The sequence below is a fragment of the Nocardia sp. CA-290969 genome (genome assembly GCF_050936135.1).
Taxonomy (GTDB): domain Bacteria; phylum Actinomycetota; class Actinomycetes; order Mycobacteriales; family Mycobacteriaceae; genus Nocardia.
Genome location: NZ_JBNJNJ010000001.1, coordinates 1,774,764 through 1,831,186 on the forward strand (window position 1 = coordinate 1,774,764; position 56,423 = coordinate 1,831,186).

Below are 56,423 nucleotides of genomic sequence, written 5' to 3' on the forward strand. Positions count from 1 at the left end.
GGAGCGGCGGTCGTCATCGCCGACGTCGCCGACGAAAAGGCCCGGGAGCTCGCCGCCGAACTGGGCAACAAGGCCGTCTACGTACGCACCGATGTGCTGGACGAGGCGGCGGTGAACGCGGCGCTGGACGCCGCGGCGGAACTCGGCGAACTGCGGTACTCGGTGATCGCCCACGGCGGTTTCGGGGTACTCGAGAAGGTGGTGAACCGCGACGGCAGCCCGCATACGTTGAAGGGGTTCACCGACACCATCGCGCTGTATCTCACCGGAACGTACAACGTGCTCCGGTTGGCCGCAGCGCGGATGGCGAAACTGGAGCCGAAGCCGAACGGTGAACGCGGCGCGATCGTGATGACGAGTTCGATTGCCGGATACGAGGGACAGATCGGGCAGTCGGCCTACTCGGCCGCCAAAGGGGGAGTCATCTCCTTGACCCTCACCGGCGCTCGCGATCTCAGCTCGGTCGGGGTCCGGCTCAACAGCATCGCCCCCGGCACCATGCTGACTCCGATCATGGAACTGATCGGCGAGGAAGGCCTGGCGAAATTCGCTTCGACGGTGCCGTTCCCGAAGCGGCTGGGCACACCGGACGAATACGCGAACCTGGCCCAGCACCTGCTGGAGAACCCGTATATGAACGGGGAAGTCGTACGGATCGACGGCGCGCAGCGATTCCAGCCACGCTGAGCCGCCGGTGGCACTCACACGATCAGGGCCACGGTGGCGCGCACCGTGGCCCTGTGTCCGGGCGGCGAAGCGGCCGGTGCTACTTGGCGGCCGCGCGGGTACGAGGCTTGGTGCTCTTCGTGGCCGCCGCCCGCGTCGAACGCCGCGCCGGCGCGGGCTTCGACTCCTTGGCATCGGCTCCCGCGAGCAGCCGGGAGGCCTGCTCGAGAATGGAATCGAGCCCGTGCTCGAAGTTCCGGTCGTCCGGTGCGCCGGAGTGGTATCCCTTGGCGGCGGCCTTGGCCAGCAGCGGAGTGGTCTCCGGGTCGATGATCACATTCTCGTAGTACGCGGTGGAATCGGTACTGAGTTCGCGGTTCTTGTCCGAGAGCCGCTGCAGGACAACGAAACCGTGCACATGTAGCTGGACCCGGGAATACGTTTCCACCGCGTCTTCGAGGGAGAAGCCCGCCTCCACGAGGGTGGCGATCACCCGCTCCGTCTGTTTGCCGCCGAGCCGGGCCGCCTGCTTGCTCAACGCCGACCTGATCAGGATCAGATCGCACAGGATGGGGTTGCCGAGGAAGGTCTCCCGCATGGTCCGCGCGTGTTTACGCAGCGTCTCGCGCCAATCCCCGGCTTCGATGAAGGGCGTTTCGAAGGCGTACTGCCGGAGCGCCCGGTCCGTCATCGCGTTGAGCAACTCTTCCTTTTTCCGGAAGTACCAATAGATGCTCGTCACGCCGACTCCGAGATGTTTCCCCAGCAGCGGCATGCTCAGGTTGTCGATCGAGATCTCTTCGGCGAGCTCGAACGCGCCGGCGACGATATCGTCGGGGTTGAGAGAGCCGCGTTCGCGTCTGGGGCGCTTGGTTGCGGTTCCCTGCTTCGCCATCCCGAACCCACTTCCTCGCTGGTGATATCGGCAAGGCGTCTTACGGGTTCCGTCCGGTAGACCTGGAATCGAGCCTCCGCGACGCACTTCTTTGCCGAAACTGACACTGTTGACGTTACCACAGAGTATTCTGTCGCTCCTTTCGTGGCCGCACCGCGCGGGTGGCGGCCCGGGCGGCGTTTGACCGGAGCGCCCCCGGGTATCCGGCCGCCGGACAGAAGGTGAGTTCGGATGCCACCGACAGCGGGTGTCCACCGGCACCGGAGAGAGGGATCGAGGAGGCCAGACCATGACTTCGGCAACGCAGCCACGAACAGCACAGCCCGAGGACGAACGGTCGGTCGGCGAACTCGTCGATGTGGCCACTATCCAGATGAGCCGGCTGGTACGCGACGAAATGCGTCTGGCCCGGCTGGAAATGCAGGAGAAAGCAGGCTCCGCTGCCAAGGGGGCCGGCTTGGCGGGTATGGGTGGCCTGCTGCTGTTCTACGGAGGCGCGGCGTTGCTCGTGGCCGCCGGTTCGGCGCTGGCGCTGGTGTTACCGGATTGGGCCGCGGCGCTACTCGTGGGTGCGGTGCTGCTCACGCTCGGCGCGATCCTGACGTTCGCGGGCAAGAAGATCGTCACCGCGAACACCCCGCCGCTGCCGGAAGACGCTGTCACCGGTGCGCGTACCGATATCGACACCGTCACCCGCAGGAGGTAGCGATGAGCAGCAACGACCGCGACGCGGTACGCCGGGACCGAGATCAGGTCCGCGAAGAACTTCGCGACACCATCGACGCACTGGCCGCCAAAGCCGATGTGCGTTCCCGTACCGCCGAAGCCGCGCGGACAGCGGCCGACACCGTCCGCCGCGAGACCGTCCACGCCGAACACGACCTTCGTGACCGCGCGAAGCAGATCCAGACCCGTGCTGCCGAGGTGGCCGAACGTGTGGAAGCCGGTGCCGCGGAACCGCTCCTCGCGCGTGGTATCCAGGCCGCCGAGGTAGTTCGCGCACGACCTGTACCGGTGGCGGCAGCGGCGGCGGTGGCTGCCGCCGTCGCGGCCTGGCTGATCGTACGGAGGAGGACATCGTGAAGCTGCTCTACAAGCCGTTGGGCACGTTGGCGGGCGCGCTCGGCGGCATCGCGGCGCATGCGGTGTTCCGGCAGGTGTGGCGCCGCACGAGCGGGGAAGAGCACGCCCCGGAGGCGACATCGCGGGACTACGGGTGGCGGGAGGTGCTCTTCGCCGCCGCGCTGCAGGGCGCGATCTTCGGTGTGGTGAAAGCTTCGGTCGACCGGGCAGGTGCGGTGGCCTATCAAAAGGCCACCGGCCGCTGGCCTGATTGAGGCGAACCGAGGGGCGCGCAAGATGGCCACACCCGTTCGGGCAACGTCACCGGTTAGTTTACGACTCTATGTAGTAGTGGACGCGGAGATCGAGTAGCGTCCTGGTGCATGGAAATCGTCTACAACGTTGTGGTCGTCACCCATTTGCTCGGGATGGCGGCCGTCGTCGGCGGCTACGCTGCCGGCCGGCCCGGGGTCAACGAGGTGATGGTGTGGGGCGCCCGCGCGCAGATCATCACCGGGATCGTCCTGGTCGGCCTGGCCGAATCGGTGTCCTCACTGGACAAAGACCTGAACATGGTGAAGATCGGGATCAAGCTGGTGATCTCGGTGCTGGTGGCCGCGTTCGCGGAAATGGCCCGGGCGGACGCCAAACGGGGCAAGGATCCGGCCTGGATGCCCGATGCGGCAGGTGGGCTGGCGATCGTCAATGTGCTGATCGCGGCGCTGTGGACCTGAGCCGGATCGGATGACGGCGATGCCCGCCGGCCATCGGTTGTTCGACGGCCCGCGGGCATCGGTTGTTCGCGATCGAGTTCCGCTCCGCTCAGCGGACGAACACCGCGGCATCCCCGACGAGGTCCAGCAGTGGTTGCGGCGCGACACCCAGGACCAGCGTGGCCGCGGCCGCGACGGCGAGCAAGGCGATGGTGGCCGGCGGGCCGACCACGACCGGGGGATCGGCCGGGGGATCGGTGAAGAACATCAGCACGATCACCCGGATGTAGAAGAACGCGGCCACCGCGCTGGCCAGGACGCCGATGATCACCAGGAAGCCGGCGTCACCGGACGCCGCTGCCTGGAAGACCGCGAATTTCGCGACGAACCCCGCGGTGACCGGGATACCGGCGAACGACAGCAGCAGCAGTGCGAAGACCCCCGCGAGCCAGGGGGACCGGCGGCCGAGCCCGGCCCAGCGCGGCAGGCCGGTGGCCTCGGTGCCGTCGGGTTCGCGCACCATGCTCACGATCGCGAACGCGCCGAGGGTGCCCAGCCCGTAGACGAACAAGTAGAACAGCGTCGACGAGATACCCCGGTCGTTCGCGGCGACCAGCGCGGTGAGCAGGAAACCGGTATGCGCGATCGAGGAGTACGCGAGCATGCGCTTCATATCGGTCTGGGTGATCGCCAGCACCGCACCCACCAGCATCGTGGCCACCGCGACTGCGGCCAGCACCGGACGCCAGTCGGCGGCGATCTCGGCGACACCGACCTGCAGGACACGCAGCAGGGCACCGATCGCCGCGATCTTGGTGGCGGCGGCCATGAACGCGGTGACCGGGGTCGGCGCGCCCTGGTACACATCGGGCACCCACGCCTGGAACGGGACCGCCCCGATCTTGAACAACAGGCCCACCGACAGCATGGCGACACCCAGCAGTGCCAGTGTGGGCGAGCCGGTTTCGGCGGCGAGCGAATCGGCGATGCCGGCGAGCCGGACGGTACCGGCCTGGCCGTAGAGCAGCGCCACCCCGTACAGGAAGAACGCCGAGGAGAACGCCCCGAGCAGGAAGTATTTCAGTGCCGCTTCCTGTGAGAGCAGCCGGCGCCGGCGGGCCAGCCCGCACAGGAGGTACAGCGGCAGCGAGAGCACTTCGAGCGCGATGAACATCGTGAGCAGATCGTTGGCCGCGGGGAACAGCAGCAGTCCGCCCAGTGCCAGCAGCATCAGCGGGAACACTTCGGTGGGAGTGATACCGGCGGTCGCCGCGGACCGTTCCGCGGCGCTGCCGGGAACAGCGGACGCCTGTGGGGTGAAAGCGTCCATCCCGTAGTCGGGTACCGCCGCGGCGCGGGTCCAGGTGCCCGGGCCCGACCGCGGCCGGGGCAATGGTCCGCGCTCGGCCGCGAACAGCACCGCGAGGATTCCCACCACCAGCAGGGTGCCCTGCAGGAACAGGGTCACGCCGTCCACGGCGACCGCGCCGGCCACCGCCGTGGTCCTGGTTCCGGACAGCAGCAGCACCGCGACGAGAGCGGCCAGCAACCCGGCCAGGGTGAGCGCCAACTGGGTTCGGTAGCGGGCGGAGCGCGGGCAGAACGCGTCCACCAGAACCCCCAGCACCGCCGCGCCGAACACGATGAGGATCGGCGCCAGGACGTGGTATTCGATACTCGGCGCGGAGATCGAGGCGGCCAGGACCGCACCGCCGTGCAGTTCAGCGCTCATGACGTGTACCTCCGGGGTTCGCCGCTTCCGGTTCGGCCGGGACCGGCGGTGATGGATCGACACTGCCGATGGTGGAAAGGGTCTGGTTCACCGCCGGATCGATGAAGTCGAGCACGGGCTTCGGGTAGAGCCCGAAGAAGATCAGCGCCCCGATCAGCGGCACCACCACGACGAGTTCACGGGGTACCAGATCCCGCAGACCCTCGTTGCCCTTGGTCACCGGGCCGGTCATCATCCGCTGGTACAGCCACAGCACATAGATCGCGGCCAGGACGAGTGCGCCGGTGGCCAGTACCGCCGCCACTTGATAGCGGCTGAAAGTCCCGACGAGCACGAGGAATTCGCTGACGAAGGGTGCCAGTCCGGGCAGGGACAGGGTGGCCAGGCCGGCGATGAAGAACGATCCGGCCAGCACCGGCGCCACTTTCTGCACACCGCCGTAATCGGCGATGAGCCGGCTGCCGCGGCGCGACACCAGGAATCCGGCGATCAGGAACAGCGCCGCCGTCGACAGGCCGTGATTGACCATATACAGAGTGGCGCCGGTCTGGGCCTGGCTCGTCATGGCGAAGATGCCGAGCACGATGAATCCGAAATGGGAGATGGAGGTGTAGGCGATCAGCCGCATCACATCGGTTTGCCCGATCGCCAGCAGCGCACCGTAGAGGATGCCGATGACGGCGAGCGCGATCACCAGGGGTGCGTAGGTATCGGTGGCGGCGGGGAACAGCAGCAGGCAGTAGCGCAGCATGCCGAAGGTGCCGACCTTGTCCACCACTGCCATCATCAGCACCGCGCTCGCCGGGGTCGCGGCCACCGCGGCATCCGGTAGCCAGGTGTGCAGCGGCCACAGCGGCGCTTTCACCGCGAACGCGAACAGGAAGCCGAGGAACAGGGCGTTGAGCACCGCGGGCCCGGCGCCGAGCTGCCCGGAGTTGGCGGCTTCCACCACCAGGCGCAGATCGAAGGTGCCCGCGCCCTCGGCGCCGAGATCCTCCTGGACGGTGAGCACGTACAGTCCGATCACCGCGGCCAGCATGATCAGCCCGCCGAAGAGGTTGTATAGCAGGAACTTCACCGCGGCGCGCGACCGCTGCTGCCGGACCTGCGCATTGTCGGTGCGTGGGCCGAACCCGCCGATGAGGAAGTACATCGGGATGAGCATGGCTTCGAAGAACACGTAGAACAGCAGGATATCGAGGGCGAGGAAGGACACCAGCACCATCGCCTCGACCAGCAGGGTCAGCGCGATATAGGTGTGTGCCACCCGTTTCCCGGAACCGGCCGCGCGGTCGTCGTGCCATCCCGCGACGATCAGCAGCGGAACCAGCCCGGCGGTGAGCAGTACCAGCACCAGCGCGATACCGTCCACACCCAGGGTGTAGCCGGCCCCGAACGCCGGTATCCAGGTGTGGGATTCGACGAACTGGAACTGTTCCCCGCCGGGCTGGAAGGCCATCGCGACCCCCAGCGCCACGCCGAGAGTGGCCACCGCGAACACCAGCCCGACCCACCGGGCGAGGGCCCGCTGCGCGGCGGGCAGCAGGAGGACAATCGCCGCACCCACCACGGGGAGCAGCCAGAGCACGGTCAACCAGGGCACGGCGCTCACCAGATCCTTACGGCCAGCAGGGCTGCGGCCACCAGGGCCGCGCCGGTGAACATGGACAGGGCATACGAACGGACGAACCCGGTCTGCACGCGCCGGGCGCGGGCGGACAGTCCGCCGATGAGGGCGGCGCAGCCGTTGACGAGCCCGTCGATACCGCGGGTGTCGAGGAAGACCAGCGCCCGGGTGAGATGGCGGCCGGGGCGCATGAACGCCGCCTCGTTGACCGCGTCGCCGTAGAGGTCGCGGCGGGCGGCGACGGTCAGCGCGGAGACCGGTTCCGGCGCCGTCTCGGGAACCGTGGCGCGGCCGTACTGCCGGTAGGCGAGCGCGGCACCCACCGCGACCACGCCGAGTGCCAGCGCGGTGATCACCGGGGCCGGCAGTGCGGGTTCGCCGTGGTGTTCACCGACCACCGGGGCCAGCCAGTGCTGCAGTGCGGAACCCCAGACGAACATCGCCCCCGCGCCCACCGAGCCGATGGCCAGCAGGATCATCGGGCCGGTCATCACCCCGGGTGATTCGTGCGGATGGGTATCCGGTTTCCAGCGCCGTTCACCGAAGAAGGTGAGCAGCATGACCCGGGTCATGTAGAAGGCGGTGAGGCCGGCGCCGAGCAAGGTGACGGTCCCCAGAATCGGCCCGGCGATACCCGCCTCGGCGAACGCCGCCTCGATGATGCGGTCCTTGGAGAAGAATCCCGCGAACGGTGGTACGCCGATGATCGCGAGGTAACCGAGCCCGAAGGTGACGTAGGTGATCGGCAGTAATGTCCGCAGACCGCCGTAGCGGCGCATATCGGTTTCGTCGTCCATCGCGTGCATCACCGAACCGGCACCGAGGAACAGGCCGGCCTTGAAGAAGCCGTGGGTCAGCAGATGCATGATGGCCACCGCGTAGCCCGCGGGCCCGAGGCCGACGGCCAGCACCATATAGCCGATCTGGCTCATGGTCGACGCCGCGAGCGCCTTCTTGATGTCGTCCTTGGCGCAGCCGATGATCGCCCCGAACAGCAGTGTCACCGCACCGACCAGCACCACCGCCACCTGGGCGGTGGGGGCGAGATCGTAGATCGGGTTCGAGCGGGCGATCAGGTACACACCGGCGGTGACCATGGTGGCGGCGTGGATGAGCGCCGACACCGGGGTGGGACCCTCCATCGCGTCACCGAGCCAGGACTGCAGCGGAACCTGCGCGGATTTACCGCACGCCGCGAGCAACAGGAAAAGGCCTATCGCGGTGAGCGTCCCGTCACTCGCCCCGGAAGCCGCCCCGAAAACCGCGGTGAAATCGAGGGACCCGAAGGTGGCGAACATGACCATCATGGCCAGCGCCAGACCCATATCACCGACGCGGTTCACCACGAACGCCTTCTTGGCCGCCGTCGCCGCGGTCGGCTTGTGGTACCAGAACCCGATCAGCAGATACGAGGCCAGGCCGACACCTTCCCAGCCCAGATACAGCACCAGATAGTTGTTCGCCAGAACCAGCAGCAGCATGGCGGCCAGGAACAGGTTCAGATAGGCGAAGAAGCGGCGGCGGCCGGGATCCTCGCTCATGTAACCGATCGAATAGATGTGGATGAGCGATCCGACACCGGTGATGAGCAGTGCGAAACAGATCGACAGCTGGTCGAGCGCCAATCCGAAATCGACCTGCAGGCCCGCCACCGGCACCCAGCTGAACAGGTCGGCGGCGATCGCACGGTCGGCGCCGGCGCGGCCCAGCATTCCGAAGAACGCGACCACGGCGACCACGAACGAGGCCAGCGCGGCGAGGGTCGCGAGCAGATGACCCCAGGCGTCGGCCCGGCGCCCGGTGAGCAGCAGTACGGCGGCGCCGGCCAGGGGCAGGGCGGGCAGCAGCCACAGCGTTGCGGTCCCCATATCGGCGTCCTCAGAACTTCAGCAGGTTGGCGTCGTCGACCGAGGTCGAGCGGCGGGCACGGAAAATGGTGATGATGATGGCCAGGCCGACCACGACCTCGGCGGCGGCGACCACCATCGTGAAGAACGCGAAGACCTGGCCGTCGAGATTCGCGTGCATCCGGGCGAAGGTCACGAACGCGAGGTTGACCGCGTTGAGCATCAACTCGATGCACATGAACACGATGATCGCGTTGCGCCGCAGCAGCACGCCCGCGGCGCCGATCGTGAACAGCAGCGCGGACAGGAACAGATAGTTCTCGGGGTTCACCGGGGACCTTCCTCATCGGCCGGGCGTGCGGTGGTGGCGCGGGGCGCCGCGATCCGGCTGCCGCCGGGTGTCGGGATGTCGTTCGCGGCGGATGGCGTGGAGGTACCGACCGAGAGAACGGCGGCATCGGTGAGCGCCTGCGTACGACGGTGCCGCAGGATGGTGGAGACCGATAGTTCCTCGAAGGAGCCGTCCGGGAGCCGGGCCGGAATATCGACGGCGTTGTGCCGGGCGTAGACGCCCGGAGTCGGCAGCGGAGTGGGGCGGTGGCCCGCGTCGCGGAACCGGCGCCGGGAGAGCTCGCGTTGCCCCAGTTTCGGCCCGAAATGCTCGCGGTGGGCCAAGAGCATGGCGCCGATGGTGGCGGCGATGAGCAGGGCGCCGGTGAGTTCGAACGCCCACACGTAGCGGACGAAGATCAATTCCGCCAGCGCGCCGATCACGTCCTGGCCGGGAAAACCGGTGGCGGGGAAGGTGATATCGGAGCGCCGGATTCCGTGTGCGATCCCGGTGCACAGCAGGATGCCGAAACCGACCCCCACCACGGCGGCGGCAATCCGCTGTCCGCGCAGGGTTTCCCGCAGCGATTCCGCGGAATCGACGCCCACCAGCATGAGCACGAACAGGAACAGCATCATGACCGCGCCGGTGTACACCACGATCTGGACCACGCCGAGGAACAGCGCGTCCTGGGCGATATAGAAAACCGCCAGCGTGATCATGGTGGCCGCCAGGCAGATCGCCGAATGGACGGCTTTGGCCGCGAACACCATCCCGAGTGCGCCGAGTACGGCCGGCGGGGCGAGGATCCAGAACTGGACGGCTTCGCCGGTACCGGTCTCGGTGAGGGGCGCGGCGGCCAGCACAGCGGTTGCGGGACTCATCGGGTACCTCCCGGTGCCGAGCCGGCGGTGGGACGGTCGGTCGCGCCCGTTACCCGGCCGAGGTAGTAGTCGGCCTCGGTGGTGCCCGGCTGCATGGCGTGCGGCGGGGCCTGCATCTCGGGGGCGAGCGGGGCCAGCAACCGGTCCTTCTCGTAGATGAGATCGGCGCGGTTGTCGTCGGTGAGTTCGTAATCGTTGGTCATCGTCAGGGCTCGCGTCGGGCAGGCCTCGATGCACAGGCCGCAGCCGATACAGCGCAGGTAGTTGATCTGGTAGACCCGGCCGTACCGCTCACCGGGGGAGAACCGCTCGTCCTCGGTGTTGTCGGCGCCCTCGACGTAGATCGCGTCGGCCGGGCAGGCCCAGGCGCACAGTTCGCAGCCGATACATTTCTCCAGCCCGTCGGGATGCCGGTTGAGCTGGTGCCGGCCGTGATACCGGGGCTGGGTGGGAACCTTCTCCTCGGGATAGAACTCGGTATTGGGCTTTTTGAACATGGTCGCCGCGGTGACCGCGAAACCTGCCAGCGGTTCGAACAGGCCGGGGGAGGAGGTGATGGTGGAGGTCCGTTCCGGTAGCGGCGGGGTCGGGAAACCGAGGAAGACCGCGGTACCGCTCGGCTGCTGCCCGGCGGCCGGCACGGGAAGATCGTCCTCGGGCGCGAATTCGGGCGCGCGGGCGGGCGCGCGGCCCGCCCGCAGGAACAACCCGATCAGCAGGGCGGTGATCAGCAGGCCGGCGATCACCAGGATCGGGGTGGCCGCCGCATAGCCCTCGAGTTCGAGGACCCGGGCGGTGGCCACCACCATCACCCACGCGAGCGAGGCCGGGATGAGCAGCTTCCAGCCGAGATTCATGAACTGGTCGTAACGCAGCCGCGGCAGCGTCCCGCGCAACCAGATGAAGACGAACAGGAACATCCACACCTTGGCGGTGAACCACAGCACCGGCCACCAGCCGGAATTCGCGCCCTCCCAGAGGTTGATCGGGAACGGTGCCCGCCAGCCGCCGAGGAACATGGTGGTGGCCAGCGCGGACACCGTCGCCATGTTCACGTATTCGGCGAGCATGAACATCGCGAACTTCAGCGACGAGTACTCGGTGTGGAAACCGCCGACGAGTTCGCCTTCCGCCTCGGGCAGGTCGAACGGCGCACGGTTGGTCTCCCCGACCATGGAGATGCAGTAGATCAGGAACGACGGCAGCAGCAGGAAGACATACCAGGTGGGTTGCTGGGCGGCGATGATGCCCGAGGTCGACATGGTGCCGCCGAGCAGGAACACCGCCGCGAAACACAGCGCCATGGCGATCTCGTAGGAGATCACCTGGGCGGTGGAGCGCAGGCCGCCGAGCAGCGGATAGGTCGAACCGGAGGCCCAGCCGGCCAGCACGATGCCGTACACGCCGATCGAGGTGATCGCCAGGATGTACAGCACGCCCACGGGCAGGTCGGTGAGCTGCAACGCGGTGGTGTTCCCGAGGACCGAGACCGCCGGCCCGAACGGGATCACCGCGAACGCCATCACCGCGGCGATCACGGAGATGATCGGGGCCAGCACGAAAATGGGTTTGTCGACGATCGCCGGAACGATGTCTTCCTTGAACGCCATCTTCACGCCGTCGGCCGCGCTCTGCAGCAGACCCTTGGGCCCGACCCGGTTGGGACCGACCCGCATCTGCATCCAGGCGACCACCTTGCGTTCGATCAGCACACCGAACAAGACGGTCAGGAGCAGGAAGACGAAGATGACGACGGCTTTGGCCGCGACCAGCCACAGCGGGTCGTAACCGAACAGGGACAGATCAGTCATGGTCGGAAGCCTCCGTCGGCTCGGCGCGCCGTACGGTGACGACGCTGCCCGGTCCGGCGCCCAGATCCTGGTGGACCGAGCAACCGGGTGAGTTCATCGGCAGCCAGACCACCCGGTCGGGCATCCGGGTGACGACCAGCGGCAGGGTGACGGTGCCGTGGCCGGTGCCGACCGTGACCGGATCGCCCTCGGCGGCGCCGGCTTCCGCGGCCGTGGCCGCCGACATGCGCACCACCGGCGCACGGGCGATACCGGCCAGATTCGGTTCCCCGTCCTGCATGCGACCGCGGTCGAGCAGCATGCGCCAGCCGGCCAGGATCGCGGTGCCGGGCCCGGGTTCGGTGACCGTCGGCGCCGCATACATCGGCGGTGCGGTGGTGTTCCCGGCCCAGCTCGCCAGCCGGTCCAGTTCGGCGCGGGCGGCGGCGGTATCGGGCAAGCCCAGCGACACCCCCAGTTCCGCGGCGAGACTGTGCAGGACGCGCTGATCGGTCATCGGTGCGGCGGTGCGGCGCACCGTGCTCTCGGTGAGCGCCGCCGCGAACGGGCGCGGGCGGCCCTCCCAGGTGCGATAGGTACCGGATTTCTCCATCGCCGTGGCCACCGGGAACACCACATCGGCGTGTGCCGTCACCGCGCTGTGCCGTTGTTCGAGCGAGATCACGAAATCCGCGGCGGCGAGCGTCGCGTGCGCGGCGGCGGGATCGGGGAGATCGGCGAGTTCGACGCCGCCGATCACCAGCGTGCCGACTCGTCCGCTGCCGTCGAGGATCGTGCCCGTATCGCGTCCCGGCTCTCCCGGCAGTTCATCGAGCCCCCACACCTCGCATACCTGCCGCCGCGCCTCCGGGTCGGTGACGGGCCGGCCACCCGGAAGCAGCCCGGGCAGGGCACCGGCTTCCACCGCGCCGCGTTCGCCCGCCCGGCGCGGGACCCAGGCGAGGGCGGCCCCGGTCTCGGCGGCCAGCCGGATCGTCGCGGACAACGCCCCCGGGGCCGCGGCCAGCCGTTCGCCGGCAAGGATCACGGCACCGGGCTCGCGCAGGAGTTGCGCCAGCTGCGTGGAAACAACCTCCGACACCGTCGGATTCGCCTCGGCGCCCGAGTCCGTGAGCGCCGCCAGCACGGTGGCCTCGGTGCCCGGGACCGCGGGAATCAGGGTGCCCGACATCCGTTCGAGCCCGCGCGAGGCGTACGCGGCCACCGAATAGACCGGCATCCCGCGGGTCCGTGCCGCCTTGCGCAGCCGCAGATAGACGATGGGCGATTCCTCCTCGGGTTCGAAACCCGCGAGCAGCACCACCGGCGCGGCGGCCAGGCTGTCATAGGTGACCGAATCGGTATGCCCGGCCACCCAGGCGCCGAGGAACTCCGCCTCCTCCGCGGAATGGGCACGGGCGCGGAAATCGATATCGTTGGTGCCCAGCACCATCCGCGCGAATTTGGCGTAGGCGTACGCCTCCTCCTCGGTGACCCGCCCGCCCGGCAGTACTGCCGCGTTCCCGACCCCGGCACGTAGCCCGCGGGCGGCGGCGGCCAGCGCCTCCGACCACGAGCACGGTGCCAGTTCGCCGCCGGGCCCGCGCAGCAGCGGGGTGGTGATGCGGTCGCGTTCGGTGGCGTAGGTGAACGCCCAGCGCCCTTTGTCGCAGTTCCATTCCTCGTTGACCGCGGGGTCGTCACCGGCCAGCCGGCGCATCACCTTCCCACGGCGGTGGTCGGTGCGCTGCGCGCAGCCCGAGGCGCAGTGCTCGCAGACACTGGGACTGGATACCAGGTCGAAGGGGCGGGCCCGGAACCGGTAGCTGGTACCGGTGAGCGCACCCACCGGGCAGATCTGCACGGTGTTGCCGGAGAAATACGAATCCAGCGGTTCGTGTTCGGCGGTACCGACCTGCTGCAAGGCCCCGCGGTCGAGCAGTTCGATGAACGGGTCGCCGGCGATCTGCTGGGAGAAGCGGGTGCAGCGGGCGCACAGTACACAGCGTTCCCGGTCCAGCAGGACCGCGCTCGACAGTGGAATCGGTTTGGGGAAGGTGCGTTTGACACCCTCGAACCGGGTTTCGGTGCGCCCGGTGGACATGGCCTGGTTCTGCAGCGGGCATTCGCCGCCCTTGTCGCAGACGGGGCAGTCCAGCGGATGGTTGATCAGCAGCAGTTCCATCACACCCTGCTGCGCCTTCTCCGCCGCCGGTGAACTCAGCTGGGTGTGCGCGACCATTCCCTCGGCGACCGCCATGGTGCAGGAGGCCACCGGTTTGCGCTGGCCTTCCACTTCCACCAGGCACTGCCGGCAGGCACCCACGGGCGCGAGCAGCGGATGGTCGCAGAACCGCGGGATCTGGACCCCGATCAGTTCGGCGGCGCGGATGAGCAGGGTGCCGGCCGGGACGCTGACGGTGGTGCCGTCGATGGTGACGGTGACCAGGTCGGCGGGTTGCAGGTCGGCGGAATCGGAACGGACGGTGGCTGTCATGGGGTTACCTCTCCGGCCGCGGTCGGGGCCCAGGCGGTGGCGCGTGCGGGATCGAAGGGGCAACCACCGTGTTCCTGATGGGCGATGTACTCGTCGCGGAAGTACTTCATCGACGACACGATCGGGCTGGCCGCGCCGTCGCCGAGGGCGCAGAACGACTTACCGTTGATGTTGTCGGCGATATCCAGGAGTTTGTCCAGATCGGCGGGGGTACCGAGGCCGGCTTCCAGCCGGGTGAGCAGCTGCACCAGCCAGTACGTGCCCTCCCGGCACGGCGTGCATTTCCCGCACGATTCGTGTGCGTAGAACTCGGTCCAGCGCAGGACGGCTCTTACCACACAGGTGGTGTCGTCGAAGATCTGCAACGCTTTGGTGCCCAGCATCGACCCGTGTGCCATCACATTCTCGTAATCCAATGGCACGTCGAGGTGTTCGGCGGTGAACAAGGGAGTCGACGACCCGCCCGGCGTCCAGAACTTCAGCTGATGACCGGCGCGGACCCCACCCGCGTAGCCGAGCAGTTCGCGCAGTGTCACCCCGAGCGGCGCCTCGTACTGGCCCGGCCGGGTGACGTGCCCGGACAGCGAATACAGCGTGAAACCGGGTGATTTCTCGGTACCCATGGACCGGAACCAGCCGGGACCGTTCCGCAGAATCGGCGGGACGCTGGCGATCGATTCCACATTGTTGACCACGGTCGGGCTGGCATAGAGCCCGGCGACCGCGGGGAACGGTGGCCGTAGCCGCGGCTGTCCGCGCCGGCCCTCCAGCGAATCCAGCAGCGCCGTCTCCTCACCGCAGATATAGGCGCCGGCGCCGGCGTGCACGGTGAGTTCGAGGTCGTACCCCGAGCCGAGGATGTCGTGCCCCAGCAATCCGGCCGCGTACGCCTCGGCCACCGCGGCCTGCAGGCGGCGCAGGACCGGCACCACCTCACCCCGCAGGTAGATGAACGCGTGCGCGGCGCGGATGGCGTAGGCGGCGATGATCACGCCCTCGATCAACGAATGCGGCGAGGCGAGCATGAGCGGGATGTCCTTACAGGTGCCCGGCTCGGACTCGTCGGCATTGACCACCAGATAGTGCGGTTTCATGCTGCCGTCGGGCTCGGGGCCCTGCGGGATGAAACCCCATTTCATCCCGGTCGGGAACCCGGCGCCACCGCGACCTCGCAACCCGGCGTCCTTCACGGTGGCGATGACCTCGTCCGGTGTCATCCCGAACGCGACCGGCAGCGCCTCGTACCCGTGATGGGCGCGGTAGGTGTCCAGAGTCCACGAACGTGGCAGATCCCAATGTTTGCTCAGCACCGGTGTCAACGTCATTGCGCACCGTCCTCGCCGGTTTCCGGAGCCTGCATACCTTGTTCGCGAGCGATATCGAGACCCGCGAGAGTCGGCCCGCCCGGTTCGCCGTCCAGGACGCCGGGCCGGGTGTCCGGGAAACCCGCCAGCACGCGCGCGGTCTCCCGGAAGGTGCACAGCGGCGCACCTCGGGTGGGTGTGACGGGCTGTCCGGCACGCAGTTCGTCGACCAGCGCCTTCGCCGATTCCGGTGTCTGATTGTCGAAGAACTCCCAGTTCACCATGATCACCGGCGCGTAATCACAGGCCGCGTTGCATTCGATGTGTTCGAGGGTCACCGTGCCGTCGGGCGTGGTTTCCCCGTGGGCGATTCCCAGGTGTTCGCGCAGGGTGGCGAGAATGGCGTCGCCGCCGAGTACCGCGCACAAGGTGTTGGTGCAGACACCGACGTGATAGTCGCCGGTGGGGGTTCTGCGGTACATCGAATAGAAGGTGGCGACGGCTGTCACCTCGGCCCCGGTGAGACCCAGCATCTCGGCGCAGAATTCGATCCCGGTGCTGCTCACGTAGCTTTCTTCCGCCTGCACCAGATGCAGCAGCGGTAGCAGCGCCGACCGGGGTTGCGGGTAACGCCCGATGATCTCCTTCGCCTCCGGCTCCAGCCGGGCCCGCACCTCGTCCGGATAGGGCTCCGGCCGCGCACTCAGGCGCAACAAGATCTCAGTCATGAACCCTCCTGGAAGCCGGAAGATGCGGACGGCCGCGGCGCGGGCGTGGGGATCGCCTCATCGGTCCACACCGCCCATCACCGGGTCGATACTGGCCACGGCCGCGATCACATCGGCGACCATGCCGCCCTCACACATCGCGGCCACCGCCTGCAGATTGGTGAACGACGGGTCGCGATAGTGCACGCGATACGGCCGGGTGCCCCCGTCGCTGACCATATGCACCCCGAGTTCACCGCGCGGGGATTCCACCGCTTCGTAGACCTGGCCCGGCGGCACCCGGATACCCTCGGTGACCAGTTTGAAATGGTGGATCAGGCCCTCCATGGAGGTCCCCATGATCTTGCCGATATGCCGCGGCGAGTTGCCCAGGCCGTCCTCGCCGAGCGTCAGATCCGCGGGCCAGGCGATCTTCTTGTCCGACACCATCACCGGGCCCGGGCGCAGCCGGTCCAGGCACTGCTCCACGATCTTCAGCGACTCCTTCATCTCCTCGATCCGGATGAGGTAGCGGCCGTAGCAGTCGCAGGTATCGGTGGTCGGCACCTCGAATTCGTAGTTCTCGTAACCGCAATAAGGCATGGCCTTGCGCAGATCGTGCGGCAGCCCGGTGGACCGCAGCACCGGACCCGTGACCCCGAGGGCGATACATCCGGTGAGGTCCAGGTAGCCGATGTTCTGGGTACGCGCCTTGAAAATCGGATTGTGGGTGAGCAGATGCTCCATATCGCGCAGCCGCTTCGGCATGAGTTCGAGCAGTTCCCGGACCTTGGTGACCCCGTTGTCCGGTAGGTCCTGCGCCAGACCACCGGGCCGGATATAGGCGTGATTCATCCGCAGGCCGGTGATGGCCTCGAAAACATCCAGGATCAGTTCCCGCTCCCGGAAGCCGAACAGCATCGGCGTGAGCGCGCCGAGTTCCATACCTCCCGTGGCCAGCGCCACCAGATGCGAGGAGATCCGGTTGAGCTCCATCAGGAGCACCCGGATCACGGTCGCGCGCTCGGGAATATCCTCGGTGATCCCGAGCAGCCGTTCCACACCGAGACAGAAGGCCGTCTCGTTGAAGAACGGCGACAGATAGTCCATCCGGGTCACGAAGGTGACACCCTGCGCCCAGGCCCGGAACTCGAGGTTCTTCTCGATCCCGGTGTGCAGGTAGCCGATTCCGCAGCGGGCCTCCACCACCGTTTCGCCCTCGATCTCCAGGATGAGGCGCAGCACGCCGTGCGTGGAGGGATGCTGCGGGCCCATATTGACGACGATGCGTTCCTCGCCGGCGCCGCGTAGCGCTTCGGCGACATCGTCCCAATCCTGGCCGGCGACGGTGACCACCTGCCCGGAATCCTGCTCCGCCGCGGGCCGAGCGATACCGGCTCCGGAGTCGTCGTGGTCGGGCTCGCCGGAAAGCCCGGGCCGCGTATCGATTTCACTCATCAGCTGTAGGCCCTCCGCTCATCGGGCGGCGGTATGCGCGCGCCCTTGTATTCGACCGGGATCCCGCCGAGCGGGTAGTCCTTGCGCTGGGGGTGACCGCGCCAGTCGTCGGGCATGGTGATCCGGGTCAGCGAGGGATGCCCGTCGAACCGGATACCGAAGAAGTCGTAGGTTTCCCGTTCGTGCCAATCGCAGGTCGGGTACACGCGGTACAGCGACGGGATATGCGGATCGGCATCCGGCGCGGCCACCTCGAGCCGGACGCGGCGCCCGTGCGTGATCGAGTTCAAGTGGTAGACGGCGTGCAGTTCACGGCCGGTCTCGTCCGGGTAGTGCACACCGCTCACGCCGAGGCACAGTTCGAACCGCAAGGCGGGATCGTCGCGCAGGGCGTGCGCGACCGCCACCAGATGTTCCCGGCGCACATGCAGCGTGAGTTCGCCGCGGTCCACCACCACTTTCTCGATCGCCGCGTCGAACCCGGGGCCGGCGGCGAGCGCGGTGTGCAGCAGTTCGACCACCGTATCGAAGTAGCCGCCATAGGGCGGGGGCGTACCGCCCGGCAGAGCGATCTCGTGGACCAGCCGCCCGTACCCGGAGGTGTCGCCGCTGCCGGCGATACCGAACATCCCCCGGCGCCGGCCGATCACCTCGTCGTGCGGTCCGATCGGCTGTTCGGGCTCCACGGCCCGGCTGTCGGTGGATTCGGGGCGCTCGGTGCTCATCGCAGCAAACCCTCCATCCGGATCGTCGGGGTCGCGGCGAGGGCGGCCTGTTCCGCAGCCCGGATCGCCTCGTCGCGGTTCACCCCCATCGGGGTGTGCTGGATCTTGTCGTGCAACGCGAGAATCGCGTTGAGCAGCATCTCCGGTCGTGGGGGACAGCCCGGCAGGTAGATATCGACCGGGACCACGTGATCCACACCCTGCACGATCGCGTAGTTGTTGAACATCCCGCCCGACGACGCGCACACGCCCATGGCCAGAACCCATTTCGGCTCGGTCATCTGGTCGTAGACCTGCCGCAACACCGGCGCCATCTTCTGGCTCACCCGCCCGGCGACGATCATCAGATCCGCCTGCCGCGGTGAGGCGCGGAACACCTCCATCCCGAAACGCGCCGAATCGAAACGACCGCCACCGGTGGCCATCATCTCGATGGCACAGCAGGCCAGCCCGAAGGTGGCCGGCCACAGCGACCCCTTGCGCATGTATCCCGCCATGGCCTCGACCGTGCTGAGGACGAAACCGCTGGGCAGTTTCTCTTCCAAACCCATATCCGACTACTCCCTGGGGCTTCGGGCCCACGCCGGTGCGTGGGCTGCGGCTGTTCGGAGGTTCGCGGCTCAGTCCCAGCTGAGGCCGCCGCGCCGCCATTCGTAGGCGTAGGCGACCGAGACGTTGACGATGAACAACGCCATCGCGACCAGGCCGAACACCCCGAGCGCATCGATATGGACCGCCCACGGGTAGAGGAACACGATCTCGATATCGAAAATGATGAACAACATCGCGGTGAGGTAGTACTTCACCGGAAAACGTTGCCCGGTAATGCTTCCCGCGCCGCCGGCGACCGCGTGCGGTGTCGGCTCGATACCGCATTCGTAGGCCTGCAGTTTCGCGCGGTTGTAGCGTTTGGGCCCGATGAGGCCGGCAATCAGGACCGAGATGACCGCGAACGCGGCGGCTACCGCGCCGAGGACCAGAATCGGCAGTTCGGTGTTCACGACTGCGCTTCCCCTCCTTGCGAACTCCGGGCCCGGCGGTTGTGCCGCGGGGCCCGCGTACGGGGTCGGGCGGTCGATGGGTACGGCCCGCGCCGCCGGATCATCCCCGGATTTCGCGAATCGGGCTGGGGGAGGATTCGGTGTCGCGGGTTATATGTCATCGCCCGCGCTCATGTGAGCTAAAGCACAGCCTACAACCGTTGCGGCAGGACGAACGCGGATTCAGTGACCCGTTTGATCGAATTCGGGACTGAGATTTATGAGCGAATGAACGTAATCGGCTACCGCCTCCGGGCCTGACGCGCTCGGGCTGTGTTGGTTGCGCCTGAGCGCGGGCGCTGCGTGGTTACGCTTCGCTGCCGCCTCCGGGCCTGACGCGCTCAGGCGGCGGTACGCCGGCGGAGCAGCTCGACCACGATCTCGGTGAGCCGCAGCGGGTCGATCGGGTGGGATGCCACGGCCTCGGCGCGTGACCAGTTCGCCAGCCACGCATCGTCGGCACGGCCGGTGAGCACGACCAGCGGCGGGCAATCGTCGATCTCGTCCTTGAGCTGCTTGGCCACGCCCATCCCACCGACCGGGGCCGATTCGCCGTCGAGAATCGCGAGATCGGCCGCGCCGGCGTCCATGCGCTGCAGCACCACCGGGGCGGTGGCCACCTCGAGGTAGTCGAACGGCGGTAGATCCGGGTGCGGGCGGCGCCCGAGCGCCAGCATCACCTGGCTCCGGGTGTCGGCATCGTTGCTGTAGACCAGGACCCGCAGCACGGCGGGAGGATTCGCATCGGCCACGTCCGCATGGTACGTCCGCCGGCGGGCGATTGGGGGCACCTTGGCCGAGATGGTCCGTCGGCGCTGCCGCTAAGCTGCCGGCGTGACGGACGAGTTGGTCGGCGAACTGATCGATACGGTCGCCTGGGTACTGATCGAGGACGGCCGGATCCTGTGCGCCCGCCCGCGCGGCAAAGCGGTCTTCTATATTCCGGGCGGTAAGCGGGAACCGGGTGAAACCGATGAGCAGACACTGGTCCGCGAGATCACCGAGGAACTCACCGTCACGCTGGTGCCCGCCACCGTCGAGCCGGTGGGTGTGTACGAGGCCGTCGACGGAGCCGCGCGGGTCCGGATGAGCTGCTACCGCGCCGAGTACCGGGGCGAGCTGCGGGCCAGCAGTGAGATCGCCGAACTCGCCTGGTTCGGCTACCGCGAACGCCCACAGGTGCCGCCGGTGGACCAGCTGCTGTTCGACGAACTGCACGCCGCGGGCGCCCTGCGCTGAGAGCCGGCCCGCTGCCGCCGATCGGCGGTCGAGCCGCGACCGATCGTGGCGGAGCCGGTAACCGGCCCCGCCGGGCGGCTCAGCCGGGGTTGGCCGTGAGATCGGGCCGGGTCGCCCGATCGATGAGATGTTCGATCAGGCTGAGCAGCACATTCTTTGCCGAAACCCGGTCCCGCGCATCGCACAGCATCACCGGGATCGACCGGTCGAGATCGAGCGCGTCGCGGACCTCGTCGACGGTGTAGCGCGGCGCACCGTCGAAACAGTTCACCGCCACCAGGAACGGCAGACCGCGCCGCTCGAAATAGTCGATGGCGGCGAACGAATTCCCGAGCCGGCGGGTATCGGCGAGTACCACCGCGCCGAGCGCACCCCGGGCGAGTTCGTCCCACAGGAACCAGAACCGGTCCTGGCCGGGCGTACCGAACAGGTACAGCACCAGATCCTTGTCGATGGTGATGCGGCCGAAGTCCAGGGCCACCGTCGTGGTGGTCTTGGATTCGACACCCGACAGATCGTCGATCCCCGTACTGAGTTCGGTGATCATCTCCTCGGTACGCAGCGGCGGTATCTCACTGATGGAGGCCACCATGGTGGTCTTGCCGACGCCGAAGCCGCCGGCTATGAGGACCTTGACCGACGCGGCCAGGGCCGGCGCCGCGGGGTCGATCCGGGCAGGGTCAAATTTTTCGGATTCCATCCAGTACCGCTCGCAATATGTTGAAGTCGCCGGGACCGGACTCCATCTGCACCGGAGCCCGGAAGATCAGATGGCCGTCACCGATCAGATCTCCGACGAGAATCTTGGTCACCGCCAGCGGCAGTTTCAAGGCGGCTGCCACCTCCGCCACTGTCTGTGGTTCCGTGCACAACTGCACGATATCGAGATATTCGGGTTCGATACGACGCAGCGGCGGGGCACCGCGAGCTCTGACCACGACCGTGAGCATATCCAGGTCGTGTCCGGCGCCGACGGTGCGGCCCCGGGTGATCGCGTACGGCCGCACCAGCGGTCCGGCATCGTCGTCGAACCAGGAATCCCGTGTACCGGTCATAGCCGTATCGCTGTTCTCACGGTTGCTGCGGTCGGTCCCCGGTTCCGCTGCGGGAACTGGTCGAGAGATGGTTGCCGACCCGCTGCACGGTCAGGTTCATCTCGTAGGCCACCATGCCGAGATTGGCGTCGGCCGCGGCCTGTACCGCGATACAGGCGTTGTCGCCGGCCGAGGTCACGAACAGGACGGCGCGATCGAGTTCGATTACCGCCTGCCGCACGCTGCCGCCCTCGAACCGTGCGCCTGCACTGCGCGCCAGGCCGTGCAGGGTCGAGGACATGGCCGCGAAATGCTCGGCCTCGGTGCGGTCCATTTTGGAGGAGTGGCCGAGCAGCATGCCGTCGGTGGACAGTACGACCGCCAGCCGGACCCCCGCGAGTCGATCGACGAGGTCGTCGAGCAGCCAGTTCAGGTCACCTTGAGTGGAAGTGGACACTTAGCCTTCCTGTTCATCCGGGGATGCGCCGTCCGGCGCCGGGCCGGCGGCGCCGGAATCCACGGCGGGCAAAGGCTTGCGGCCCTGCCGGGTGCCGTTCTCGATCGCCGCCATCAGGTCTCGGGCCTGTTCGGCCGAGCGCGGCCGCGCCGTTGCGGCCTGCTGGGCGCCCGAAACTTCCGGTCGCGGTGCGACTTTAGCCTGCCTGGAGCGGCGTGGTAAAGCCGGACGACCGTCGGGCAGTATGTCCGGTTCCGCCGGAGCGGCATCGGCCTCCGCCGCGCGGGCCGGCGCCGGGGTATCCGCCGGGGCCGGATCCGGGCCCGCGGGGCCGGACCGTGCCGGGTCCGGCGGTGCGCTGCCGGGCGCGCGCTCCTCGACGAGGGTCGCCGCGGCGAACGAGGCGGCGGCGTTGGCGGCGCGTTCCTCCGGTGCCGGCGCGGGCAGGGCCGGACGCGACAACCCCGGCAGCGGCGCGGTTTCCTCCGCGGGGTCGGTGAGCAGCATCGACGGGATGATGACCACGGCGCGGACACCGCCGTATTCCGATTCCCACAACCGCACCGAGATCCCGTGCCGCGCGGCGAGCTGGGCGACCACGAAGATCCCCAGGCGCGAATCACTCTGCAGCGAGGCGACCTCGAAATTCGGCGGGTTCTGCAGGATGTCGTTGAGCCGCTCCCGGCTGTCGGCGGTGATTCCCATCCCTTGATCGGTGATCTCCACGGCCACCCCCTTGCCGATCACCGAGCCGGTGACCTGCACCCGCGACTGCGGCGGCGAGAACGAGGTCGCGTTGTCGACCAGTTCGGCGAGCAGGTGGATGAGATCGCCGACCGCGGTTCCGGCCACCCGCACATCGGGTAGCCGGGCCAGCCGCACGCGGGGATAGTCCTGGGTTTCGCCGACCGCGCTGCGCACCAGATCCACCAGGGGCACCGGGGCGCGCCACTGGCGGCCCGGTTTCCCGCCGCCGAGCACGATCAGGTTCTCGGCGTTGCGGCGTTCGCGGGTGGCGAGATGGTCGAGCTTGAAGAGGACGTCCAGCATGGCCGGGTCCTCTTCGCGCCGTTCGGCCTCGTCCAGGATCTCCAGCTGTTTGTGCACCACGATCTGGCTGCGGTGGGCGATGTTGAGGAAGATCGATTTGACGCCTTCCTGCGTGCGCGCCTCGGTGACGGCGGCCGTGACGGCCACCGCGTGCGCGTGTTCGAACGCTGTCGCCACCGCGCCGAGTTCGTCGTGCCCGAAATCGAGTTTCGCCGCGGCCTCGGATTCGTCGATCGCCTCCCCGGCGCGGAGCCGCTCGAGCATATCCGGTAGCCGTTCGTCGGCCAGCGCCAGCGTATGGTCGCGCAATCGCACCAGCCGGTGGATGAAGCGGTTCGCCAGCACCAGCGAGATACCGAATCCCGCCGCGGAGATCACCAGCACGGCGAGCCCGATCAGCAGCGACTGGGTAGTGGTGCGGGCGGCGGCGTCCAGCGAGGCCTGCTGCATGATCGCGTTCTGGTCGTCCCACGTTTCCAGCAGTTCGTGGCTCACGTGATCGGCTGCGGCCTGCCAGGCGGCGAGCTGCGCCGGTGGCAGGCCCGCGGCGCTCGCCTCGGTGTCGCCGGGGGCGAGGCTACGGGCCAGGAGAGTCTCTTCGGTACGACCGAGCAGCTGCCACTGCGGGCTGCTGATCAGATTGTTCAGCCGCTCGCCGAGCGTGGGCTCGAGTTCGGCGGCCAACAGGGCCGTTTCGCTGTGGTAGAAGCCGGTCCGCTGGAGGAATTCTTCCGGCAGCGCGACCGGCTTCCCGTTGCGGAGAGCGGCCCCGGCCAGCGCATGGCTGCGCGCGGCCGCCTCCAGGGTGTGCATGATCCGGGTGGCGCGGGCCAGCTCCGTGGCCGAGTCCGCGTCGGGCGCGAAGGATTGCGACATCTGGGCACCGACCGCGAGGGCATCGAGCAGCCGGGCGTAGAAGGTGTACGCGTCGCCGGCGGAGACCGCGCGGGCATCGACCGCGACGCGAATATTGTTCAGTTGCTGAACCAGGGTGGCGAACGACCCGACATCGTCGCCGATCTCGTCGGGTTGCAGCTCACGCAAGCGCTGCGAGGCGGTCAGCAGATCGCGTAGCGCCTGTTCGCTGTTGGGCCGTACCGCGGCCAGCGCATCGGCGGCTGCCGGGTCGCCGGACAGATAGGACAGGGTGAGCCGCCGCTCGTTCTGGACGATCTCGTAGACGGCCCGGGTGGGGCCGGAAGCGGCGCGCATCGCCTCGGTCACCTGGCGGTCGTGCTGGCCCTGGTCGATCAGATAGCCTGTCGCACCCACGCCGACCACCAACAGGGTGAGGCTCGGAATGAGCGCGATCGCCAGGATCCGGGCGCGGACACCGAGCCTCGCTCTGAACATCGCCACAAAATAACCTTTCGACCCGCTTCCGGCACATCGAATCCCATTGAACAGGACTCCGTTCGACACCGCGACCGGCGGACGCGGCCGGCGGACACGCACACCGCGGGCCACCGGGTGGGTAGATTCGTCTGCACTCGTGGATTACCGACTTGGCAGGAGGCGCCGATGCCCGTCCCGGATAGCGCGGTCTTCGACCGCCTGAGCGCCCTGGCCGCGATCGATGACGCCGGATCTCGGTCGCAGCGCACGATCGACGAGGTCTTCACGGGCGCCCCGCTCGGTTCCGTGCCCGTGGGGACGGCCGAGGATGTGACGGCGGCCGTCGCGCGGGCGCGGGCCGCGCAACCGCACTGGGCGGCGCTCCCGGCCGCCGAACGTGCCCGGGTGCTGCACCGTTTCCGGGATGCGGTCGTCACGCAGCGGGCCGCGCTGATGGATGTGATCCAGGCCGAGACCGGGAAGGCCCGGTGGGCGGCGCAGGAAGAAGTGATGGGGCTGATGTTCGCGGCCCGCTACTTCGCACGGGTGGCACCCGGCCTGCTGGACGAACAGCGCGTACCCGGTGCCTTCCCGATCCTGAATCGCGCCCGGGTGGGTGCCCGGCCGCGCGGGGTGGTCGCGGTGATCGCGCCGTGGAACTATCCGCTGGTGCTTTCGCTCGGCGATGCGATTCCCGCACTGCTGGCCGGTAACGCCGTCGTCCTGAAACCGGACAGCCGGACACCGTTCTCCGCGCTCGCGGGCGCCGAACTGCTGTATCGCGCCGGGCTGCCGCGTGATCTGCTCGCCGTCGTGCCGGGCCCCGGGCCGGTGGTCGGCGAAGCGATGGTCGAGGCCTGCGACTATCTGATGTTCACCGGCTCCACCCAGACCGGCCGCGCCCTCGCGCAGCGGTGCGGTGCGCGGCTGATCGGGTTCTCCGCCGAACTGGGCGGTAAGAATCCGATGATCGTCACCGCGGGTGCGAACCTCGCCCGCGCCGCGCGGGCGGCGGTGCGGGCATGTTTCTCCAACGCCGGGCAGCTGTGCATCTCCATCGAGCGGATCTATGTGGAACGTGCGGTGGCCGGCGAGTTCACCGAGAAGTTCGTCGCGGCCGTCGAGGCGGCGAAACTGGGCGCTGCCTACGACAATTCGGCCGAAATCGGTTCGCTGATCTCACCGGCGCAACTGGAAACCGTCACCGAGCATCTCGCCGACGCCACCGCGCAGGGCGCCCGGGTGCTCACCGGCGGTAACCCCCGGCCCGATATCAGTCCGCTCTTCTTCGAACCGACCGTGCTCACCGGCGTCACCGACGAGATGATCTGCGGCCGCAACGAAACGTTCGGTCCGCTGGTCGCCGTGTATCCCGTCGATTCCGTGGACGCGGCGGTCACCGCGGCCAACGATACCGAGTACGGCCTGAACGCCAGCGTATGGGCGGCGACGGCGGCAGAGGGGGAGCGGATCGCCCGCCGGCTGCGCACGGGCACCGTCTGCGTGAACGAAGGGTATGCCCCGGCCTGGGGCAGTACTGCCGCGCCCATGGGCGGTATGGGTGCCTCCGGAGTGGGCCGCCGGCACGGCCCCGAAGGACTGCTGAAATTCACCGAACCCCAGTCGGTGGTGACGACCCGGTACCTGAACCTGGACCCGCCACCGATGATTCCGCCGGAGCTGTGGCAACGCGTTCTGATGACCATCGCGCGCGGGTTGAAGTTCGTGCCCGGGCGGTGAACGCACGGGCAGGTATCAGCCCCGGCCGCGTTTACGGGCGGCCAGCGCGGCGGACTCGGCCGCGCTGAGCCGGCGGGTGCGTAACAGGAAGACCGCCGGCTCCGCCGGCTGTTCGCCGCCGTCCGGTACCGGACCGGCGTCGGCGGGGACGTCCACGGTCAGGTGGTCGCATTCGAAACGCGTGTAGGCCTGCGCGCTCATCCAGAGCTCGGTATGCCAGGCCAGGCGTCCGAACAGGGTATCGCCTTCGGCGGCCCGGAAATCGCGGATGGGCAACCACCGCGGTGCCGGTTCACCGGCGTCGTCGTGGGACAGGTAGAGCAGGATGGGGCCGTGTTGTTCGATCAGCTCGCGTAATGCGTTGCGGGCGCGGTCGGTCACCGCGACCCGATCGCTGCGATAGGCCATCAGGAACTCCGTGCCGTGCCGCGGTACCGCGGGGCGACCGTACCGATCGGATGAAACATTTCGCTCCTCGCACATAGTTTCCGGCGCCGGCCCCGGCCGGGCGCACCGATTCCGGCTTGCCGCAGCCCGGTATCCGGATCGCTTTTTCGCCAGCACTTTTGCGAACACATTCTTGCGTATCGCGCTCGCCGGGACGAGGGGGCGTCTATGGACCGGCGAAAATGATTGTGGTATAGGGCAAATCGCGAAGCCGGGACGGAACCCGTGCCCGCGACCACCGCCGGACAGTCGCGGAACCCGCTATTTCCGGATGAAGATACCGGCCAGATCGGCCCGTTCGATGGGAGTGTCCGCGTTGGCTTGGACGGCGCACAGGCCGTCGACGGCGGCCATGGACAGGTCCACATTCGTGCCGGTCGGTTGCTGCCCGTGCTGTTCCTCGAGGAATTTGGTGATGGTGATCCGTTTGGTTTCCTGATCCTGCCCGACGTACTCGCGGCACGGTGTGTCGCCGCCCTTGTTCATCGCTTCCTCGATCTCGGCGCAACCGGCCAGCACGAGCGCGGTGGCCGCGATCATCAGGCCGAACCGGGCTTTCGTGGCGTTCATCGACAATCCTCCTGGTGGCTCGGACGGGCGCCGCGCCTGTCCGGGACATACCCACCCTATGTCCGATGACGCGCCGCGGGACACGCGGTGTAACCGGCCCGGTGACGGTATGCAGGAAGGATGAGTTCACCGCGGGAATTCCGGTTCGGCGTGAATATGGGTGTTCCGCAGGCGCGCGACGAATGGGTGCGCAAATGCCGGCGGGCCGAAGCGCTCGGCTACGACGTCATCGGCGTCGCCGATCACCTCGGTCTCGCGCCCCCGTTCCCGGCGCTGGTGCTGGCCGCCGAGAACACCGAGCGAGTCCGGCTGAACACCTTCGTCCTGAACGCGCCCTTCTACAACCCCGTCCTGCTGGCCAGGGAGGTCGCCGGAACCGACCGGTTCGTCGAGGGCCGGCTGGAACTGGGCCTGGGCGCGGGCTACGTACGCGACGAATTCGATACCGCGGGCATACCGTTCGGGACCGGTGCGAGCCGGGTCGGCCGGCTCGAACAGACGATACGAACCCTGCGCGAGCTGTTCGCCGACCCCGGATACCAGCCGCGGCCGGCCCGGCCCGGCGGCCCGCCGCTGCTCATCGGCGGCTGGGGTGACCGGCTGCTGACTCTTGCCGCCCGCTACGCCTCCGTGGTGGCGCTGACGGGAGCCGCGACCACGGCTGCCGGCCCGCTACGACTGGCCGGTCTCGCCGAGATCGACGAGCGCGTCCGGTTCGTCCGGGCGGCGCTGGGGGAACGCGCCCCTGACGTCGAGCTGAACATCATGGCCCAGACCGTGGCGCCGGCCGCGCGCCGCGCCGAGATCCTGGATAAATACAGTTCGGCGCTGGAACCCGAGGTGCTCGCCGAAGTGGACGAGCTGCCCACTGTGCTCATCGGCAGCCCGCGGGAGCTCGCCGACCGCCTGCGGGCGAACCGGGAAAGGTTCGGGTTCGGCTATATCACGGTGCTGGAACCGGATCTGGAGGCCTTCGCCGAGGTCATCGCCGAACTACGGTGAGCCGCCGGCCACGCCGCGAGCTCCCGGCGGGGTCCCTGCGGCGAGGAACCCGTCCAGTCCGCCCAGCACCGAATCCACCAGGGCGGCCGGGGATGCGCCGAGGATGTCCGCGCGCTTGTCGAGATGCCCGTCGAGCCACAGGGAGGCGAGCCCGTGTCCCAGTGCCCAGACCGTGAGGACTGTCGTCTCGGCCCGGTCGGGGGAGAGCTCGCCGGCGGCCACGCAGTCGCCCACCGCCTCGGCGAGCACACCGAACGCGGCCTCACCGGCCGCCCGGGCGTCCGGGTGTTTCTCGGGTTGTGACAGTTCGGGGCGGAACATCAGGCGGAAGTACGCCGGCTTGTCGCGGGCGAACCGGATATAGCTCTGCTCCAGCGCGAGGAGTGCGGCCGTCGGTGAATCCGCGGTGGTACGCGCTTCGGTGAGCCGCTCCGCGAGCAACCGGAAGCCCTGGGTGACCAGATCCGCCAGTAACGCGGCACGGTCGGGAAAGTGGTGGTAGGGAGCCCCGGAACTGACACCGGCTTCCCGGGCGACCCGGCGCAGGCTGACGGCCGCGATTCCTTCGGTCTCGATCAGCCGCAGGCACGCGGTGAGCAGGGCGTCGCGGAGCGCGCCGTGATGGTAGGAGGTCCGGGGCACGTACTGAGGGTAGGTGAGTGCCCGCGGTGGCAGGAATTCGGTCTGGACAGGGAATCTATGCGGTGCTTAGATAATCTGAGCGGCGTTCAGACGGATGTCGAACCGATCCGGGTAGGTGGATATGAACACACGAGTACTGGTCACCGGCGCGACGGGATTCGTTGCCGGGCACGTCATCGTCGAACTGCTCGCGCACGGCTATGCCGTGCGTGCGACGGTGCGCGATCTCGCCGAGACGAAGAAGCGGGCGCATCTCGCCGATCACGCCGCGCGCACCGGGGCGGACCTGGATTTCGTCGCCGCCGATCTGACCCGCGACGACGGCTGGGCCGCCGCCGTCGCGGGCTGCGCGAAGGTGCTGCACGTCGCCTCGCCCTTTCCGGCCACGCCACCGGCGGATGAGGACGAGTTGATCCGGACCGCGGTCGACGGCACGCTGCGAGTGTTGCGGGCCTGCGCCGACGAGCCCGGCGTGGGGCGGGTCGTGGTGACCTCCTCGCTCGCCGCCATCGCGCACGGGCACCGCGACGATGCCGTCCGCACCGAAGCCGACTGGACCGTCGTCGAGCGCAGCCCGGCGTATCAGCGCAGCAAGACGCTGGCGGAACGGGCCGCGTGGGAGTTCGCCGGCGCGCTGCCGGCGGCCCGTGGGCTCGAACTCGTGGTGGTGAACCCGGGGATGGTGCTCGGTCCACTGCTGTCCCCGGAGCTGAGTACCTCGCACGAACCGGTGCGGCGGTTGCTGTCCGGAGCGGCGCCCGGAGTGCCGCGGGTGGGGTGGTCGACCGTGGATGTGCGGGACCTCGCCGTGGCACACCGGCTCGCGCTGGAGAAGCCGCAGGCGGCCGGTAAGCGATTCCTCTGCGCGGGTTCGCATCTGTGGATGGGCGAGATGGCCGAAGTGCTGGCCGCGGAGTACGGTCCGCAGGGTTTCCGGGTCCCGACCCGGCCGCTACCCGATTGGCTGGTCCGTGCCGTGGCGCTCTTCGACCGGGGTATCCGGCTTACGGTCCCGACGCTGGGGCGAATCGAACGGGTGAGCGCCGAGCGTGCCCGGCGTGAGCTGGGGTGGTCCATGCGGCCGGTCGAGGAAACCATCCGCGATACCGCCGAGAGTTTGCTGCGCCAGGGTGTGGTGGTGCGGCCGGACGGCCCGGCGGCGAAGGCGTCCGGTCGCGTCGTGCCCGCGCGCGCGTGAATTCGAGGAGGTCGCCGTGCTCGTGGCATCGGTGGTGGTAGCCCTCGGCGCCCTCGTGCGCCGGATTCGTGTGGGACGGGGCCGCGGTTCGGAACGGAAGCGGACGGCCGGCGTTCGTGCGGCGGGCCACGCGGACCGGTTGCGGCGCGGGGTGGCGGCGCTGGCGGGCCTGATCACGGTGGGGGCCGGGGCGGCTCTGTTCGCCGTGGCCTTCTGCTGATCGGGCCCGCGTTTCCGGTTCGCGGTCCTCGAATTGCGACCGGAAGCCCTTGGGCTGCGGGGGAATTCGTCCGCCGGTTCATTCGTAATAGTCACCGTGGAGAATTGAGGTATATATCACGCTGCCCAGGTCGTGCGGCCGGCCCGCCTCCGTCGGCGCGGGCGTCAGTATCGGGTACTCTAAGTTACATATAAAGGTGTCTGTCATGATCGACGACGACCCCGGCACGAAACAGACGAGGAACGCAATGACGCGGCATATCGACGTACTGATCATCGGTGCCGGGCTGTCCGGTATCGACGTGGCCTGCCATCTGGAGAAGGAGAACACCGGACGCAGCTACGCGATCCTGGAACGGCGGACGGCGATCGGCGGGACCTGGGACCTCTTCCGGTATCCGGGCATCCGGTCCGACTCCGATATGTACTCCTTCGGCTACGGCTTCCGGCCCTGGCGCGGCACGAAAATGCTGGCCGACGGTGCCGGTATCCGCCGGTACATCGAAGAGACCGCCGACGAATACGGCGTCACCCCGCATATCCGGTTCGGGCGCAAGGTCGTCTCGGCGAGCTGGTCGAGTGCCGACAACCTGTGGACCGTCCGGGTCGTCGAGGAGGCGACCGGGGCCGAGGAAATCTGGACCAGCAGTTTCCTCGTCGGCTGCACCGGCTACTACGACTACGACAACGGCTACCGGCCGTTGTTCCCGGGGGAAGAGAACTTCACCGGGCAGATCGTGCATCCGCAGCACTGGCCCGAGGATCTCGACTACCGCGGGAAGAAGGTCGTGGTGATCGGCAGCGGCGCCACCGCCATCACGCTGGTGCCGTCCATGGTCGGCGATGCCGCACATGTCACGATGCTGCAGCGGTCGCCGACGTATATCGCCTCGATTCCGGCCGAGGACCCGGTCGCGGTCGGGTTGACGAAGGTCAAATCCCCGGCCGGACTCACCTATCAGGTCGGCCGGGCCCGCAATATCGCCGTCCAGCAGGCCAGCTACCAGTTGTCGCGCAGACAACCGGCGCTGGCGCGGAAACTGTTCCTGAACTGGGTGCGGCTGGCGGTCGGCCCGGATATCGAGATGCGGCATTTCAGCCCGCAGTACGCGCCGTGGGATCAACGGCTGTGTGTGGTCCCGGACGGTGACCTGTTCAAAGCGCTGCGCCGCGGGCGGGCCTCGATCGTCACCGACACCATCGACACCTTCACCGAGAACGGAATCCGCGTCTCCTCCGGCGAGGAGATCGAGGCCGATATCGTCGTCACCGCCACCGGGCTGCGCATCCAGATCCTGGGTGGTGCCGCCCTGGAGGTGGACGGTGAGCCGGTGGTGACGCGCGACCGGGTCATGTACAAGGGCTCGCTGCTCGACGGTGTCCCGAACGCGCTGATGGTGCTGGGATACACCAACGCCTCCTGGACCCTGAAGGCCGATCTGGCCGCGGAGTATTTCTGCAAGGTGCTCAACCGGATGCGGGACCGCGGCTACACGCGGTTCGAGGTGAACGCCCGCGACGACGACCGTTCCGACGTCTCGGTGATGGGCGGGGCACTCAGTTCCGGCTATATCCAGCGTGGCGACGCGGTGATGCCGCGCCAGGGCACCGGCGGACCCTGGAAAGTGGTCAACAGCTACTTCCGGGACCGCGCCTACCTGCGCAAGAGCCCGATCGAGGACGGCATCCTGACCTTCACCGACGGTGCCGGCCGGCGGACCACGGGTTCCCATACTCCGGCCCGCGGGGCCGTGAGCCGGCTCCCGCTGATCGGATCGCGTCCGGCCTGACCGGACCCGGATTCGATTGCCGCGCACCGCCCTCGTGGGCGTCCGGTCCACTCGGCCGGCGATCCCGGGCGGTACCCGCCGCTGTCCACCGGAGCAGCCGCGTTGGGGCAGGCACCGCATCCTGTCCGCAAGGACCGTCGGATTGGGGATGCGCCCGGCGGTGCTGTTATTCCCGCCCGGTCGATATCGGCATGCTCTTGCCCGATTGGGCCGGTGCGTGGGTTCCACGCGCGGGCCGGTCAGCGTAGCGCCGGTGGGCCGGGCACTCGGGCGATGGCGGTGCTACCGCGGGGATCGGCCGCCGACTGGGTAAGTTGATCCTATGACCGAGCGGTTGGTGATCGTCGGCGGCGATGCGGCCGGTATGTCGGCGGCCGCGCAGGCCCGCCGGTACCGGGATGCCGAGGACCTCGAGATCGTGGTCTTCGAACGCGGGCATTTCACCTCGTACTCGGCCTGCGGAATCCCGTACTGGGTCGGTGGCCAGGTGCAGGACCGTGATCAGTTGATCGCGCGCACACCGGCCGAACACCGGGCACGGGCGATCGATGTGCGCTTGCGCAGCGAAGTCGTCGAACTCGATATCGCCGGCGCCCGGGTGCGCAGCCGCGATCTCGCGACCGGCGCCGAAACCTGGACCGGCTACGACGAACTCGTCCTCGCCACCGGCGCGCGCCCGATCCGGCCGCGGTTGCCCGGTATCGACGCGCCGGGCGTGCACGGGGTGCAGACCCTCGACGACGGCGAGACACTCATCGCGACGCTGGCCGCCACCACCGGCCGGCGTGCCGTGGTGGTCGGCGCGGGCTATATCGGGGTGGAGATGGCGGAGGCCCTGATCCGCCGCGGGTTCGACGTCACCGTTGTGCACCGCGGCACGGAACCGATGTCGACGCTGGACTCCGATATGGGTGCCCTGGTACGGGCGGCGCTGAGCGGCCTGGACGTCAGGGTGGCCGGCGAGAGCGAGGTCACCGCCATCCGGACCGGCCGCGACGGCCGGGTGCGCGCCGTGGTGGCCGGTGACAGCGAGTACCCGGCGGATGTGGTGGTGCTGGGGATCGGGGTCACGCCGGAAACCGATCTCGCCCGTGCCGCGGGGCTACCGATCGGCGAACACGGTGGGCTGCTGACCGATTCGGCCCTGCGAGTCGAGGGGCACCACAACATCTGGGCCGGCGGCGACTGTGTGGAGGTGCTCGACCTCGTCTCCGGTATGCGCCGCCATATCGCGCTCGGTACCCACGCCAACAAGCACGGCCAGATCATCGGCGCCAATATCGGTGGCGGTTATGCGACCTTCCCCGGGGTGGTGGGTACCGCTGTCAGCAAGGTGTGTGATCTGGAGGTGGCGCGCACGGGGTTGCGGGAGAAGGACGCCCGGGCAGCGGGCCTGCAGTACGTCACCGCGACCATCGAATCCACCAGCCGCGCCGGGTATTACCCGGACCCGGCGCCGATGACGGTCAAGATGCTGGCCGAACGGCTCACCGGGCGGTTGCTCGGCGTGCAGATCGTGGGTCGCGAAGGCGCCGGTAAACGGGTCGATATCGCGGCGGTCGCGCTGACCGCGGGAATGACGGTGGCGCAGATGACCACACTGGATCTCGGTTATGCGCCGCCGTTCTCGCCGGTCTGGGATCCGGTGCTGGTGGCGGCGCGTAAAGCCGTGCGGGCCGTGGGGGAGCGCGGATGATCATGCTCGCCGGGCCACCGCGTACTATCCTCGATCGTCAGTACGGAACGGGTCGAACGAAGGGGGGCGGTGTGCGGGCTCGCGATATCCGGGTCGGGGGGCGCCGGAAACAACTCGTGATCGCGGCGGCCGGATGAACCGGGAAGCGAATGCCGGGGGCGGCGAACAAGGCGACATTCTCGACGCGGTGACCGAACCCATGCCGGCGATCCGGGACACCCTCGACACCCGCCGCCGCGCCGCGGCTCAGGAACACACCGTGCCGCGCCGCTCCGTGGCGGCGGGTATCCACCGGGTGGCGCTGCCGGACGACGGACTCGCGGAAGTGGTCTGTGTGCACTGCGGCACCCAGGGGCGCGGCCCGCGGTGCCCGGTCTGCGATCACCCGCATCGGCTCCAGGACCGGTTCGAGGCCGACCTCGGCGTCGCCGGCCTGGTGACCGATCGCGGAGTCCTGCATGCCCGCAACGAGGACGCGGTGGCCGCCGCTGTGGTTCCCGACGACAGCGGGCAGCCGGAGACCATCGTGCTGGTGGTCTGCGACGGCGTCTCCTCCTCACCGGATCCGCAGGCCGCCTCCGGGACCGCCGTCCGGACCGGTGTCGATGCCTGTCTGGCGGCGCTGGCCGACGACCGGACCGCCGAGGAAGCGACGGCCGCGGGGATGGCTGCCGCATCCGAGGCCGTGCGTAATCTCGTCGGCCCGGACGGGGACGCGCCGTCGTGCACCTACGTCTCCGCCATCGTCCGCACCGAGGACTGCGGCCGGGTCTCGGTCACCGTGTCGAATATCGGCGACAGCCGCGCCTACTGGCTGGCCGCAGGCGAGGCCGCGGTCGAACAGCCCGCCCGCCCCGGGCACCCCGGTCCGCTGACCGGTCCGCAGAAGCTCACGGTGGACGATTCATGGGCGCAGACGCTCATCGAAGCCGGCGCGATGGACGAGCGCAGCGCTATGGCCGACCCCCGCGCGCACACCCTGATGCGCTGGCTGGGTGCGGACGCCGGGCAGCAGCCCTGGTCGGGGGACAGTATCCGCACCTATTTCGTGGAAGGCCCGGGTGCTCTGCTGCTGTGCACCGACGGCCTCTGGAACTACCTGCCGGGCCCGGTCGAGCTGGCGCAGCGCGCGCTCGGGGTGCCCACCACGGAGGGCGCACGGGCGCTCGTGGATTACGCGGTGGTCTGCGGCGGCAGCGACAACATCACGGTGGCCCTGGCGCCGATTTCCGGCGGTAGATGACCTTTTCCCGAACCCGCTAATTCCGGGCAACCGGGCCGGCCGTGAACTGGGGCCGGTGGGACGGTGCGGACACGCGGACATCTGCGTGTCCGCTGTGTTTGCAAAAGTGCGAAGCCGGGTACAAGTCCGGAAAGCCGGTGTGGCCACCAGGGCCGCACAGGGTGAGCACGTACGCACCTACCGCAAGGAGGTTCGTCATGAAGGGTGGCCTTTCCGCCGCTCCCGGAACAACCATGGTCACCACGAATCATGAGGTCATCCGCCAGTGGGCCCAGCGGCGCGGTGCAAACCCGGCGACCACGCCCGGTAGTGAGTACAACGGCGAAGTGGGCGTCCTGCGCCTCGACTTCCCGCACTACGGTGGGGCCGTCCTGCAGCCGGTCAGTTGGTCCGACTGGTTCGCAACCTTCGACGCGCGCAAACTGAGCTTCCGGTACCAGGAACTCCGTGCGGATGGCACCCCGAGCAATTTCTTCCGCCTGGAGCATGCGCGCGAAATTTGACAGTGAGTCATTTCACTCCGGGGGTTTACTTTGCGGGCGATCCGGCTATCCGTATAGCCGGAAGGTTGCTCGAGAAAACTGAGTAGCGGGCTGTCGCGTCGGTTTGGGGATGCGAAACCCGCGCCGCGGCACGCCACGTGCGTCTGCAAGGGATTGAAAATTGAGCGCGAACCTGATGATCGTGGAAGACGACGACCGGGTCCGGGGTGCTTTACGCCTGGCCATGGAGGACGAGGGCTACGACGTCGCGGAGGCCGAGGAAGCCGAGGCCGCGCTCAGCCATCTGCGGACGATCGGCGTGCCCGATGTGATGATCGTCGATCTGATGCTCGGCGGGATGGACGGGTTCACCTGTATCCGGGAGATCCGCCGCGACCACGACGTGCCCATCATCGTGGTGAGCGCTCGAGACGATACCCATGACGTGGTGGCCGCCCTGGAAGCCGGCGCCGACGATTTCGTCACCAAACCGTTCGAGATCAAGGAGATCACCGCGCGGATGCGTGCCCTGCGCCGGCGGGCACGGCTGGTGGTCGAACGGGAGGCGCCCATCGAGGTGGTCCTGGACGCAGACCCGGCCGCCCCGCTGATCCTGTCGCCGGAGGGTGGCGCGGTCCGCCGCGGCGACAAAGAAATCAACCTCACCATCACCGAATTCCGGCTGCTGTGCGAACTGGCCGATGCGCCGGGCCGGGTCCTGAGCCGCGACGTGTTGCTGGAGCGCGTGTGGGACCGCGGTTTCTTCGGTGACGAACGCATTGTGGACGTCCATATGCGCAGGTTGCGCACCAAAATCGAGCGCGACCCCTCCGATCCGCAAATCGTGGTCACCGTCCGTGGCCTCGGTTACCGGCTGGACGTACAGCGCTGAACGATGGTCACCGTAGCGAGCACGGCACGGGTCGAACCCGATCCGGGGCATTGGAGCCTGCGTAGCCGGGTGACGACCGCATTTGCGGCGTCCTCCGGGCTGATGGCGCTGGTACTCGTCCTGGCGGTCTTCGCCGTGGTCGGTGATGAGAACCGCACCTTCGGCGAACGGCTGCACAATCGGCCGGCCCTGCTGGCCGGTTGCGCGCTGGCCGCGGCCCTCGTCGGTGCCGCGGTGGGGGTGTGGGTGAGCCGGCGGATGCTCAAACCGCTGCGTGATGTCGCCGAGGCGGCTGCCCGCATCGCCTCGGGCGAACTCGAGACCCGGCTGCCGGACAGCAACGACCAGGATCTCGCCAGCACGGTCGCCTCCTTCAACCGGATGGTCGATTCCCTGCAGCGCCGGATCGAACGCGAACACCGGCTCTTCGGCGATGTGAGCCACGAATTGCGCACTCCACTCACCACCCTGACCACCGCGGTAGGGGTCCTGGAACGTTGCCGTGACGAGCTTCCGCCGCGGTCGTGCCAGGCGCTGGATCTGGTGAGTGCCGAAGTGGAACATCTGCGCCGGCTGCTCGACGATCTACTCGCCCTGGCCCGCGTGGAGGCGGGTATGCATCACGGTGATGCGGATCCCGTTTCGGTGGGAGATCTGCTGGTCCACACCTTGCGGGACAGTCACCGGCCGGCCGAGCTGCTCACAGTCGCGGACACCGTCACCGTGCTGGGCCGTAAACTGGAACTGGAACGCGCTCTGCTGAACGTGCTGAAAAATGCCGATCGGCACGGCGGAGGCGCCGTGGCCGTGACAGTGCGGCGGGACGGGGACGAGGCGGTCATCGAGGTCGATGACGCCGGTCCCGGAGTCGCGCCGGCCGACCGTGACCGAATTTTCGAACGCTTCGCGACTTCCCGCAGCGGCCGCCGCTCCGCCACCGGCGGGACCGGTATCGGTCTGGCGCTCGTCGCCGAGACCGTGGCCACGCACCGCGGCCGGGTCGAATGTACGGAACGCCCCGGTGGGGGCGCCCGTTTCGTCATCCGGCTTCCTGCCATCGATCGAGAGGGGCGTCATCAGCCTGTAACACAACCGTAAAGAACTCGACCGGGCTACCTCAAAGTTGATTCGTAAGCCTGGGAAAGTACTGCAAGCAGACATCGGAGTTGTATGTCTTTACATACTGAGTCAAAGCAGATCGCCGGCTCGACCGGCACGCAGACCGCCGGTTCGACCGGCACGCAGACCACCGGTACCGGCTCGACCGGTTCGCCCGCCGCAACCGATGCGGAGCCCGCCAGTACCGGCGTGACGCTGCGCGCACCGCGGATCACGGACGCCGCGCGATTGTGGCAGATCGCGGACGAGTCGCAGGTCTTGGACGTCAATTCGAGCTATGCCTATCTTCTGTGGTGCCGTGATTTCGCCGCCACCTCGGTGGTCGCGGAGAGCGACGGCCGCGTCGTCGGTTTCGTCACCGGCTACCTGAGACCCGATGCGCCCGGCACCCTGTTCGTCTGGCAGGTGGCCGTGGACGCCGATCAGCGTGGCCGTGGAACCGGGGTCGCCATGCTGGATTGGCTGGTCGCCACCGTTACCGCCCCCGGCCACCCGGCCGGCGGTGCCGTGAACGCGCTGGAGACCACCGTATCCCCGGACAATCCCGCCTCGATTGCCATGTTCGCCTCGCTGGCCCGCCGCCGCGGCGCCGAAATGGTGCGCAGCGCACTGTTCGAACCGGATGTTTTCCCGGACAGTCACGCCGCCGAGGACCTCTACACCATCTCCCCGATCGCCCGTAAAAACGAAAGGGATCACTGATGATTACCCCTGAAACGACGATCTTCGACGACCTGGAATCCAATGTCCGCGGCTACTGCCGTTCCTGGCCCACGGTTTTCGAGACCGCGCAGGGTTCCTGGCTGCGCGACGAGAACGGCCGGGATTTCCTCGATTTCTTCGCCGGCGCGGGCGCATTGAACTACGGCCACAACAATCCGCTGCTGAAATCGGCGCTGATCGATTATCTCGCCGGTGACGGCATCACCCACGGCCTGGATATGTCCACGGTCGCCAAGCGGCAACTGCTGGAAACCGTGCGCGATACGCTGCTGGCGCCGCGGGGCCTGGACTACAAGGTGCAGTTCCCCGGACCGACCGGCGCCAACGCCGTGGAAGCCGCGCTGAAGCTGGCCCGTAAGGTCACCGGCCGGCAGACCATCCTCAGCTTCACCAACGCGTTCCACGGGATGACGCTGGGCGCCCTGTCGGTGACCGGTAACGCGATGAAGCGGGCGGGTGCGGGTGTGCCGCTCAACCATGCGACGCCGATGCCCTACGACGGCTACTTCGACGGCACCACCGCGGATTTCCAGTGGATGGAGCGCGTGCTCGACGATTCGTCGTCCGGCCTGGATCGCCCGGCCGCCGTGATCGTGGAAACCGTGCAGGGCGAGGGCGGGGTGAACCTGGCGCGGGCCGAATGGCTGCGCCATCTGGCCGCGCTGTGCTCCGCGCGCGGCATTCTGCTCATCGTCGACGATGTGCAGATGGGCTGCGGTCGCACCGGGCCGTTCTTCTCCTTCGAAACGGCCGGGATCACCCCCGATATCGTGACGCTGTCCAAGTCGATCGGCGGTTACGGCCTGCCGATGGCGCTGGTGCTGTTCAAGCCGGAACACGATGTGTGGTCACCGGGCGAGCACAACGGCACCTTCCGTGGTAACAATCCGTCCTTCGTGACGGCGCGGGTGGCGCTCGAGCAGTATTGGTCCGATGATGTACTGGAGAAGTCCACCGGCACCAAGGGTAAGCGGGTGGCCGCGGCGTTGAACGATATCGCCGTGGCCGTTCCGGGAATCTCCACTCGGGGTCGCGGCCTGGTGCACGGCCTGGTCTTCGACGACGCCTCGCAGGCAAACAAGGTCTGCCAGGTCGCGTTCGAGCGTGGCCTGCTGGCCGAGACCTCCGGAGCGTCGGACGAAGTGGTGAAACTGCTGCCGCCGTTGACAGTCACCGAGGACGAACTGGACCACGGTCTGCGCATCCTGGGTGATGCCGTCGAAACCGTCTGCAGCTGAGAGGAAAACCAGAATGATCGTACGCACCACCGACGAGATCACCGGCACCAGCCGCGATGTGGGTGCCGAAGGTTGGCGGAGCAAGCGGATCGTGCTGGGCGGTGATGGCGTCGGCTTCTCGTTCCACGAGACCACCATCGAAGCCGGCACCACGCACGTCTTCCACTATCAGAACCATGTGGAAGCGGTCTGGCTGGTCGAGGGTGAAGGCACCCTCACCGACCTGACCAACGACCGCACCTACGACCTCGCCCCCGGCACCATGTATCTGCTGGACGGGCACGAGAAGCACGAGGTGCGCACACGGACACGGATGCGGATGCTGTGCGTGTTCAATCCTCCTGTCACGGGGCAGGAGGTGCACGACGAGAACGGCGTTTATCCGTTGATCGCCGTTCCGGCCGACTGAGAGGAAGGACGAACGACGTTGTTACACAATCGGATCGATCGCTATCCGACCAGAACCGCCGAGCCGCTGCCGCTGCAGGAGCGACACGACGCGACGGTGTGGGGCCGGATCGGCAACGCGGAGCTGGCTGCGTTCGATACCGACGGTTACGCGATTCTGGATCGATTGCTCAGCCCCGAGGAGGTGGCGGAATACGCCGCCGAGATCGAGCGGCTGGCAAACGATCCGGACTTGCGGGGTGACGACCGGCTCATCGTGGAGAAGACGTCGCAGCAGGTGCGCTCGGTATTCGAGGTGCACAAGCTGAGCCCGGCGGTGGCAGAGCTGGTGCGTGAATCCCGGGTGGTGGATCTGGCCCGCCAGGTTCTGGGTTCGGATGTGTACATCCACCAGAGCCGGGTCAACTACCTGCCCGGGTTCGGCACCGGTTTCTACTGGCATTCCGATTTCGAGACCTGGCACGCCGAAGACGGAATGCCGGCGCCGCGGGCGGTGAGTCTGTCCATCGCGTTGACGGACAACTACCCGTACAACGGCAGCCTGATGGTGATGCCCGGCTCGCATCGCACCTTCGTGCCGTGCCAAGGTGAAACACCGGCGGATCACTATCGTGAATCGCTGCGTGAGCAGGAAATCGGGGTACCGAGCAAGGCCGATATCACCGAGTTGGCCCATAAGTACGGGATCGAGCAGTTCACCGGCCCGGCCGGGTCGGCGCTGCTGTTCGATTCCAACATCATGCACGCGTCGGCGAACAACATCACGCCGTTCCCGCGGTCGAATATCTTCCTGGTGTTCAACAGTGTGGAGAACACCCTGGAGGAGCCCTTCGCCGCACCGGCGCGCCGGCCGGCTTATATCGCCAGCCGCGAATACACGGCGGTATAGGAGGAATAGTCGCCCATGGCGACGGGGACGAATCCAGCAGGGTTCGTCCCCGTTGTCGTGTCCGGTCAGCGGTGTCGCGGCGCCGGGCGGTGGAGTTCCGGCGGCCCGGTTTCGTAGAGCCGGTGGTAGAGCGTGAGCCAAGCCGCCGGGGGTACCAGCCCGACGGGTAGGTCGGTGCCGATACCGGCGGCCGCGCAGGCGGCGGTCACGGCCCGTGTGGGGTGTGTTCGGCGCAGTGAGGCGGCGAGTGATCCGCCGATTCCCGAGAAGCCCAGCTCCACCATTCGGCGGTATTCCGCGCGCGACCGAGCCGGGAGCAGCGGGACCCGGCGGCGCACAATACGCAAAATAGCCCCGTCGACCTTCGGCACCGGAAAGAATTCGCCGCGACCGATCCGTTCGCCCAGCGCCGGTACCGAGTCCGGCCAATGCGTGATGGTCAATTTGGACCAGCGGCCGTAATCGCCACTGTGTTTCCGGGCGAATTCGTATTGCGTGAGCAGCGTGGCCGAGGTGAGCCCCGGCGCGTCCAAACACCAGCGCAGAATATCCGTGCTCGCGCCGAACGGGATATTGGCGACGACGGCGAACGGCTGCGCCGGCGGCCGGACCGAGCGGAAGTCGGCGTTCACGATGTGGATCCGGTCGTCCGCGGTATATCGCGTGGAAAGCCGCCGGGCAAAGTGCGGATCCTTCTCGTAGGCCACGACGCGCCCGGCGCGACGGACCAGGTGGCGGGTGAGCATCCCGTCGCCCGGGCCGACCTCGAGGACGAGATCTGCCCGGCCGATACCCGAAGCCGCCACGATGCGACGGGCGGTAGCCGGGTCGGTCAGGAAATTTTGCGACAGCCGTTTGCGGGTCGCGGACACACGAGGGTGCGAGCGGTGCATGGGGTCCTCCGAAGGAGTGGGCCGAATCGACGTGCGTTGATTCGCCCGGACCCATGCCGGGGCAGTGAGCGGCGCGGATGCGCCGGAAGATCGCGACGAATTACCGGTCGGTGGACCGGAAAACGTTGACGGCCGACAAGTCCCCGTGGCGGGGACATCGCGGCCGGGTCAGCGGAGTGTGGGGTGCGCCGGCAGAGTCCGAGCTGCCGTGCGCAGGCGGATGAAGTACGCGCCGCCCGCGCACACTCCGCTGATGCACAAAGTTCCCATACCGGTCACCTTAGGGAGATTCCGGCATTCCCGTCCAAATGTTTTCCGGGAGCTAACGGTCAGGATCATTCCGGTGGACTCATCTAGTGGCGGCCGGTACGCGCTCTGGGAAGCCGCACGGTTCGTCCGTTGTGGTGCCGCCCGGCGTGGCGACCGGCTCGACAGCTACCAGCTCCGGCCGCTGCCCGCTGTGGTCGGTACCGCCGGTGACCGGCGCCGTGGGGTCCGGCGCCGGTTCGGCAGGAGTCGTGCGGTAGCTGCGGCTCAGGTTGCGGTAGTGCTTACTGCCGAGTGCGTATCCGGTGAACAGCAGGCCGAGCACGCCGAGTAGGACGAACACCAGCGCCATCCCGCGGGCTTCCCCGGTGCCGAACCAATCGCCGATCCACCGGGCGCCCGGCCCGCCGGTCATGAACGGGATGAAGAAGAACTGCGCCAGCGGGCTGATCAGGAACGCGGTGAGCGGGGCGGCGGCCTGCTCCACACTCTGCGCGAATCCGAAGACCCGGCCCTGCCGCTCGAAGGGGACGACTTTCTGCAAGACGGTCTGTTCGGCGGCTTCCGCGAACGGCATCAGCACCATGAACACCGCCATACCGGCCACCAGCAGCAGCACCGAATCCCGCAGCGGGAATACCAGCATGACCGCCCACAGCGCGAGATTGACCAGCAGGATGAGCCGCACCGGATTGGACGACGTACCGACCCGGGCGACCAGCAGCCCGCCGACGATCATCACCGCGCTGAGGCCACCCCAGATGATGCCCCAGGCCTGCACCGACATCATGGACAAGGCGTACGGGTCCATCAGCGCCATCAGGCCACCGAACAGCAGGTTGTTCAACGCGGTGAACCCGATGAGCGGGATCATCCCCGGGATACCGCGAATGATCCGGACCGTACCGCGCAGGTCGACGCGTTTCGGCTCACCCGCGGCGGCGGCCCGGGCGAGAGTATCGGGCAGCGTGAGGCGCTGCAGGTGCACGACCGCGACGGTGAGTACGACAACGGCCATCACCAGTACCCCCAGCATTCCGTTCCAGCCCACCAGCAGGGCGCTGGCGACCGAAGTGGCCAGTTGGGACAGTCCGGAGGTCGTCCCGACCAGGCCGTTGGCCCGGTCCCGGAGCCGCGCGTCGAACAGGGCGGTGACCACGGTCGGCAGGGCGATCGTACGCAGCCCGCCGGTGATCACACCGGCCATCAGCAGGACGATCAGCATCCACAGCCGGACACTCGCCGGGTCCCGCCATTCCGCGGCGGGCGTGATCAGGTAGAACACCAGCGCGACCGCGTAGATCCCGAGGGAGACCAGCGCGGACACCTGCATAACGGCTTTCTTGCGGTGGTGGTCGACGATACTGCCGAACCACACTCCGGTACCGGCCATGGCGACCAGGAAGATGCCGGCGATCGTGCCGGTGGCGAATACGGAGCGGGTCTGCAGATAGGCGAAGAACGTGATCCCGAACCACACGGTGAAGTTGATGAACGAGACGAGCAGCACGTTCACCAGTAGCTGGGCGAATGTCCGGACAGTGGGGTCGGCGAGGTCGAGGCGGGTCCGGGTGTCCGCGACGGGCCGGTTCGGGGCTTCCATACTCATGAACTCAACAACCTCGACAATGGTTCAGGTCAAGCGATCCTGGTGGGCACGTACCACCTTCGACGCCGGTCGCTCCCGAAACTCATCGGATCGTGCATATTCGGCCGGCGCCGCGCGGAGGTGCGGGGCCTGTTGTCTCCGCGACGAGTCCGGTGCCGCCGGCCCGGATCGTCCGGAGCTCGGCCGGGAAGCGTCCGCAGATCGAGGCACGGGAGATACGGGTCGGCGGCACGCTCGCGCGCGGTATGAACCGCCTGGCCGGATCGCCCGGCGCTCCGGGTGGTCGCGACCATCCTCGCGCGGCCGGGGCCGCGGATTCCAGTGAATTTCCGGTCGCGGCCGGATATCAGTGCTGTGTTCCGGTGAGTGTTTCGGCCGGGGAGGGGCGGGCAGCCGTCGCGATGACCTCTTCGGCGACGGCCTGGGTCCGCCACATCCGTGCCTCGGCGACGGCGCCACGGTCCTCCAGCAGGACCGCCAGATCCGCCATGGCCGAGATCAGGCGCCGGCCTGCCGCGATTCGCCACCAGTATTCGGCCGCTTCGGGATCGTCGCGTTGCAGCGAAAGCGCGCCCAGGTCATAGGTGGCGCCGAGATGACCGGCCCGGGCGGCCCGAGTCCACAGCAGGTGGGCGCGTTCGTCATCGCCTTGGGCGTGGGCGACGGCGCCGAGGGAATGCAGGCGGGCGGAGTCGATCTCCTCCACCGCGGGCGCCGGGTCGACCGGTGGTATCGGGGCGAGCGAGTTGTCGGCGAGGGTGTCGACCAGTGCGTGGTCGTCGCGCGAGGCGGGATCGGCCGGTGCCTGTCGCCCCGAGAGCAACGGGATGGGGGAGGGATATGACGGACGCTCGGGTGCCGCCGCGCGCCGGCGCGCTGGTTCCGCGCCGTAGTCGGTGCGCCCGGCGTCGCGGATCACCGGGACCAGACCCGTGAGTTCCGGGCTTTCGGCCCACCCGTTCCGGACGCTGCTCCCCGGATTCGTCTCGGGAGATTCGTCGTCCGGAATACGAGACAGTACTGCTGTTCCGGTCAGGGGGTCGTCGTAGCCGGTGAAATCGTCGGTCGCCGCGACGCGTGGCGCGGCGGATCCGGGGGCTGTGGGCACGTCCGGTCCACCGGTTTGTGCCGGGGCGGAGAGAACGATATCGGCGAAACTGCAGGGAACGCCCTGGAAATCACCGTCGTCGTCGGCAGTTGCCGGTTCGAGGGCAAGCGCCGTGTCGGTCGTATCCCGGTCGGCCGCAGCGGGAATCGCATCGTAGGGAGTCGCGGGGCGCGTGGTGAAATCGGGCACAGCGGGCGCTGTTCCGGGGTCGCCGGCGGCGGTACCTGCCCGGAATTCGACCGCGGGAGGATCAGTTGCGAAATCGTCCACCGCCGGTTCGTAATGCGCTGCCCATGGGTCGGCGTCGTCGCGGAACGGATCACCGGAATCCGGCCGGCGGTGGCGATTACCGGGGCGGTCCCCGGCCGTGGACACGGCCGGGACGCTCCGTGGCGTGAACAGCTCCGGATGCGGATCCAGTGGAGTGCTGCGCACCTCGATCACGAGATCGGTGAAATGGGGCGGCCCTTCGCCCATACTGCACCACAGTACGGTGCGGCCCGTTTCCGTATGTTCGACCACGATCCCGTAGTTGCCCGACCACGATTGGGGTTCGCCCGCGCTGTTCGACCAGACCGGGGTGAGCGCGAACAGCGCGCCGGGTGCGTCCGCGGCCAGCTCGAAGGTGATGCCGCGTTCGAGCGCGTCCCGCCAGATATCGACCCCCGTCAGGTGCCGGTGGTCCAGTTCGATATGGCCGTCGAGCACGGACAACCCGATTCCGACTCCGGTCAGTCCGGCCGGCGGTGTTGCCGAGAGCAGGGTGATGGTCAGCGCCGTCGCCGGAGCCGGTAACTGTTCGCTGTACATCGGGTACACGATGGCGCCGTCGACGTCGATCGGGTCGGCGCTGCGGTAGCGGGCGGCCAGCGGGCGCCGCTGTGGCGCCGGGGCGCTGCTGTGCCCGGTCCCGGCGCGCGGAGGAGTCGCCAGCAACGGTGTGGCATCGTGCCGGCCGCCCCGCAGGAATCTGGGTAGCTGCCCGGCGCCCGTCACCGGTGCGTGCCGATCGGCCTGCGACGGAATGAATCCGGTCGCCGACGATACCGGATCGTGCATATCCTGCCCCGCCTTTCCCACCGCTCCGACTCACCCCGCAGCAATGCGGTGGCTATACCGTACTAGCCGGATCCGTGGCGCGGGGGCCGAACGGGATCTCCGGGGTGACCACACGCAGACGATCTGGGTGCCGAAGAAATGCGCCGACGCCGCCACGCCGAGGGTGCTGCCGGGGGCCTGCACCGTGATCGGCACCGCGATGCCGGTGATCGAAGGGTAGTGCGCGTGCCGCGGCGGCGTAACGCTGTCCAGGACCGGAATCGCCGGGTGCCGCGGGTGGCAGGGTTCGGATTTATGTGTAACTGTCGGTTACACATAAATTGGATTTTCGGGAAGAGCGCGCCGAAGGCGACTTTTCATGGCAAATATACAGCAGGTGATCTCCTGGTGCACCGCCCACCGGCGGCATTCCGGCGCTACATGATGATCACGCACCCTTCGCCCGACGACAACGAGCACATGACCTGGCTCAATGTCAGCAGCAGGGCCTGTACAGGGTTGGACGGAACCACGGCCGGAGTGATCATCGGCAGCCTCCGTGTTTCTGGGATCGGCAACGGCGTATCCGGGATATCGCGCGGGTAGCGCCGTGCGTTAGAGGCCTGCAAGGCGAGGGATCGGCAACGCTCGTCCGATGGTCATCGCGGTGTCATCCGCGGGCCACCGGTGCGTCAGCCGCGTGCGGGATCCCTGGAGCATGGACACCACGCGCAGGCGTTTCCTCGGACAGGGCGCCGCGGCCGCCGCGGTACTACTGGCGGGCACGGGCGGAGCGGCCGGTGCGCGGTTCCGGTCGCCGCGCCACCTCGGCGACCCCTTCACTCTCGGTGTCGCCTCCGGCGACCCGGCCCCGGACGGTGTGGTGCTGTGGACCAGGCTGGCGCCGGATCCGCTGGCACCCGACGGTTTCGGCGGGATGGGCCGCAGCCCGGTGACCGTGGACTACGAGGTGGCCCACGACGACCGTTTCCGCCGGGTGGTCCGGCGCGGATCGGTGATCGCGGACCGCGCTCTCGGGCATTCGGTCCACCCGGAAGTTCACGGTCTCGAACCGGGGCGCCGGTACTTCTACCGTTTCCGCGCGGGCGCGGCGATCTCGCCGGTCGGGCAGACCCGTACGGCCCCCGCCGCCGGCGACCGGGTGCGCCGCCTGCGGTTCGCGTTCGCATCCTGTCAGGCATGGAACGACGGCTGGTACACCGCCTACGACCATATGTCCGCCGAAGATCTGGACCTGGTGGTTCACTTGGGCGACTACCTGTACGAATACCCGATCACCGGTGCGGTGCGGGGTATGCGGGTGGAACCGTGGCTACACCACGAGCCGCGTGATCTGAGCGGGTACCGGGTGCACTACGGCTGGTACAAATCCGATCCGGCGTTGCAGCGTGCGCACGCGGCGTTTCCGTGGCTGGTGACGATGGACGATCACGAGCTCGCCGACGATTGGGCCGGGCAGCGGGCGCAGACCAGGATCGACCGCGATCTCGCCGCGCCGATCTTCCGGGCGCGGCGGGCGGCGGCCTTCCGCGCGATGTACGAACACCAGCCGTTGCGCCTGGCACAGCTACCGGCCGGCCCGCGGATCCGGCTGCACCGCCGCTACCGGTTCGGCGCCCTCGCCGATATCACCATGCTGGACACCCGCCAGTATCGCGGCAACGGATCGATTCTCGGTGCGCGGCAACGGGAATGGCTGGTGAGCGGTTTCGCGGCCTCGCCGGCGCGCTGGCAGGTGCTCGGCAATCAGGTGGTGCTGGGCCGTACCGATCACGACGCGGGTCCCGGCGTGGACCTGTCCGGTGATGCCTGGGACGGTTTCCCCGCCGAACGCGCTGCGGTCCTGTCGGCCGCCGCGGCCCGGGCGGTACCGAATCTCGTCGTGATCACGGGCGACCGGCACGAGAACTATGCCGCCGATCTGCGGGCCGATCCGGCCGATCCCCGCACCCCCGTGGTGGCTGCCGAATTCACCGGAACCTCGATCAGCAGCGGCGGTGACGGCGTGGATACTCATGCGCGCGGTAGCGAACTGCTCGCCGCCAATCCCGACCTGAAATTCTTCAACGCACAGCGCGGATATGCGCGGGTCGAAGTAAGTGAAAAGCTATGGCGCACCGATTTCCGGGTGGTTCCCTATGTGAGCCGCCCCGGCGCCCCGGTGTACACCCGCGCGTCATATGTGGTCGTCGACGGAGTACCCGGAGTCGCCCCGGCCGGTGAGCGGCGCGCGGAAGAGCCCACGGCGGCCAGGCCGGCCGCCGTGCGGGCCGCGCCGGGTCCGGACGACGAGATACCCCAGGATGCGGGCTGATGTCTCGGCCGCTGATTCATGCGGATCGACGTCTCGGCCGCTGAACATACGGGCTGCCGTCGGCCGTTCATTCGCGCGGGTCGACGTACCAGGCCGCCGCTTCACTGGGGCGGCCGCCGCCGAACATCATCCTCGGTAAACCGCTGCCGGGTGGGGTGCGCGGGCGCCCATGGGCTGTGCCGTAGACAGTATGTGCGCCACAGCTGTGCGGCGACCAGGTCGTGCGGCGGCCGACCTGAGTTCCGGCGCCGGAACTTTGCCCAACGGTGGCGGCTGTCCTCATCGGGCCGCGGTTCAGTGGTCGCGGCGGACGACCGGCGGTGCCTGCCGGAGTTCGATCGCGACGAGCAGTTCGACGAGATCGGTCACCGTGCGGATATTGCGACCGGTGAGTTGCTGGATCCGGCGCAGCCGGTACTTGGCGGTGTTGTGGTGGATACGCAGCGCATCGGCCGCTTCGCGCAGGTTCATATCGGCGGCGACGAACGCCCGGATGGTGTCGGCGAGAACGGCGCCCTTGGCGTGGTCGTCGGCGAGGGTGCGGGCGATCCTGGGATCGACGAGCGTGCGCGCGGTGTCGTCGGAGCTCAGCACGAGATAGCGGAACGGCGTGAGTTCGGGCAGGGCCATGACACCGCCGCTGTCCGGGACCAGGTCCAGCGCCGAGCGCGCTTCCTGCCAGCCGCGCGGCACCGCCTCGACACCGGCGAGCACCGTGCTCACCCCCAGGGCCGCGGTGATGCCCTCGGCCGCGAGGCTGTCGTGGGTGCGCCGTAGCCGCGTGCACAGTTCCTCGGTGGTCGCGCGGCCCAGCGCGGCGATCGCGACGATATCGGTTTCGCGGGCGACGGCCAGGATACGGTGCCCGTTGACACCCGTACGGGCCAGCGCGGACGAAACGATATGCGGGGCTTCGCCTTCGGCGCGCGGTGCGGCGCCGCGCTCGGTCCGGTCCAGGATCGCGCCGGCGATGACGACGAGGCGTTCCCCCGCACCGGTACCGATACCGTGCGCGGCCGCGGCGGCCACGAGCGGGCCCCGTTCGGGCAGTGCCCCGCCGAGCAGCGATTCGATCAGGTCGCGGCCGTCGCGACCGGCCTCGGTGGACTGATGCTGCTGGAATTCCAGGTAGGCGTGGGTGGCCTGGGTGCTGATCAGATCGCAGTAGCGGGTGAGTGGCAGCACCATCGACAGGGTCGCCTCCCGGGCGGCGGGCGAATCCCCGGCCTGGGCGACGAGTGATTTCCAGAATGCCTGCTGGCCGATCCGGAACGCGGTGATGTAATCGGCCAGCGGGAGGCCGGATTGGGCCCGGCGCACCGCGGCCCGGCGGGTGTAGGCGAGATCGGCGGGGGAGACCCGTCGTTTTTCCAGCAGCGCGCCGAGGCCGGTGCGGCACAGCCGGGCCACCTGGTCGTGCACATCGGCCCGGAATTCGCTGTCGCGGCCGGCGTAACCGGGTACCTGGGTGAGTATCGCGCTACTGCCCCGCTCGGCGATCTCGTCGGCGCGGTCGTAGACGCTGCCGACGATCCGGGTGCGCGCGAGCTGCACCGGTTCGGGCAGCGATGCGGCGACCTTCTGTGATCCAGCTGACATAGCTGGATGGTCCACCGCCGCGACCCGAAAGTCAACATTCGGCGTCGAATGTATCAAATTAGCCGCAGGTCGTTTGTCTCCGGAGGACAAATCCGACGCCCATAATTGGGACGCACAGGCTGATGTGTTTCATTCTGGCCGCTCTTACGCTGGCCTGACCCATAGCCGGTCCGGCGGACTGTGCGCTGCCCCACAGGATTTCGACCGCGACCACGCACCCGGAGGATTCATGCTCGAGATATCCGGCCTCACCGTCCGATTCGGCGGTATCACGGCACTCGACGATGTCGGATTCGCTGTGGCGACCGGCGAAATGGTCGGTCTCATCGGCCCCAACGGCGCGGGTAAGACCACCCTGTTCAACTGCTTGACCCGCCGGAGTGCCCCGACCGCCGGCACCCTGCGCTATCTCGGAACCGATCTCACCACGGTACGCCCGGACCTGATGGCACGGCTCGGGATCGCCCGGACCTTCCAGAACCTGGGGCTGTTCACCCGTATGTCCGTCCGGGACAACGTGCTCGTCGGCGCCCACCATCGTGCCCGGTCCGGTTTCGTGGCCGCCAGCCTGTTCCTGCCTCCGGTGCGGGCCGAGGAACGCCGGTTGCGCGCGCAGGTCGACGGCCTGCTGGAACGGCTCGGCCTGACCGAGGTCGCCGATCACCCGGCCGCCGGGCTGCCCTTCGGCACGCTCAAACGCATCGAACTGGCCCGGGCGCTGGCGGCCGGCCCCCGGCTGCTGCTGCTCGACGAACCGGTCAACGGCCTCAGCCACGGCGAGGTCGGCGAGTTCGCCGATCTCCTCGCCGGCCTGCGCCGGGACTTCGATCTGACCGTGGTGGTGGTCGAACACCATATGGGCTTCGTCATGGGCATCTGCGACCGCGTCGTATGCCTCGAGTTCGGCCGGGTGATCGCCGACGGCGCGCCCGAAGACGTGCAGCGCGATCCCGCGGTCATCGAGGCCTACCTGGGCACGGCGGCGTGACCGGCCCCGCCGCGTCCCGCCCGAGAGGAAAAATATGAGTAGCGAACCGTTCCTGGAAGTCAGTGGTCTCACCGCGGGATACGGCGCCGGTGAGGTGGTGCACGGGATCGGTTTCTCCGTCGCCGCCGGTGAGGTGTGCGCGGTGCTCGGACCCAACGGTGCCGGGAAGACGACCCTGCTGCGGGCGCTCAGTGGCCTGGTCCGGGTACGCGGATCGGTGCGGCTGGCCGGTACCGAGATCGCCGGGCGGGCGCCCGAGAAGATCGCCCGGCTCGGGGTCGCGCATGTGCCGGAGGGGCGCGGCACCTTCACCCCGCTGACCGTCGAGGAGAACCTGCGCCTGGGCGCCTACTCCCGGCGTGCGCGCGGCAGTACCGAGGCCGATCTGCACCGGGTGTACGACTACTTCCCGGTCCTGCGCGAGAAGCGGCACGAAACGGCCGGACAGCTCTCCGGCGGGCAGCAGCAGATGCTGGCGCTCGGCCGCGCGCTCATGTCCCGGCCCCGGCTGCTGCTGCTCGACGAACCGTCGCTCGGGCTGGCGCCGCTGGTCACCCAGGAACTCTTCCGCATCGTGCAGGCCATCAACCAAGAGGAACGCACCACCGTGATAGTCGTCGAGCAGAACGCTCATCTCGCGCTGCGCGCCGCGCATCAGGCGCATGTCCTGGAAAGCGGGCAGATCGTGCTGTCCGGTACCGCGGCCGATATCGCCGCGAACGAACAGGTCGCCCAGTCCTACCTCGGATACCGGGTGTGAACGTGACCGGATTCGCGCAGCAGATCATCGAAGGCCTCAGCGCCGGGGCCCTGTACGCCGGTATGGCGCTGGCCCTCGTCCTCATCTACCGGTTCACCGGGATCGTCAACTTCGCCCAAGGTGAACTGGCCATGTTCTCGGCGTTCCTGGCCTGGCAGCTGGTGCAGAGCGGGACACCGTTCTGGCTGGCACTGCCGGTCACCATCGCGATCTCCTTCGCCGCCGGCATGCTGATCGAGCGGATCGTCATCCGGCCGGTCGAAGGCGCACCGGAACTCACGCTGGTGATCGTCACCGTCGGACTGTTCTTCTTCGTCAACGCGGCGGCGGGCTGGATCTGGTCCTACCAGCTGAAAAGTTTCCCCAACCCCTTCCCGGAGGGCGCGCTGCGGGTGGGCGGTGTGTCCGCCGGATACGGCAACCTCGGCATTCTCGCCGTGGTCGCGGTGGTGATGGGACTGCTGTACCTGCTGTTCCGGTACACCCGGACGGGGTTGGCGATGCGCGCTGTCGCGGCGAATCCGCAGTCGGCGCGGCTGGTGGGGATCGGCGTCGGCACGGTGCTCGCGCTCGGCTGGGGGCTGGCCGCCGCCGTCGGCGCGGTCTCCGGGGTGCTCTCGGCGCCGCTGCTGTTCCTGGAACCCAACATGATGGGCGGCGTCCTCATCTACGCCTTCGCGGCCGCCACGCTCGGCGGATTCGACAGCCCGGGCGGTGCGGTGGCCGGGGGATTGATCGTCGGGGTCGCGGAAACGCTGGCCGGCGCCTATCTCGACGTGATCGGCACCGAACTGAAAATCGGTGTGCCACTGGTGATCATCCTCGGCGTCCTGCTGATCCGGCCGCAGGGCCTGTTCGGCACCCCGGCGGTGGAAAGGGTATGAGCGATATGGGAATTACCGATACCGCGGTGGCGCCCGAACACGGCCCGCCCGTCTCCGAGCCGGCCCGCCGCCGGGCCCGCACCCGCCGCCGCTCCTGGTCGTGGCTGCCCGTGGCCGTGGTGCTGGTGGCGGCCTGCTGGGCGCCGTTCGAACTGGCGCCCTTCCACACCTTCCAGCTGGCCCTCGCCATGATCTACGCGGTCGCGCTGCTCGGGCTGAACCTGCTGGTGGGCCATACCGGGCAGATATCGCTCGGGCACGGGGCGTTCTTCGCGGTCGGTGCCTACACCACCGCGATCATGATGGATCGCTGGGACGCACCGTATCCGGTGACCCTGCCCGCCGCGGCGGCGGTGGCGTTCGTGCTCGGGATCGGCCTCGGAATTCCGGCGCTGCGGTTGCGCGGACTGTATCTGGCGCTGGTCACCCTGGCCATCGCGATATTCCTGGTGCCGCTGCTCAAACGGTTCGAATCGGTGACCGGCGGCTCCATGGGCCTGACCCTGGACAAACCGCAGCCCCCGGCGTGGAGCGGGCTGGCCGAGGACCAGTGGTTGTACTTCCTGGCGCTGGCCGTCACCGCGGTGAGTTATCTGCTGGTCGCCGGATTGCTGCGGTCGCGGGTGGGCCGGGCGCTGCATGCCGTGCGCGACAACGAGATCGCCGCCGAGGTCACCGGAGTGCGGCCGGCGTTCTACAAAACGCTGGCCTTCGCCTGGGGTGCCATGTTCGCCGGTGTCGCGGGTTGTGTCTACATCTGGGTGATCGGCTACGTCTCACCGGATTCGTTCACCCTCACCCTGTCGATCACCCTGCTGGCCGGACTGGTCGTCGGGGGACTCGGCGGCCAGTGGGGGCCCCTGCTGGGCGGGCTGTTCGTCATGTACGTGCCGAACTTCGCCCAGGACGTCAATCAAGCCGCGCCGGGAGTCATCTTCGGGCTCCTCATCATCGCGGTCATGTACCTCGCGCCGAATGGATTGGCCGGACTCGTCGGCCGGGCGGCGCACTGGCTCGGACACCGGGCCCGGAAAGGAAGAACCGATGCGCACTAGAGCGATACAGGCGGCGCTGGCCGCCGCGGCGGTCCTGGTCGCCGTCGCCGGCTGCGGGAGCCGCGACGACGCCGGCGACGCCGTCGCCTCCGGCGACTGCCAGGGCCAGCAGACGACGGGTCTCACCGATACCGGCATGAAGCTGGGCGGTATCTTCCCGCTGTCCGGCCCGGCGTCGGCCTACGCCGAACTCCCCAAGGGGATGCAGGCCTACTTCGAATACGTCAACAACGAACAAGGCGGAATCGACGGGCGCAAGGTCGAATACCTGCTGCGCGACGACGGCTATCAGCCGCCGAAAACGGTGGAGGAGACCCGCCGGCTGGTCGAACAGGATCAGGTATTCGCGATCCTGTCCACCCTCGGTACGCCGACCTCGGCGGCGGTCTGGGACTACCTGAACCAGCGCGAGGTCCCGCAGATCTTCGTTGCCGGCGGCGCCACCCAGTGGGGTGTGGGCGACGGGCATCCGTGGACCATCGGCTGGCAGCCCAGCTACCACGCCGAGGGCCAGATCTTCGCGCGCTACGTCCTGGAACAGAAGCCCGACGCCACCGTCGCCGTCGTCTACCAGAACGACGATTTCGGCAAGGACCTGCTGGCCAGCTTCAAGGAAGCCACCGCCGGCAGCGGTGTGAAGGTGATCGCCGAGCAGAGTTACGAGGTCACCGATCCCACCGTCGACCCGCAGTTGCGCAACCTGGCGAACTCGAAAGCCGATGTGCTGCTGAACTTCGCGACACCCAAGTTCGCCGCGCAGACCCTCGCGGCCGACGCGCGTAATCCCGAATGGAATCCGCTGCATATCCTCACCCAGGTCTCCAGCACCATGAGCGTGCTCGCACCGGTCGGTTTCGCGAATGTGCAGAACGTCGTCACCTCGGTCTTCGTGAAGGATCCCGCCGACCCGCAGTGGAACGACGACCCCGGGATGCGGCTCTACCGAGACAAACTCGCGCAGTACGTGCCCGGCGCCGACCCCAGCGACGGCTACACCCTCGTCGGCTGGGCCATGGCGCAGAGCTTCCACAAAACCTTCGACGCGGCCGCCTGCAAGACCCGCGAGGGGCTGCGTGACGCGATGCGCTCGCTCGACAACGTGGAAATCGACCTGCTGCTGCCCGGTATCACCCTGCAGACCGGCGAAGGCGACGGCTACCCGATGGAGGCCATGCAGATCCAGCGGTTCCAAGGCGACCGCTGGGTGCTCGAGGGCGATCTCGTCGACACCGCCGGCAACTGAGCCGATTCCCCAGAACGTCCGCGGCGCCACCCGGTGCCGACGGCCGCCTCGATATCAACCGATGAGGACACAACAATGAAATTCCGGACCAGCGTAGTCACCGCCGCGATAGCGGTGGCCGCCCTCGGCGCGACCGCAGCCCCGGCCGCTGCCCAACCCGCTCCCGTCCCACGGGAACTCACCTACGAGATCACCCGCTCCGGCGATACCGCCGTGGTGGAGACGAACGGCAAATGGCAGGTCGCGGGTGACCAGCTCATCCTGAAAGCGGTCGACGACACCCCGCTCAGCACGGTGCCGCTCACCTACCGCAAAGACAATATGGCCTTCCCGATCGCCGCGACGATCGACGGCGGCACCGCGGTTCTCACGCCGCAGCGCGAGGGCGGGGTGCCGGTTGCGCCGGTGAGTGCGCCGGTCGTCACCCCGGAGCAGGCGGGCAAGGAGATCGCCGAACAGTTCACCCCGCGCGATATGCAGGCGCTTGGGGTGTTCACCCAGCGGGCGACGATGAGCGCGGCGATCGCCGGTGCGATCGGCGCGGTGATCGGCGGCAGTCTGGGCTGTGTGCTCGGCGCCGCGACCGGTGCCCTGATCTCCAGCCCGATCGCGCTGCTGCTGGTGCCGTTCGTCGGTGCCACGATCGGCGGCTGTGTCGCCGGTGCCGCGACCCTCGGCGCCGCCGGTGGCATCATCGGCGCGTTCCTGATCGGCGGGCCGGTCGCGGTTTTCGCGGCCTTCCAGTACTTCTCGACGATCCTGTCCCCGTGCCCGCCGGAGCACCCGGCGTGCCGCCCGACGACTCCGTAGCAGCCCCGCTGCCGAATCCAGCCCGTCCCGGAAACCCGGGGCGGGCTGTTTTCGTGGCGCGGCGGGCTCCGGTCGGCCGAAGTGACGGCCGAGCCCGGTACGGGTGCGGTGCGTGGTCCCGGGCCCGCTCAGATCTCCCGGCCGGGTGGCATGCTGTGGTCCATGGTCGATATTCGCCTCGAGGTTTCCGATTCCGTAGCCACCATCACCCTGGACCGTCCGGCCCAGCTCAATGCCTTCACCACCGCCATGGGGGCGGAGTTGATCGAGGCGTTCGACAAATGCGATCGCGACGATGCCGTGCGGGCGATCATCATCACCGGTGCCGGACGGGCGTTCTGCGCCGGAGCCGACCTCTCCGCCGGTGCGCAGACGTTCGTCGCGCCCGGGGACGGAGAGCCGGAGGATTTCCGCGACGGTGGTGGGGAAGTGGTGCTGCGGATGTTCGAATCGCGCAAACCGATCATCGCCGCGATCAACGGCCCCGCGGTGGGAGTCGGGATCACCATGACGCTGGCCGCCGATTTCCGGCTGGCGGTCGAGAGCGCCCGGATCGGGTTCGTGTTCAACCGGCGGGGAATCGTCCCGGAATCCTGTTCCAGCTGGTTCCTGCCGCGGCTGGTTCCGGTGCAGAAGGCCCTGGACTGGGTGTATTCCGGCCGGCTCGTCGATGCCGCCGAAGCGTACGAGGCGGGCCTGTTCTACGGGCTGTACTCGCCGGAAACCCTGCTGGACGAGGCGCTGGCGCTGGCCCGGCGTATTACCGAGCATTCTGCTCCGGTCTCGGTGGCGCTGTCGCGGCAGATGCTGTTGCGCGGGCTGGGTGCCGAGCATCCGATGATCGCGCACCGGGTGGAGTCGCGGGGCATTCTGCGCCGTGGTGCCAGCGCCGATGCGGCCGAAGGGGTTTCGTCGTTCCTGGAGAAGCGCCCGGCACGGTTCCCCGACAGCGTGGTACGGGATACGCCCGATATCTTCGGCGCGGATCTGCCCGTACCACCGTTCCGCGGCTGACCGGATTGCCCACGGGGAGTGTACCTTCGGTACCACCTACCTGGGCAAGAAGGAGTTCGCAAAAGTGCGCGGACACCGGGTGGCTTGTCTAGGATCTGTGGCACAACGATTTTCGGAGGTGCTGCATGC

The 56,423-nt window shown here is 68.3% G+C and carries 55 protein-coding genes (2 of these 55 cut by a window edge); 29 read left to right on the top strand and 26 right to left on the bottom strand.

The window, feature by feature from the left end; genetic code table 11:
- On the top strand, positions 1-687 hold the 3' portion of the coding sequence (locus ACQEVO_RS08340) for an SDR family NAD(P)-dependent oxidoreductase (RefSeq protein WP_432910604.1). The gene continues 84 nt to the left of window position 1, outside the view; only the last 687 of its 771 coding nucleotides appear in the window; its start codon lies off the left edge, out of view; the stop codon is at positions 685-687.
- Between the two features lie 79 nt (positions 688-766).
- On the opposite strand, the gene ACQEVO_RS08345 is transcribed toward ACQEVO_RS08340, so the two are convergent.
- Positions 767-1,561: a TetR/AcrR family transcriptional regulator gene (locus ACQEVO_RS08345; RefSeq protein ID WP_432910606.1), complete on the bottom strand. Its 795-nt coding sequence runs from the start codon at positions 1,559-1,561 to the stop codon at positions 767-769.
- Positions 1,562-1,850: 289 nt separating this feature from the next.
- Between ACQEVO_RS08345 and ACQEVO_RS08350 the strand changes: the two genes are divergently transcribed.
- From ACQEVO_RS08350 to ACQEVO_RS08365, 4 genes are all read left to right on the top strand, one after another.
- The gene (locus ACQEVO_RS08350) at positions 1,851-2,267 is read left to right on the top strand and encodes a phage holin family protein (RefSeq protein ID WP_432910609.1); all 417 of its coding nucleotides are present in this window, start codon (positions 1,851-1,853) and stop codon (positions 2,265-2,267) included.
- A gap of 2 nt (positions 2,268-2,269) precedes the next feature.
- Positions 2,270-2,644 (top strand): hypothetical protein, encoded by a 375-nt coding sequence (locus ACQEVO_RS08355; protein WP_432910611.1) that lies wholly within the window; start codon positions 2,270-2,272, stop codon positions 2,642-2,644.
- Positions 2,641-2,898 (top strand): DUF4235 domain-containing protein, encoded by a 258-nt coding sequence (locus tag ACQEVO_RS08360; protein ID WP_432910613.1) that lies wholly within the window; start codon positions 2,641-2,643, stop codon positions 2,896-2,898. Before ACQEVO_RS08355 ends, ACQEVO_RS08360 begins: the two co-directional genes overlap by 4 nt.
- Before the next feature lie 108 nt (positions 2,899-3,006).
- On the top strand, positions 3,007-3,357 hold the full coding sequence (locus tag ACQEVO_RS08365; protein ID WP_432910615.1) for a hypothetical protein: 351 nt from the start codon (positions 3,007-3,009) through the stop codon (positions 3,355-3,357).
- A gap of 88 nt (positions 3,358-3,445) precedes the next feature.
- Here the strand turns inward: ACQEVO_RS08365 and nuoN are convergent, their stop codons facing one another.
- The 14 genes from nuoN to ACQEVO_RS08435 all read right to left on the bottom strand — a co-directional run bounded on the left by nuoN (position 3,446) and on the right by ACQEVO_RS08435 (position 20,030).
- Positions 3,446-5,068 carry an NADH-quinone oxidoreductase subunit NuoN gene (gene nuoN / locus ACQEVO_RS08370; RefSeq protein WP_432910618.1) on the bottom strand — a complete coding sequence of 541 codons (1,623 nt, stop codon included), beginning with the start codon at positions 5,066-5,068 and terminating at the stop codon, positions 3,446-3,448.
- Entirely contained in the window at positions 5,058-6,680 is a 1,623-nt protein-coding gene (locus tag ACQEVO_RS08375) for an NADH-quinone oxidoreductase subunit M (protein WP_432910619.1), read from the bottom strand. Before ACQEVO_RS08375 ends, nuoN begins: the two co-directional genes overlap by 11 nt.
- The gene (nuoL, locus tag ACQEVO_RS08380) at positions 6,677-8,563 is read right to left on the bottom strand and encodes an NADH-quinone oxidoreductase subunit L (protein WP_432910622.1); all 1,887 of its coding nucleotides are present in this window, start codon (positions 8,561-8,563) and stop codon (positions 6,677-6,679) included. The genes ACQEVO_RS08375 and nuoL overlap by 4 nt, the downstream gene beginning before the upstream one ends.
- 10 nt (positions 8,564-8,573) lie before the next feature.
- Entirely contained in the window at positions 8,574-8,873 is a 300-nt protein-coding gene (gene nuoK, locus ACQEVO_RS08385; RefSeq protein WP_058855693.1) for an NADH-quinone oxidoreductase subunit NuoK, read from the bottom strand.
- Positions 8,870-9,757, bottom strand: a complete 888-nt coding sequence (locus ACQEVO_RS08390; protein ID WP_432910624.1) for an NADH-quinone oxidoreductase subunit J — start codon at positions 9,755-9,757, stop codon at positions 8,870-8,872. The genes nuoK and ACQEVO_RS08390 overlap by 4 nt, the downstream gene beginning before the upstream one ends.
- Positions 9,754-11,568, bottom strand: coding sequence for an NADH-quinone oxidoreductase subunit NuoH (gene nuoH / locus ACQEVO_RS08395; RefSeq protein ID WP_432910626.1), 1,815 nt, complete (start codon positions 11,566-11,568; stop codon positions 9,754-9,756). Before nuoH ends, ACQEVO_RS08390 begins: the two co-directional genes overlap by 4 nt.
- Complete coding sequence (locus ACQEVO_RS08400; protein ID WP_432910627.1) at positions 11,561-14,044, bottom strand: NADH-quinone oxidoreductase subunit G; 2,484 nt, start codon at positions 14,042-14,044, stop codon at positions 11,561-11,563. Before ACQEVO_RS08400 ends, nuoH begins: the two co-directional genes overlap by 8 nt.
- Complete coding sequence (nuoF, locus tag ACQEVO_RS08405) at positions 14,041-15,369, bottom strand: NADH-quinone oxidoreductase subunit NuoF (protein ID WP_432910629.1); 1,329 nt, start codon at positions 15,367-15,369, stop codon at positions 14,041-14,043. The genes ACQEVO_RS08400 and nuoF overlap by 4 nt, the downstream gene beginning before the upstream one ends.
- Complete coding sequence (gene nuoE, locus ACQEVO_RS08410; RefSeq protein WP_432910631.1) at positions 15,366-16,076, bottom strand: NADH-quinone oxidoreductase subunit NuoE; 711 nt, start codon at positions 16,074-16,076, stop codon at positions 15,366-15,368. The genes nuoF and nuoE overlap by 4 nt, the downstream gene beginning before the upstream one ends.
- A gap of 57 nt (positions 16,077-16,133) precedes the next feature.
- A complete protein-coding gene (nuoD, locus tag ACQEVO_RS08415; RefSeq protein WP_432910634.1) occupies positions 16,134-17,513 on the bottom strand; it encodes an NADH dehydrogenase (quinone) subunit D in 1,380 nt (459 codons plus the stop codon).
- Positions 17,513-18,238, bottom strand: coding sequence for an NADH-quinone oxidoreductase subunit C (locus ACQEVO_RS08420; RefSeq protein ID WP_432910636.1), 726 nt, complete (start codon positions 18,236-18,238; stop codon positions 17,513-17,515). The genes nuoD and ACQEVO_RS08420 overlap by 1 nt, the downstream gene beginning before the upstream one ends.
- The gene (locus tag ACQEVO_RS08425) at positions 18,235-18,789 is read right to left on the bottom strand and encodes a NuoB/complex I 20 kDa subunit family protein (protein WP_432910639.1); all 555 of its coding nucleotides are present in this window, start codon (positions 18,787-18,789) and stop codon (positions 18,235-18,237) included. The genes ACQEVO_RS08420 and ACQEVO_RS08425 overlap by 4 nt, the downstream gene beginning before the upstream one ends.
- A 69-nt stretch (positions 18,790-18,858) precedes the next feature.
- The gene (locus ACQEVO_RS08430) at positions 18,859-19,239 is read right to left on the bottom strand and encodes an NADH-quinone oxidoreductase subunit A (protein WP_432910642.1); all 381 of its coding nucleotides are present in this window, start codon (positions 19,237-19,239) and stop codon (positions 18,859-18,861) included.
- A 380-nt stretch (positions 19,240-19,619) separates the two neighbouring features.
- On the bottom strand, positions 19,620-20,030 hold the full coding sequence (locus ACQEVO_RS08435) for an Rv3143 family two-component system response regulator (protein WP_432910645.1): 411 nt from the start codon (positions 20,028-20,030) through the stop codon (positions 19,620-19,622).
- A gap of 82 nt (positions 20,031-20,112) precedes the next feature.
- Here ACQEVO_RS08435 and ACQEVO_RS08440 point away from each other — a divergent pair, with 82 nt between their 5' ends.
- The gene (locus ACQEVO_RS08440; RefSeq protein WP_432910647.1) at positions 20,113-20,517 is read left to right on the top strand and encodes an NUDIX hydrolase; all 405 of its coding nucleotides are present in this window, start codon (positions 20,113-20,115) and stop codon (positions 20,515-20,517) included.
- A 79-nt stretch (positions 20,518-20,596) separates the two neighbouring features.
- Here the strand turns inward: ACQEVO_RS08440 and ACQEVO_RS08445 are convergent, their stop codons facing one another.
- Genes ACQEVO_RS08445 through ACQEVO_RS08460 form a run of 4 tightly spaced genes read right to left on the bottom strand, consistent with a single transcriptional unit; the run spans position 20,597 to position 24,411 of the window.
- Positions 20,597-21,217: a GTP-binding protein gene (locus ACQEVO_RS08445; protein ID WP_432910650.1), complete on the bottom strand. Its 621-nt coding sequence runs from the start codon at positions 21,215-21,217 to the stop codon at positions 20,597-20,599.
- Entirely contained in the window at positions 21,198-21,572 is a 375-nt protein-coding gene (locus ACQEVO_RS08450) for a DUF742 domain-containing protein (RefSeq protein WP_432910652.1), read from the bottom strand. The genes ACQEVO_RS08445 and ACQEVO_RS08450 overlap by 20 nt, the downstream gene beginning before the upstream one ends.
- Before the next feature lie 16 nt (positions 21,573-21,588).
- Positions 21,589-22,008 (bottom strand): roadblock/LC7 domain-containing protein, encoded by a 420-nt coding sequence (locus ACQEVO_RS08455; RefSeq protein ID WP_432910653.1) that lies wholly within the window; start codon positions 22,006-22,008, stop codon positions 21,589-21,591.
- Complete coding sequence (locus ACQEVO_RS08460; protein ID WP_432910654.1) at positions 22,009-24,411, bottom strand: sensor histidine kinase; 2,403 nt, start codon at positions 24,409-24,411, stop codon at positions 22,009-22,011.
- 168 nt (positions 24,412-24,579) lie between these two features.
- On the opposite strand from ACQEVO_RS08460, the gene ACQEVO_RS08465 reads away from it, so the two are divergent.
- Positions 24,580-26,133: a succinic semialdehyde dehydrogenase gene (locus ACQEVO_RS08465; protein ID WP_432910656.1), complete on the top strand. Its 1,554-nt coding sequence runs from the start codon at positions 24,580-24,582 to the stop codon at positions 26,131-26,133.
- A 15-nt stretch (positions 26,134-26,148) separates the two neighbouring features.
- Here ACQEVO_RS08465 and ACQEVO_RS08470 read toward each other — a convergent pair whose 3' ends face one another.
- Both ACQEVO_RS08470 and ACQEVO_RS08475 read right to left on the bottom strand, forming a co-directional pair.
- Complete coding sequence (locus ACQEVO_RS08470; RefSeq protein ID WP_432910659.1) at positions 26,149-26,541, bottom strand: DUF779 domain-containing protein; 393 nt, start codon at positions 26,539-26,541, stop codon at positions 26,149-26,151.
- 300 nt (positions 26,542-26,841) lie between these two features.
- Positions 26,842-27,150, bottom strand: a complete 309-nt coding sequence (locus ACQEVO_RS08475) for a hypothetical protein (protein ID WP_432910662.1) — start codon at positions 27,148-27,150, stop codon at positions 26,842-26,844.
- 120 nt (positions 27,151-27,270) lie between these two features.
- Here ACQEVO_RS08475 and ACQEVO_RS08480 point away from each other — a divergent pair, with 120 nt between their 5' ends.
- The gene (locus ACQEVO_RS08480; protein ID WP_432910664.1) at positions 27,271-28,152 is read left to right on the top strand and encodes a TIGR03621 family F420-dependent LLM class oxidoreductase; all 882 of its coding nucleotides are present in this window, start codon (positions 27,271-27,273) and stop codon (positions 28,150-28,152) included.
- Here ACQEVO_RS08480 and ACQEVO_RS08485 read toward each other — a convergent pair.
- Positions 28,144-28,794 carry a TetR/AcrR family transcriptional regulator gene (locus tag ACQEVO_RS08485; RefSeq protein WP_432910665.1) on the bottom strand — a complete coding sequence of 217 codons (651 nt, stop codon included), beginning with the start codon at positions 28,792-28,794 and terminating at the stop codon, positions 28,144-28,146. The genes ACQEVO_RS08480 and ACQEVO_RS08485 overlap by 9 nt on opposite strands.
- 121 nt (positions 28,795-28,915) lie before the next feature.
- Here ACQEVO_RS08485 and ACQEVO_RS08490 point away from each other — a divergent pair, with 121 nt between their 5' ends.
- From ACQEVO_RS08490 to thpD, 12 genes are all read left to right on the top strand, one after another.
- A complete protein-coding gene (locus tag ACQEVO_RS08490; protein WP_432910668.1) occupies positions 28,916-29,992 on the top strand; it encodes an SDR family oxidoreductase in 1,077 nt (358 codons plus the stop codon).
- Positions 29,993-30,008: 16 nt separating this feature from the next.
- A complete protein-coding gene (locus tag ACQEVO_RS08495; protein WP_432910670.1) occupies positions 30,009-30,212 on the top strand; it encodes a hypothetical protein in 204 nt (67 codons plus the stop codon).
- Between the two features lie 247 nt (positions 30,213-30,459).
- Positions 30,460-32,001 (top strand): flavin-containing monooxygenase, encoded by a 1,542-nt coding sequence (locus tag ACQEVO_RS08500; RefSeq protein WP_432922485.1) that lies wholly within the window; start codon positions 30,460-30,462, stop codon positions 31,999-32,001.
- A 322-nt stretch (positions 32,002-32,323) separates the two neighbouring features.
- Positions 32,324-33,697 carry an FAD-dependent oxidoreductase gene (locus ACQEVO_RS08505; protein ID WP_432910672.1) on the top strand — a complete coding sequence of 458 codons (1,374 nt, stop codon included), beginning with the start codon at positions 32,324-32,326 and terminating at the stop codon, positions 33,695-33,697.
- Between the two features lie 133 nt (positions 33,698-33,830).
- Positions 33,831-34,940: a PP2C family protein-serine/threonine phosphatase gene (locus ACQEVO_RS08510; RefSeq protein ID WP_432910675.1), complete on the top strand. Its 1,110-nt coding sequence runs from the start codon at positions 33,831-33,833 to the stop codon at positions 34,938-34,940.
- 197 nt (positions 34,941-35,137) lie between these two features.
- A complete protein-coding gene (locus ACQEVO_RS08515) occupies positions 35,138-35,443 on the top strand; it encodes a hypothetical protein (RefSeq protein ID WP_432910678.1) in 306 nt (101 codons plus the stop codon).
- Positions 35,444-35,603: 160 nt separating this feature from the next.
- Positions 35,604-36,314, top strand: coding sequence for a response regulator transcription factor (locus ACQEVO_RS08520; RefSeq protein WP_432910681.1), 711 nt, complete (start codon positions 35,604-35,606; stop codon positions 36,312-36,314).
- A 3-nt stretch (positions 36,315-36,317) separates the two neighbouring features.
- Positions 36,318-37,412 carry a sensor histidine kinase gene (locus tag ACQEVO_RS08525; RefSeq protein WP_432910684.1) on the top strand — a complete coding sequence of 365 codons (1,095 nt, stop codon included), beginning with the start codon at positions 36,318-36,320 and terminating at the stop codon, positions 37,410-37,412.
- A 72-nt stretch (positions 37,413-37,484) separates the two neighbouring features.
- The gene (gene ectA / locus ACQEVO_RS08530; RefSeq protein WP_432910687.1) at positions 37,485-38,135 is read left to right on the top strand and encodes a diaminobutyrate acetyltransferase; all 651 of its coding nucleotides are present in this window, start codon (positions 37,485-37,487) and stop codon (positions 38,133-38,135) included.
- Positions 38,135-39,394 carry a diaminobutyrate--2-oxoglutarate transaminase gene (gene ectB, locus ACQEVO_RS08535; RefSeq protein ID WP_432910689.1) on the top strand — a complete coding sequence of 420 codons (1,260 nt, stop codon included), beginning with the start codon at positions 38,135-38,137 and terminating at the stop codon, positions 39,392-39,394. Before ectA ends, ectB begins: the two co-directional genes overlap by 1 nt.
- 13 nt (positions 39,395-39,407) lie before the next feature.
- Entirely contained in the window at positions 39,408-39,803 is a 396-nt protein-coding gene (locus tag ACQEVO_RS08540) for an ectoine synthase (protein WP_280400343.1), read from the top strand.
- Between the two features lie 18 nt (positions 39,804-39,821).
- Positions 39,822-40,691 (top strand): ectoine hydroxylase, encoded by an 870-nt coding sequence (gene thpD / locus ACQEVO_RS08545; RefSeq protein ID WP_432910693.1) that lies wholly within the window; start codon positions 39,822-39,824, stop codon positions 40,689-40,691.
- A gap of 65 nt (positions 40,692-40,756) precedes the next feature.
- Here thpD and erm read toward each other — a convergent pair whose 3' ends face one another.
- The 3 genes from erm to ACQEVO_RS08560 form a co-directional block, all read right to left on the bottom strand.
- Positions 40,757-41,584: a 23S ribosomal RNA methyltransferase Erm gene (gene erm, locus ACQEVO_RS08550; protein WP_432910696.1), complete on the bottom strand. Its 828-nt coding sequence runs from the start codon at positions 41,582-41,584 to the stop codon at positions 40,757-40,759.
- Between the two features lie 349 nt (positions 41,585-41,933).
- The gene (locus ACQEVO_RS08555; RefSeq protein ID WP_432910697.1) at positions 41,934-43,460 is read right to left on the bottom strand and encodes an MFS transporter; all 1,527 of its coding nucleotides are present in this window, start codon (positions 43,458-43,460) and stop codon (positions 41,934-41,936) included.
- A 346-nt stretch (positions 43,461-43,806) separates the two neighbouring features.
- Positions 43,807-45,627: a hypothetical protein gene (locus tag ACQEVO_RS08560; protein WP_432910700.1), complete on the bottom strand. Its 1,821-nt coding sequence runs from the start codon at positions 45,625-45,627 to the stop codon at positions 43,807-43,809.
- Positions 45,628-46,324: 697 nt separating this feature from the next.
- Here ACQEVO_RS08560 and ACQEVO_RS08565 point away from each other — a divergent pair.
- Complete coding sequence (locus tag ACQEVO_RS08565) at positions 46,325-47,941, top strand: alkaline phosphatase D family protein (RefSeq protein ID WP_432910701.1); 1,617 nt, start codon at positions 46,325-46,327, stop codon at positions 47,939-47,941.
- Between the two features lie 294 nt (positions 47,942-48,235).
- On the opposite strand, the gene ACQEVO_RS08570 is transcribed toward ACQEVO_RS08565, so the two are convergent.
- Entirely contained in the window at positions 48,236-49,540 is a 1,305-nt protein-coding gene (locus ACQEVO_RS08570; protein WP_432910704.1) for a PucR family transcriptional regulator, read from the bottom strand.
- A gap of 229 nt (positions 49,541-49,769) precedes the next feature.
- Between ACQEVO_RS08570 and ACQEVO_RS08575 the strand changes: the two genes are divergently transcribed.
- From ACQEVO_RS08575 to ACQEVO_RS08610, 8 genes are all read left to right on the top strand, one after another.
- On the top strand, positions 49,770-50,528 hold the full coding sequence (locus tag ACQEVO_RS08575; protein ID WP_432910707.1) for an ABC transporter ATP-binding protein: 759 nt from the start codon (positions 49,770-49,772) through the stop codon (positions 50,526-50,528).
- 34 nt (positions 50,529-50,562) lie between these two features.
- Positions 50,563-51,288 carry an ABC transporter ATP-binding protein gene (locus tag ACQEVO_RS08580; RefSeq protein ID WP_432910709.1) on the top strand — a complete coding sequence of 242 codons (726 nt, stop codon included), beginning with the start codon at positions 50,563-50,565 and terminating at the stop codon, positions 51,286-51,288.
- Entirely contained in the window at positions 51,285-52,172 is an 888-nt protein-coding gene (locus tag ACQEVO_RS08585) for a branched-chain amino acid ABC transporter permease (RefSeq protein WP_432910711.1), read from the top strand. Before ACQEVO_RS08580 ends, ACQEVO_RS08585 begins: the two co-directional genes overlap by 4 nt.
- On the top strand, positions 52,169-53,227 hold the full coding sequence (locus ACQEVO_RS08590; RefSeq protein WP_432910713.1) for a branched-chain amino acid ABC transporter permease: 1,059 nt from the start codon (positions 52,169-52,171) through the stop codon (positions 53,225-53,227). The genes ACQEVO_RS08585 and ACQEVO_RS08590 overlap by 4 nt, the downstream gene beginning before the upstream one ends.
- Complete coding sequence (locus ACQEVO_RS08595; RefSeq protein WP_432910714.1) at positions 53,217-54,470, top strand: ABC transporter substrate-binding protein; 1,254 nt, start codon at positions 53,217-53,219, stop codon at positions 54,468-54,470. Before ACQEVO_RS08590 ends, ACQEVO_RS08595 begins: the two co-directional genes overlap by 11 nt.
- A gap of 75 nt (positions 54,471-54,545) precedes the next feature.
- Positions 54,546-55,280, top strand: coding sequence for a hypothetical protein (locus ACQEVO_RS08600; RefSeq protein ID WP_432910715.1), 735 nt, complete (start codon positions 54,546-54,548; stop codon positions 55,278-55,280).
- A 162-nt stretch (positions 55,281-55,442) separates the two neighbouring features.
- Positions 55,443-56,294: a crotonase/enoyl-CoA hydratase family protein gene (locus ACQEVO_RS08605; protein ID WP_432910716.1), complete on the top strand. Its 852-nt coding sequence runs from the start codon at positions 55,443-55,445 to the stop codon at positions 56,292-56,294.
- Positions 56,295-56,419: 125 nt separating this feature from the next.
- Positions 56,420-56,423, top strand: the start of a protein-coding gene (locus tag ACQEVO_RS08610; RefSeq protein WP_432910719.1) for an AraC family ligand binding domain-containing protein. It continues 1,046 nt past the right edge of the window; 4 of the gene's 1,050 nt are visible here — the first part of the coding sequence; the start codon lies at positions 56,420-56,422; the stop codon falls past the right edge of the window.

Bases quoted from the DNA above. Each gene is read 5' to 3' on its own strand.
- ACQEVO_RS08470 (WP_432910659.1), bottom strand. From the start codon at position 26,541: ATGGCCTATCGCAGCGATCGGGTCGCGGTGACCGACCGCGCCCGCAAC.
- ectB (WP_432910689.1), top strand. From the start codon at position 38,135: ATGATTACCCCTGAAACGACGATCTTCGACGACCTGGAATCCAATGTC.
- ACQEVO_RS08465 (WP_432910656.1), top strand. From the start codon at position 24,580: ATGCCCGTCCCGGATAGCGCGGTCTTCGACCGCCTGAGCGCCCTGGCC.
- nuoL (WP_432910622.1), bottom strand. From the start codon at position 8,563: ATGGGGACCGCAACGCTGTGGCTGCTGCCCGCCCTGCCCCTGGCCGGC.
- ACQEVO_RS08555 (WP_432910697.1), bottom strand. From the start codon at position 43,460: ATGAGTATGGAAGCCCCGAACCGGCCCGTCGCGGACACCCGGACCCGC.
- ACQEVO_RS08515 (WP_432910678.1), top strand. From the start codon at position 35,138: ATGAAGGGTGGCCTTTCCGCCGCTCCCGGAACAACCATGGTCACCACG.
- ACQEVO_RS08450 (WP_432910652.1), bottom strand. From the start codon at position 21,572: ATGACCGGTACACGGGATTCCTGGTTCGACGACGATGCCGGACCGCTG.
- ACQEVO_RS08575 (WP_432910707.1), top strand. From the start codon at position 49,770: ATGCTCGAGATATCCGGCCTCACCGTCCGATTCGGCGGTATCACGGCA.
- nuoN (WP_432910618.1), bottom strand. From the start codon at position 5,068: ATGAGCGCTGAACTGCACGGCGGTGCGGTCCTGGCCGCCTCGATCTCC.
- ACQEVO_RS08390 (WP_432910624.1), bottom strand. From the start codon at position 9,757: ATGAGTCCCGCAACCGCTGTGCTGGCCGCCGCGCCCCTCACCGAGACC.
- ACQEVO_RS08570 (WP_432910704.1), bottom strand. From the start codon at position 49,540: ATGTCAGCTGGATCACAGAAGGTCGCCGCATCGCTGCCCGAACCGGTG.
- ACQEVO_RS08565 (WP_432910701.1), top strand. From the start codon at position 46,325: ATGGACACCACGCGCAGGCGTTTCCTCGGACAGGGCGCCGCGGCCGCC.
- ACQEVO_RS08420 (WP_432910636.1), bottom strand. From the start codon at position 18,238: ATGAGCACCGAGCGCCCCGAATCCACCGACAGCCGGGCCGTGGAGCCC.
- ACQEVO_RS08445 (WP_432910650.1), bottom strand. From the start codon at position 21,217: ATGGAATCCGAAAAATTTGACCCTGCCCGGATCGACCCCGCGGCGCCG.
- nuoH (WP_432910626.1), bottom strand. From the start codon at position 11,568: ATGACTGATCTGTCCCTGTTCGGTTACGACCCGCTGTGGCTGGTCGCG.
- ACQEVO_RS08490 (WP_432910668.1), top strand. From the start codon at position 28,916: ATGAACACACGAGTACTGGTCACCGGCGCGACGGGATTCGTTGCCGGG.
- ACQEVO_RS08560 (WP_432910700.1), bottom strand. From the start codon at position 45,627: ATGCACGATCCGGTATCGTCGGCGACCGGATTCATTCCGTCGCAGGCC.
- ACQEVO_RS08590 (WP_432910713.1), top strand. From the start codon at position 52,169: ATGAGCGATATGGGAATTACCGATACCGCGGTGGCGCCCGAACACGGC.
- ACQEVO_RS08580 (WP_432910709.1), top strand. From the start codon at position 50,563: ATGAGTAGCGAACCGTTCCTGGAAGTCAGTGGTCTCACCGCGGGATAC.
- ACQEVO_RS08540 (WP_280400343.1), top strand. From the start codon at position 39,408: ATGATCGTACGCACCACCGACGAGATCACCGGCACCAGCCGCGATGTG.
- ACQEVO_RS08460 (WP_432910654.1), bottom strand. From the start codon at position 24,411: ATGTTCAGAGCGAGGCTCGGTGTCCGCGCCCGGATCCTGGCGATCGCG.
- ACQEVO_RS08425 (WP_432910639.1), bottom strand. From the start codon at position 18,789: ATGGGTTTGGAAGAGAAACTGCCCAGCGGTTTCGTCCTCAGCACGGTC.
- ACQEVO_RS08510 (WP_432910675.1), top strand. From the start codon at position 33,831: ATGAACCGGGAAGCGAATGCCGGGGGCGGCGAACAAGGCGACATTCTC.
- ectA (WP_432910687.1), top strand. From the start codon at position 37,485: ATGTCTTTACATACTGAGTCAAAGCAGATCGCCGGCTCGACCGGCACG.
- ACQEVO_RS08355 (WP_432910611.1), top strand. From the start codon at position 2,270: ATGAGCAGCAACGACCGCGACGCGGTACGCCGGGACCGAGATCAGGTC.
- ACQEVO_RS08525 (WP_432910684.1), top strand. From the start codon at position 36,318: ATGGTCACCGTAGCGAGCACGGCACGGGTCGAACCCGATCCGGGGCAT.
- ACQEVO_RS08600 (WP_432910715.1), top strand. From the start codon at position 54,546: ATGAAATTCCGGACCAGCGTAGTCACCGCCGCGATAGCGGTGGCCGCC.
- ACQEVO_RS08345 (WP_432910606.1), bottom strand. From the start codon at position 1,561: ATGGCGAAGCAGGGAACCGCAACCAAGCGCCCCAGACGCGAACGCGGC.
- erm (WP_432910696.1), bottom strand. From the start codon at position 41,584: ATGCACCGCTCGCACCCTCGTGTGTCCGCGACCCGCAAACGGCTGTCG.
- nuoE (WP_432910631.1), bottom strand. From the start codon at position 16,076: ATGACTGAGATCTTGTTGCGCCTGAGTGCGCGGCCGGAGCCCTATCCG.
- ACQEVO_RS08480 (WP_432910664.1), top strand. From the start codon at position 27,271: ATGAGTTCACCGCGGGAATTCCGGTTCGGCGTGAATATGGGTGTTCCG.
- nuoD (WP_432910634.1), bottom strand. From the start codon at position 17,513: ATGAGTGAAATCGATACGCGGCCCGGGCTTTCCGGCGAGCCCGACCAC.
- ACQEVO_RS08475 (WP_432910662.1), bottom strand. From the start codon at position 27,150: ATGAACGCCACGAAAGCCCGGTTCGGCCTGATGATCGCGGCCACCGCG.
- nuoF (WP_432910629.1), bottom strand. From the start codon at position 15,369: ATGACGTTGACACCGGTGCTGAGCAAACATTGGGATCTGCCACGTTCG.
- ACQEVO_RS08505 (WP_432910672.1), top strand. From the start codon at position 32,324: ATGACCGAGCGGTTGGTGATCGTCGGCGGCGATGCGGCCGGTATGTCG.
- ACQEVO_RS08365 (WP_432910615.1), top strand. From the start codon at position 3,007: ATGGAAATCGTCTACAACGTTGTGGTCGTCACCCATTTGCTCGGGATG.
- ACQEVO_RS08595 (WP_432910714.1), top strand. From the start codon at position 53,217: ATGCGCACTAGAGCGATACAGGCGGCGCTGGCCGCCGCGGCGGTCCTG.
- ACQEVO_RS08400 (WP_432910627.1), bottom strand. From the start codon at position 14,044: ATGACAGCCACCGTCCGTTCCGATTCCGCCGACCTGCAACCCGCCGAC.
- ACQEVO_RS08605 (WP_432910716.1), top strand. From the start codon at position 55,443: ATGGTCGATATTCGCCTCGAGGTTTCCGATTCCGTAGCCACCATCACC.
- ACQEVO_RS08500 (WP_432922485.1), top strand. From the start codon at position 30,460: ATGACGCGGCATATCGACGTACTGATCATCGGTGCCGGGCTGTCCGGT.
- ACQEVO_RS08350 (WP_432910609.1), top strand. From the start codon at position 1,851: ATGACTTCGGCAACGCAGCCACGAACAGCACAGCCCGAGGACGAACGG.